The following is a 49,472-nucleotide window of genomic DNA, read 5'->3' as shown; positions in this document are numbered from 1 at the left end:
TTTAGGGACCATCCTAGATGACTAACCCAAACTACCCTTAACTAATTGCTTTAAAATGGAAATTTGAGGTTTAAGGTCATTGTTATTAAAACGCCATTCGCATTCTTTAAGATAAAGCCCAAAATGTTCTTTGGGAACACCGTTAAATTTGCGTAAATGGCGTTTTGCCTGATTCCAAAAATTCTCAATTCCGTTAATGCGATTTTGTTTCTCTGCAAAATATGTACTGTGATTGATTCTAAAGTGATCAAACTCACTGGCATCAAGTACATCACAGCTTTAACCGGAACACCAAGCTCATTGGCCAATTGTTGTGCAGTACCACTAGAACCGCTCCAGCACGAACCAAAACAAATGGGTGCTCCTGCTTTATAATCTGGATTGCTTTTAACAGCTGCCGCCACCTGTTCAATACTAATAGGCATAGATTTTATTATATTTTCTCTACCGCCAGAAATCTTGACAGACACACATCTCAATAATACAGGAATTCCTCCAATTTTATCATAATTCAATACATCATGGACGATAACATTATGGTCGTTATTGGCGTCTACCGAATAGCACTACACACAATAATCGCAACACTAACAACAGGTACTATCAAAGGAGCAATATCAGGTGGCATAACAGCATACAGCATTCCAAAGGTTGATGAATATCTCACAAAACAAGGCTATACCAAACAAGTAAGAGACATAACCTTACTTGCTCTATCAGCAGTACTAGGCATAGACCAAGAAAACAAAGAAGCCGAATCCATTTGTCAAATATTGCTCTAAGCAATCCAGCCACCTCAACAGTCAATCAATTTGGCTGGATGGTGCATGATAATGGAGGATTTAGAAATGGACACGGCGGTACGATTTCTGGGAGTGCTGGGCGTAGACTTAGGGTCGTCAATAGGAGCAATAACTTTAAGATTTGTTATCATTCAACCTAACCTACCAAAAATCATCTAAACTATCAAGATTGTGGTCGATGATCATATAGGTGTACATTTAACTCTTTTAACGCTTTGTCTTTGTTAAAGCTATTATTTTTAAATCTATTGACTATATGTTAGCTGTCAAATTTTATTTGTCTGATAAAATAGTCAAACAATCAAGACTGAAACACTCCCATAAGTTTAACAGAAAAAATATAAAAAAGACCAATAATGCAAATAGCAAACTTTCTTTTTTTACACATAGTTTTTTGCTATGTGTTTATTGATGCAATACACCACCCCTAAATAGATAAAATACAAAATAAAATATACAATCACAACCGCAACCACCCGTAACAGTGGCACAATCCATATTCAGAAATAATCGCTGTTTGGGTAAAATACACTATACCAATGCAGCAAAAGAACAGTATATTAAAAGCACATTAAAAAATAAGTAGCAGTCGTTGTATAAATTTCTCTTCATTTTCTTATCCTAATGATTTTAATCTTGTCAGCTTCGTAAGTTGTTGTTAGCTGTTTATTATTATCCCAAGGCGTTTAATATTCTGCAAAATATGCTCTATACACTCAATAAAACATTAATTTTTAATCTTAGTATCAAAATCTTTAAAGAAAACTTCGCCATTCAACCACTTTTCACAGTACTTCTTGGTTGGTTGTTTATCTTTGATTAAAATATCAAGTACCACACTCTTATTAAGATCAAAGCTAACAATCAAACCAATCTTTGTTAAAAACTTATAAAAAAGTGCAGACTAAGCTGCACTTTTTAGATTACCATGCTTGAGCCAAGGCGGATAATGCACCTTTTAACATGGCAGATACGGTGCTGTTACAAGTGCCAATGCCTGAATAAATCTGCCCATCAACCGCCAGTTGAATATACGCTGCTGCCGCTGCATTGGTTTGGTTGCCTGTTTCATTATCTGTACGCATGACCCTATCAATGGCGTGTTCGGCATAATTGGTTACATGGATTTGTCTGCCTGTGGCTTTTACCAAGCCATCAATAAATGCCGACAACGCACCATTGCCCTGTCCGATGACCTCAAATACCTGCTCGGGTGAGGCAACCTGACCCTGAAAAGTTACCTCGCCACCACGATTGCTGATGGTATAATCACTCAAATGGAATGTATCTTGGCTTAGATAAGCATTGGTGAAAATATCCAAAAGCTCTTCGGTTTTTAGCTCTCGTGCCAGCGTTTCAGCTTGGGCTTGCACCACGCGTGCAAAATCAATCTGCGTCCAGCGTGGCAAATCAAAGCCATAATGACGCTGCAAAATATACGCCGCACCGCCCTTACCCGACTGGCTATTAATACGCACAACATCTTGATAACCACGCCCGATATGGCTTGGATCAATGGGCAAATAGGCGACATCCCAGTGATTGTCCGTCTCTTGATGTTTTTCGTTATAATCCAGCGATTTTTTGATGGCATCTTGGTGTGAACCACTAAAGGCGGTAAACACCAACTCACCCACATAAGGGTGGCGTGGATGCACAGGCAAGTTGTTGCACTCACTGACGATTTGCACCACTTCACTGACTTGGCTAAAATCAAGCTTAGGATCAATGCCTTGCGTATACAGATTCATCGCCATAACCAAAATATCCATATTGCCAGTGCGTTCGCCATTGCCAAGCAGTGTCCCTTCGATACGGTCAGCACCTGCCATCAGCCCCAGTTCTGATGCTGCCACCGCACAGCCACGATCATTATGCGTGTGCAGGCTGATGATGACATCTTTGCGATGCTTTAAATGACGGCAAAAATATTCCACCTGATCAGCATAGACATTTGGTGTGCTGGCCTCAACAGTTGCAGGCAAGTTCAAAATCACCGCCTGACCCAGCCATGGTTGCCATACTTCACATACCGCATCACACACCTCAACCGCATAATCAGTCTCAGTCTGACTAAAGCTCTCTGGCGAATACTGAAACACCCATTCGGTATCTGGATAATTTTTCGCCTTGTCTTTGAGCATTGTTGCACCATTGATGGCAATTTGCTTAATTTGCTCTTTATCCAACTGATAAACTTTATCACGCTGCACTTTTGAGGTTGAATTATACACATGCACAATCGCACGCTTCGCCCCCTGTAGTGCCTCAAAAGTACGATCGATTAAATGCTCTCGTGCTTGCACCAAAACTTGCAAAGTTACATCATCAGGCACAAGATTGTCTTCAATCAAGCGGCGTGTAAAGTCAAACTCCACTTGAGCCGCTGAAGGAAAGCCAATTTCAATTTCCTTAAAGCCAATATCAATCAATAGTTTAAAAAATTTTAACTTTTGTTCAATATTCATCGGGTCAATCAACGCCTGATTGCCATCACGCAAATCAACACTTGCCCAAATCGGTGCTTGTGTAATTTGTTTATCTGGCCAAGTGCGGTCATTTAGCTTTGGTGCAAAGGCAAAAGGCTGATATTTGCGAAAATCAAAAGCGGGATTTTTTGGCAAACGCTGCGACATAACAACTCCAAATACTCAAAAAACAAGCTGGTAATGACCAAAATAACAATTCGTCAATTTTTTGGCAATCCAAGCCAGCAATCAATATATCATTATCATAACAAAAAATTATAGCGATTTTTGCCCAAATTAGCATTATTTTTCTAAATTTTTGGTGAAATTTACCAATATTTTGTTAAAATATAGCGAAAACAACTCATTTTTTGACAATTGGCAGTTTGTTTATGGATAATGCACTTTTTCTTGATGCGACCGACCGCAAAATTTTACGCCTGCTAACCAGCAATGCCCGCTTGGCAGTCGCCGACATCAGCGAGATAATTAATCTGTCCGCCACGCCCACCATTCGCCGCATAAAACGCCTTGAACAGGCGGGCATTATCACAGGCTACCATGCCAGCACCAATGCAAACGCACTGGGCTACTCGCTATCGGTCTATGTGGCGGTGAGTATGGATAAGCACACCCCCGAGAGATTTTTGGAGTTTGAGCAACAGATTGCAGGCTTTGACGAGGTTGTCAGTTGCAGCCTTGTTACGGGACGTAGCGAGGATTTTTTGCTCAAGGTGCTGGTTAAAGATATGCGTCATTATGAAGAATTTTTATTACATAAATTAAGTAAAATTGATGGTGTCAGTCAATTGCACAGCAGTTTTGAGCTTCGTGAAGTATTTCATCGCTCAGCAATTTAATGCCTACAAATTCACTGCCGCTCTTTGATTGTCAGAAAATGAATTAATCCAAAGCCATGATTTTATGGCAAATCGCCTCCAGCATGGCTTTATCATGGCTGATAATGAACATCGCTGTGCCATACTGCTGGTTGATATTTTTAAGCAAATCTAATAATTTGGCAATAGAAATTCTATCAAGCATTGCTGTTGGCTCGTCTAAGATTAATACCGAAGGTCTGGCAAGCAAGGCTCGCACAAGGCAGATTCTTTGACATTCACCGCCTGATAGCTCATCAGGATAGCGGCACAATAGCTGTTTTGACAAGCCGCACAATGCCAATAATTCGTCAATCAATGCCAGCTCCGAAGTTGGCTCTTGATTATCATTTGCAGCAATAGCCTCCAACAGACTATCAAGAATTGTTAAGTCAGGGTTAAGACTTGCCTTCACCTCTTGCATGACAAGTTGCACACGGCGACGCAATTGCCGCAAGCTACCAGCACCCAGCCGATGGGGGTTTTTGCCCTCAATTAGCACCAATCCTGACACCTTTAGCCGATTGTCAAGCTGCAGCACCGCCTTTGCCAAAGTGCTTTTGCCAATGCCTGACGCTCCCATCATGCCGATAATTTGACCACGCTGTAGCTGCAAATCAATCCCTGACAGCACCTGCTTGATGCCCCACCAAAATCTGCGATAACCGACAGCAACCTGCTGTAACTCCAGCACCGCTTGCTCAGTGTTGTTGATACTCGGCGTTGTGGGCGTACCATAATCCACCGCCAATAATTGCCGAACAATGGCATGATTGGATAAATCTTGCACCGTACCGATGGCATGATGGCAGTTATCATCTGTGCGTGCCAATGCCAAAAGCTGATCGCAATGAGTCATGACGCTTGGCAAATCATGACTGACCAAAATAAGTGCCGTGTCATTTTGACGGCATAAATCGGTCAATAGTGCCAAAATTTCATCGGTTAATTGACTGTCCAAAGCACCCGTTGGCTCATCGGCGATGACAAGCCTTGGTCTTAAAGCAAGTACTTGTGCGATACTTATCCTGCGTGCCTCACCCCCTGATAATTCATGCACATAGCGGTGCAAAAATTGTTCAGGATTTGGCAGGCGTACCAATCTTAACCAATGAAGCATATCTTGCTTGCGTTGTTTTTTTGGTAAGCCAAGCTGTCTATACAATTCATCAAAACTCTTGGCAACTGTGTGCAGAGGGTTAAATGCGGCTTTTGGTTCTTGAAAAATGTAACCAATACCTCTGCCACGCAGCGACAAAAACGCCGCCTCATCACCTTGTTTGTCAATCGGTAGCGAAGCACCAGCAAAGGTTGCAGATTGAGCCGTCAGCACAAAAGACTGGGGCAATAAGCCAAGCAACGATAGCATTAGCGTTGTTTTTGCCGCACCTGATCTTCCCACCACGCCCAAAACTTCGCCCGAATGCAGGTGCAGTGTCAGATTTTCGATTAATGGCAAGGCAGGCTTGTCATCAGATTGCAACCAAATGCTAAGATTTACCAATGACAAGACGCATGGCGGACTAGCGATCTCGGTCAAGTGCATTTCGCAAGCCCTCACCAACAAAAATCAACAACAATAACAGCACGGACAATACCACAAAACTTGACAATACCAAATGCGGCCTGTCCAGATGATTCTTGCCCTGTGCCAGCAGCTCTCCCAGACTTGCTGAGCCTACAGGCAAGCCAAAGCCCAAAAAATCCAATGTGGTTAATGCAGCAATATTTGCCGCAATGGCAAATGGCAACTGCGACAATACCAACAACAAAGCACTTGGCAAAATATGGCGACGCATAATCACGCGTGTTGGCACGCCCAAATTTTGAGCAACAAGCACATAAGGCATTTTACGCATACTCAAAAAATGCAGCCGCACCAAAGGCACAAAACTCAACCAACCAAAAGCAAGCAGCAGTAAAAACAACACAAAAGCCGATGGCTCAAACACGCTGGCAAAAGCAAGCATCACAAACAGTTGCGGCAAGCCGATCCATATTTCAAGCAACCGCTGTCCAAGCAAATCCACCACGCCAGCAAAATACCCCATCAAAGCACCAATCAGCACTCCAATCACACCGCCAACAATCGCCAGCATAAAACCAAACAACAACGCCGTTCGCAATGCATACAATATCCGTGCCACAACATCACGCCCTACTGCATCAGTTCCCAGCCAATGCTTACTGCTTGGCACAGCTGGGTGCGGCATCGCAGCATCAAGCACCAAAGTCTGCTCGCCATAGCGAATCGGCGGCATCAGCACAGTACCTTGACGCTCAATCAATGCCATCACCGCAGGGTCTTGATAATTGGCAGTGGTTTCAAACTCACCCCCAAAGCGTGTCTCGGGATAGTCATAAAAAATCGGTGTCAGATACTGTTGCTGATAACGCAACAAAATTGGCTTATCATTGGCAATTATCGGCACAAATAAGGCAATCACCACCACAATAATTAACAGTATCAGCGATATCAGTGCCAGCTTTTGCTGACAAAATCGTTGCCAATATTTTTGCCGTCTGTGTCCTGTTGTTTGCTTGCTCATCTTACACCTTATCAACCAACATGGGCAAAATCAACACGAGGATCAAGATAATGATACAATAAATCAAACAACAGCTGGGTCAGCATGGAGATGAGTGTAAAAACATACAAAATACCAAACATCAGCGGATAATCACGCTGCATAACGGCATCAAAACCAAGTCGCCCAATGCCATCAATGCCAAAAATCACCTCAATCAACAAATTTCCCGTGAACAGCACGCCCACCACCGCCATCGGCAACTGTGCCACAACTGGCAACAGAGCATTCTTTAGCACCTGACGATAGATAATGCGTGAAAATGGCAAGCCTCGCGTACGCATTGCCAGCACATAGGGCTTGTCAAATTCAGCCAGCAGACCAAATTTGGTCAAATAAGCAATGCCAGCGATAGAACCTAAGCTGCTTGCCAGTACAGGTAAGGTCAAATGCCACAGCAAATCCTTTGCCTTGTCAAATAAATTCATCATAGCAAAATTATCCGACACCACGCCTTGCAAAGGAAAAATTTGCCAAGTACCAACGCCTGCCAATAGCACAAGCAAAAACAATGCCAAAACCACCACGGGCAGTGCGTGTAAAATTGCCAGCACAAAAGTAGTCAGATAATCACCCATTGTCCGATGATATCTCGCCTTATACAGCCCAATCATCACCCCAGCGGCATACATCATCATCAGGCTTAATGTCCCAAGTAGCATCGTGATTGGCAATTTTGTAGCAATCAGAGACATCACCGACTGCCCCTGAAAAAATGACTCGCCCAAATCAAATTGCACAAACCTACTTAACATCTGCCAAAAACGCTCCGCAACTGACAAATCATAGCCAAAACGCGTCTGTAGCTCCGCAAGCATCTCATCAGACAAACCAGCACTGCCGATATAATTCAGGTTCGCCAATGCAAATCCTTGCGTGGCTAGAGATTGTTGTTCACTGGCAATTTTGTCAAGCTGCTCTTCAATAGGCCCTCCAGGTGCAATCTGCACCACCACAAAATTAATCAACAAAATCACAAACAGTGTGGGCAACATCAAAAGCAAGCGACTGAACAAATAACGCATAAATTAAGCCATCAAATCCCTGTACAAAATCGAACAACCAATGATAATAAGCAGCACCCCGCCTGCAATCATCGCCCCCTTGCCAAATCTATCGCCCAACTGTCGCCCCAGATACAGCCCCATGGTCGCCATGATGGTGGTTGCCAGCCCAATCAAAGCAGCTGCAAGCCAAATATTCACCTGCAAAAATGCCAGTGTAACGCCCACCACTGTAGCATCAATGCTGGTGGCAATTGCTGTAATAAATAGCCACATGCTATTGCGACCAGCGACCTGTTCATTATCCATGCTGATATCAAGGTTTTTACCAACTTCCTGCTGTCTATCATTTGTCAGTGCATTATAAATACATCGTATGCCCAAAAGCGTCAGCAGTACAAAGCCAAGCCAATGATCCACCGCCCGTATCCACTGATGAGCCGCCTGACCCAACGCCCAGCCAATAATCGGTGCAATCGCCTCAACAACACCAAAGACCAACCCCTGCTTCATCGCCTGCGTTATACTCACCGAACGCAATGTCGCACCTTTGGCAATCGCTACCGAAAACGCATCCATGGACATAGAAAATGCCAAAACCACCAATGCCAACAGACTCATTATTTTTCCTGAAATTGATTAAGATTTTACCCAATATCTGTGCGACAAATAAAAGATAACTTATTGTAAAATAATTAAAAATAGCCTAGGTTTTAAATTTTATCACACAGCAAAACAACAAGCGGTTTATTTGATATTCGGCACAATTTATCCGCTGTATTCTACCACAAACCCGATTCAAATAGATAAGTGTAAATTAAAAAACCTTTTACCACAGCCGTTATTTCGTTAATCAAGCCATCTTAGGCTTGATTCTTTTGCTCTCGCAACCATGCAAATACCACAAGTGGTGTATTGTCCATCAGCCGATGCTTGTCGGCCAGTCGCTTTGCCAATTGCTCATCACACGCCTGCACAAATACATTGATTTTGCGTTCGTTGGCGAGCGAAGTTGGCAGGCTTATGCCCCCATCAAGGATTTTTTGGCTTATCTGCTTAGTATATTGCTGGATAAACTCTTGATAATTATCAGTTGCCATCATGCTGGCAAATTTTAGATTTGCTAAAGTATATTCATGGGCGGCATAAAACAGGGTATCCTCTGGCATCACCGCAAAACGACTGATGCTGGCAAACAATTGCTCAGTAGTCCCTGTAAAGATACGGCCACAGCCTGCACTAAACAGCGTATCGCCACAAAATATCCGATAACTGCCATCAATACTGACAACATAGCTAAGATGACTATCCGTATGCCCTGCTGTCTGCCATACCACAAAATCAAGCCCCAATAAACCCAGCACATCGCCATCATTGACGCTGTTTGCCCCATCAAGCCCATGCTGCTGATGGGCGTAGAGTTTACACTCAGGATAGCTTGCTATAAGCTGTGCCACGCCACCTGTATGATCGTGGTGATGATGGGTGATTAAGATGGCGATGGGCTGATATTGATTATTTTTATTAAAAAATTCAATTACTTCATCAGCACTACCAGGGTCAATAATGACCGCTTGATTCTTATGACAAATCACCCAAATATAATTGTCCTGCAATGCCCGAATGGCATGAATTTGGTATTTATGCATCATTTTTTTACCTCGTCTGGTGCGTGGTACCACCAATAATCCAGCCCAATAGCAGCACTGGGCAATTTCTCTGGGTGCTGATAGCCTTGATAATACATGACATCGGTGCTATTTTTGCCGTACCATGCAACCATATATTCGCCAGCCAATAACAATCTGTCCAAGACTTTTGTGTACAGGACAATCTGCTCACGATTATCCGCCTGCACAAGCCGAGCAATCAGCTCATCTATTGCTGCACTTTGTATGCCGATGGTGTTCTGATTGCCCACCTGCCTTGCCGACTGGCTACCCCACAGGTAACTCTGCTCCACACCTGGGGCATTGCCCTGCATGAACTCATCAATAATCATATCAAAATCATACTGACGCTTGCGGTTGATATAGCTAGCCTTATCCAATCGTTTGAGTTTTGCTTGCAAACCAAGTCGTTTTAAATTGTTAAGATATGGTAATAAAATTGCTTGATATTTATCATCAGCCACCAAAATCTCTACACTTAGCTGCTTGCCTGTTTTGTCATACAACCAGCCATTTTGATAAACAAATCCTGCCTGTTGCAACAAGGATTTGGCAGCCAATAAATTGGCTCTATTAATACCATCACCTGCTGATACTGGCTGAGCTGGCACGCCATTAAGGGCAGATTTTTCATCATTGTTTAAAGGCAGGCTTAACAAAACCTCATACTCTTTGGCATCAGGCTTGCCCACCGCTTGCAATGGCGAACCATAAAAATAACTATTAAGCCGCTGATATTCACCAAAAAGCAGCTGCTGATTGCTCCACTGAAAATCAAATGCCAAATTCATCGCTCGCCGCACCCTGATATCAGCAAATAGCGGTTTGCGTAGATTCATCACCAAACCACGCATCAACACAGGGTTGGTGTTTTTGATGGCAACTTTGTTGATTGGTTGATTTTTTGGCAAAAAAGTCGCCCAGCGTTTAATGTCATTTTCGATACGAAAACGATACGCACCTGCCTTAAAAGCCTCAAACGCCACCGCCTCATCGGCAAAATAGACATATTCAATGGCATCAAAATTAAAACGACCTCGATTAACCATCAGATCACGCCCCCAATAGGCATCATCTCGCACATAACGCACACGGCGTGAAGGCTCAGCAAGTTGTAACCGATAAGCCCCACTGCCCATCAACGGCTCAAGGCTAACCTTATCAAACCTTGTGATGATGTCTTTTTTTGCAAAGATTGGCATAAGCCCAACGGTGCTTTGCAAATCGCCAGCTGACGATGGGTTGAAATAAAATTTCACGCGATAATCATCAAGCACCTCAACAGCGACAATCCCTGACAAAAAAGCACGCCAAGACATTAGACCTTTGCTCAAAATTGCTTGATAAGTCGCCTGAACATCATGGGCGGTAACTGGGCTGCCGTCCCAAAACCGTGCTTTTGGATTAATGTGGTAAATAATCCAGCTGTCATCATTGGGACTGAAGGTAACTTTCTCGGCAAGCTGCGGATACAGCACGCCCACCTCATCAAGCGAACCTGCCATCAGCGTATCGTACAAATAAAAAGTCCCTGTGGCAGCAATACCTGTGTCAATAAAACCATTTAGACTATTAAACATACCGATGGCAGGCATGGACAGCACGCCACCTTTGGGTGCATCTGGGTTGGCATACGGCAAGTGTGTCGCCGTGCTGTATTTGGCAGTATTGTTGATGCTAAGCGTTGTTTGCGTGATGGTTTGTTGGTTGATGTGGCTATTTTTACGCTCTACCCCAAGGGTATCGGCGGACAATGTTGTCAAAAATTCTTGGCTTGCCGCAGCTTGGGTTTGACCATCACCCTGCGAAATAGCCAAAGACCCTGCCGTATCTTGGCGACACGCAGGGGTGATGAGCATCATACAAATAACAAGCCAGCGACCAAGACGATGGCGTGGCTTGTTTTGGGCGGCAACAATCATGGGCTTAGCCGTATTTGCGTTCAAACTCCGCCATAAAGGCTGTCAATGCCTGAACTTGCTCAAGCGTGATGGCGTTATAAATGCTTGCTCGCATACCACCAACCACACGATGACCTTTTAGATTGAGCAATCCTGCTTGTTCAGATTCTGCCAAAAATACCTTATCCAAAGCATCATCAGCCAATTGGAATGGCACATTCATGATAGAACGATACGCTGGATTGACTTTGTTGCTATAAAAATCACTGCCATCAATGGCATCATACAGTGTTTTGGCCTTAGCATGGTTAATCTTGGCAATCGCCTCAACACCGCCCTGCTCAAGCAACCATTCAAAAACCAATCCTGCCAAATACCAAGCATAAGTTGCAGGCGTGTTCATCATTGAACCGTTGTCAAGCTGGTTTTGATAATTCATCACAGCTGGGCAGTATGCAGACGCCCTATCAAGCAAATCCTTACGAATAATGACCAAAGTCAGCCCTGCAGGACCGATATTTTTTTGAGCACCTGCATAAATCATGGCAAATTTATTGACATCAATCGGTTCAGACAGAATACAAGAGGACATATCAGCAACGATGGGTGCATCAACTTGCGGCACTTGAAACATCTGCACGCCATGGATTGTCTCATTTGGGCAATAGTGGAAATAACTTGCCGCATCATCAAGCTGCCACTGACTGCGATCAGGCACATCAACAAAGCCTGCCTCGCCACCTGTGGCAACAAGGTTGATTTTACCCAAACCCAGCGTCTCATAACGCTTTGCCTCTTGATAGGCTTTTTGCGACCATGCACCAGTCAGTAAATAATCAGCCGTACCATTATTAAGCAAATTCAATACCACTGCCGAAAATTGCAATGCCGCCCCACCTTGCAAAAACAACACCGCATAATCATCACTGATATTCATCAACTGACGCAAATTGGCTTCGGTCTGCTCGGCCAATTGTGTATAGTGTGAGCCTCGATGGCTAATCTCCATCACTGACGCTCCCAAGCCTTGCCAGTTTAGCATTTCATCTCTGGCACGCTCCAAAACTGCCGTGGGCATACTGGCAGGCCCTGCACAAAAATTTGCAAATCGAGTCATAAATCATCTCCAAAAGTCCAAAAATGGTTTAGTATATCATGCAACAGCATTTTGACGACAAAATTTCTTAGGCGTTTTTAGCCACCACCTTGCCGATGCTCACAGCCAGCTGTATTCATCAATCTTGATAAACCTAATCAGAACTGTGCAATGCCTGCCAAAATCGCTGCTTTGCTGTTTTGTCAAGTAACATTTGCTCAATCTGGTGCGACTGATGCAGCTTAAGCTGATATAAATTTTGCAGGTTTAAATAATCAGGCAAGCTGGTCAAAGGTGCAATATGCCTAAGCCCCAACGATTCACGCATACAGCCAAAAATAAAGCCCTTTAGGCTGGTATTTGCCATTGAGATTGAATTGGCATTGGGGTCATCAACAAAAGGCGGATAGTCTAGTTTTTTAACCATACAACTTAGTCCATGCATTTGTGCTGCCTGCCCAATCGCCCGCTGCAAAGACAGCCACAGCTCACGCCCTGCAATATCCAGCCTATCCACATCAACCATTATCAGCCACTGACGATATGCCATCGCCTGTATCTGAAAGCGAATCTCAAGCTGACTTGACTGGGAAGTTTGCAGATTGGGCAGTGGCAATGCTACTTTGGTTTGGTTGGCGTGCTTATCTTGTGTGCTTTGATGGGGAATGCTGGCAATCTGTACCAAAGGTTTGACAGGTGGCACATTTGCGACATCTCCACGCTGGCTGTCTGTTTTGCTGACAATATCCGATTGACTGGTGTGCTGCTTGGCTGGTTTATCCGCCAATGATACTGCAGGCTGAGTAGCAGCAGGCAAAGTTAGCACCCTGCGGTTTTTGTCCACCCATAGGACGATGCCCAGCTGCTGCAAGATTTGGCGACTGTGCTGATGAGCCAAGATGGCTGTTTGTGTGCTGTTTGTGGTCAGGTGGATCATGATTGCCAGCTTGTCAAATTCCTAAATTTCTTAATTATAGTTACTTAATTATAGCCGCTTAATTATAAGCTGATTGATTGCTCAAATCATGACAAACAGAGCCTGCTTGAGCAAATTGCATGCCCCATTTGCGATATCCTTGCGTATCCAAATGTATCGCCCCTGTGGCGTACAACCCCAGACCCAGTTGCCACTGTTCACCATAATCACGCCAGTATTGGCACAGACCATCTTGCAGCCGAACCATTGCCTGCGTGCTCATTGATGATGGCACCTCAATATCTATTGCAGCATTTAGCAAATGCTTACTGCCAACTGCACCTCCTGCACAGCTGTTGAGCGTACCATGCCGATACACAGAGCGAATTCTACTATCCTTTGGCAAGATGCCCTGCTGTATCAACTTATTATACACTGTCAGCGTTGGCAACAAATAATCCCAAAGCTGTCGCGGCGGTATGGCATAAGGCTCATCACTACAAGTCTGCCAAGAGCGTGCTGTCGTTGATATTTGTGCCATCGCAGGCATGGTTGCATTAAGATTGTTATTCAAAAACTGCTGATATTCCAGCATGGCTTGCTGCCTGCCTGCTTGTGCCGCAAGCCACTGGCGAAAATGCTCATCACTGCCAACTTTATCAGCTTGCATGGTTTGCGTATCATCAAAGACCTTGCGGTCAATGCTGGCATTTTTGCCAACCGCATTCGCTGCATGATGAGTCGATGGTGCGGTAGCTGGTTTTTTCGCCATACAGCCTGCAATGATAGGCATGACAATCAGCCCCATCAAAAGCCACCCACATTGGCGAGCCATGCTCATATTTTTTGCCCCATCATCATACCCAAAGCCACGCCCATGTCTGATTTTTGCCATCTTATTTATGCCATGTTTCATGTAGTATTATATTGTATCATGTTTGAACTTTGCTTGGCATTTTTCTGCATGAATTTTTTAAAGGCGGTATTTTTTGAGAAATTTGTCAAAAAATAACGATTTTGCTCAAAAGATAAGCAAATTTTACCATTTTATTGCACAAAATCACTTGTATTTTATCAAAATAGTGCTAATATAAGACATCGGCATTTTGTGCCAATAAGTTATTTTGATGAAATTTATTATTTTTTAATAAATTTTTAACCTAAATTAATACTTTGTGGTATTGATTACTTAACTAGTAGCGACTCTGATCAGCAAGGACTCGCTGGATTTGGAGCATTTGTTTTGTTTTGTTTCATAAATACAAAACAAAGCCCCAGAGCTTTCAACACTATAGAGGCAATCATGAAAACAGTAAGTAAGACTTTATTGATGCTCACAGGATTCACCCTAAGCACTGGCATCAATCTAAGTGCATCAGCCAATAACAATGGCAATATTGACAGCGTGCTTGAGCAACTGACAGCACAGCACAATAATGCCTCAAGTCTGGTAAAATCAGCACGCCAGCCCTCTTCACTGGCACTCAACAGCCCTCTGATTGCCCAATCTGCCAACAAAAATACCGACAAAAAAGACGATGACACGCCCGTGCTTGACAGGCTAACCACAGTCGCCTCAAATACGGTAAACAAATTCAAACAAACAGGTATCGCCAGCTGGTATGGTCGCCAATTTCATGGTCGCAAAACCGCCAGTGGCGAAACTTTTGACATGAACGCTCTGACTGCAGCACACAGCTCATTGCCAATGAACTGCTATGTGCGTGTTACCAACCGTGATAATGGCAAATCTGTTGTTGTCAAAATCAACGACCGCCCAAAAACCAATCGTGTACTTGATTTATCCTATGGGGCTGCTCAAGCCATTGGCATTACAGGCAATGTTGGTAATGTTACCATCGAACGCATTGATTAAATATAGCATTATCAATACTTTCTTTGTTAAAAGACTGGTAAATCCAGTCTTTTTTGTGCCGAGATAACAATACATTTGGCACGCTTATCAACAATTCCAAAACATTAGCTCATTGGCAAATTGCTGATAAGATGGCTTGTTTTAGGGACAAATACGCCACCGACTGCTGAAATTCTGCTTGCTGCGGTACCAAGAAGTGATGCGTGAACTTCGCTGGCATGCCTTTTAGCACATAAATCTCATCAGCAAGCAAAATCGCCTCGTCAATATCATGAGTAATGATAAGACAAGTTAAATTCTGTGTTTTTTGAAAATTATGAAACCAAGCATACATTTCTGTCTTGGTAACAAAATCCAATGCCGAAAATGGCTCATCAAGCAGCATCAGCTCATTATTTGACAGATAGGTACGCAACAAAGCAGCTCGCTGCCTTTGTCCGCCAGACAGCTGATGGGGATAGTTCATGGCAAGTTTTTCCAGCCCAAACAAAGCAAGCCTAGGATAAATCGCCGCCTCAATCTGGGCTTTTGGGGTATTTTTTAGCACCAAAGGCAAAGCGATGTTGTCATATACTCGCTTAAAGGGCAGCAGCAAATCCTTTTGTAGCATATAGCCTACATTGCCTGCAACACCTGTACAATCTGCCCCATTGATACGCACCTGCCCTGATTTGGGCGACAAAATGCCAGCAGCGATATTAAACAAGGTTGTCTTACCAACACCGCTTGCACCGATGATTGCCACCACTTTTGCCGTATCAACCGTCAGATTAATCCCATCAAATAGTGGCAATCGTTGATTTTTGCTAACAAAATCATGATGAATGTCAATCAGTTGCAATTTGGCAACCGTATCTGCTGACATGAATATCATAAGCGATAATTATTGTGGCAAATAATCATTGCTAACACCTGCCTGCGGAACAAATGTTTCGCTTAAGCCTTTGTCATATACCCACTGAAAAAATCTATCCCAACGCTGATAATCAAACCGTCCCCAATCGCCTTGCTCGTCCAGATACTGCTTGGAAATGTAGGCTTGGCTTTTTTGTGCCAGCTCTTTGTTCACTTCTGGTGCGTATTTGATTAAAATATCAGCACTTTGTTCGGGATTTTTGGCGGCGTACAGATAGCCCTCTTTGATTGCCACCAATGCTTTTTTGTATTTTTCTGGCTCGGCTTTGAGCGATTGGCTATTGGCAATCAGCAGCGGTGCATAATAATCAAAGGCAGGGTTTGCATCTTTTAAATAAAAAAAGTTGGTCTGCACGCCTTTAATGCCTGCATAAATACCGTCCCAACTATAATACGCCATAATGTAGTCAAATTGATTCATACGCAAGGCGGTGGTTGCATCGGTAGATTCTCCAGGGATTTTGACCAATGGCGTGCCAACAATCTCCGCCACCACAGCGTCATCAACAGGATCTTCCCAAGTTGAATAACGCTTGCCAGCCAATGCTTGTGGCGACTCTGCACCCAGCGAAGCCAGTGATAATAGCCCTGCACTGCTGTGCTGTGTGATGGCAGCAACAGCGGTGATTGGCTCGCCTTTGTTTAATCGCTTGACCATATTGGGCTGAAAATATACGCCAAAATCAGCTCGTCCATTGGCAACCAGTGTCGAGGTGCTGTCTTCGCTTGGCTGGACAATTTTGGCATCAAATCCTGCCTGCTGAAAATAACCACGATCAAGTGCAACATACAGTCCTGTGTGATTGGTATTTGGCACCCAATCAAGTGCGATTATCAGCTCTTGTAACTGCGGTGTATCTTCTTTTGCCGTGCTGTCTTGCTTGCTGCAACCAGTCAAAGCAAAAACCGCCAAAAATGCCACAGCCAAGATGGGTGATGAACGAAATTTTCTCATGTATTACTCCTTGTAATTATATGCTAAAACACGCCGCTGTAGCCATTTTACCAAAGCAATAAGCAGCAAAGTCAAAAAACTGATTAAAAAAATTACCGCAAACATATTGTCAAGCTCATAGGACTTGCGTACACGAGTCATGTACACGCCCAAGCCATAATAACCACCAAGCCACTCTGCCACCACAGCCGATATTAATGCATAGCTTAAAGCAACTTTTAGCCCTGTGAAAAAATACCCCATCGCCGCTGGAATTTTTAGATGGCGATAAGTTTGATAAGTGCTGGCATTCATTGAGCGAAATAAGTTCAGCTCATCGGTACTCACCGAGCGATAACCATCAAGCAAAGAAACCGTCATCGGAAAAAACACCGACAGCACCACCAGCACCACTTTTGGCAAAATCCCATAACCAAGCCAAATAACCAACAAAGGTGCAATGGCAATGGTCGGAATGGTTTGATTGAGCAAAATCAGCGGATAGACACTTTGGCGAAAATTGCGTGATAAATCCATCACAATAGACAAAACAAAAGCCAGCAAGAGACCAATTGTTGTACCAATAAAAGCAGTTATTAGCGTATATTTGGCATGATCAGCCAGCAATGCAGCATCATCAATGAGTGCCTGTATGATTTGCCAAGGGCTGGGCAGTAGATAATCAGGCAAAATACCGATTGCTACCACCAATTGCCACAGCAATAATATGGCAAAAACCAACGCATATTGACGCAAAAATTTGGCTACAAATGACATCATGACTGAGCAATCTTGTTACTATTATCCACACATTAATATAAATGGCAACACGGCATCAACCGATAAATCTATACTTAAGGCACATTGTACCACAGACAAGATACCATGAAAACCGCAACAGATAATAATTCTCAATAAGATAATCTTAAGCCCTTAGCACACGGTTGCAGGTTTTGCCATGGCAAGCATTAGCCGCTCAAATCCGAGTTTTTCTTGTACATGTTGCATCATGGAGATTTTGACATCATCACACACCGCTTGCAAATCCTCAAGCGTCTGCCAATCAAGCGGCAGCTGACCCAAAATTGCCTGCGTATCCAAATCTGCATGCAAACAAGGCAAATCAAGGCAAACACGGCGAAGCTCCGCCAACATCATCAAGGACAGTGTCAAAAAATCGGACAAACTTAGGGCTTTTTGCCAATAATTGCTGGCAGCACTGGGGCTACGCATGGCTGATTGCAATGCTGCAAAAGTTTGTAGCCAGAGTTTTCGCTTGCCAAACCAATCCGCACTAGCAATGTCTTTGGCTTGCAAAACTGCCCCATCACTGATGGCAAGCAGCATGGCAGCTTGTTTATCTGACATAAAATCGCACAGGTATTCCATGGCGTGCTTATGATTGATGATGGATAAAGGCAAGGTCTGCACACGGCTTTTTATGGTTGGCAAAACTTGGGCGACAAAATCTGTGATAAGTATCAAAAACACGCCATCACGAGGTTCTTCTAGGGTTTTTAATAACGCATTGGCAGCGGAAATGTTTAATTTATCAACATGGTCAATAACAATAACCTTAACACCCTGCCCCTTGTTTTGGCTGTAGTTGTGCAATTGCCGAATGTCATCAATGCCAACACCATCGCCAGTATACACATCGCCAAGCTGTGCCGAAGCTGGCAATACCATCAAATCAGGATGCGTCTGTGCCGTCAGCCAGTGGCAACTCTGGCAAGTTGCACAAGCACCCGCCAAGCTGCGATTTGGGCATAATAAATACGCCACCAATCGCCAGACAAAAGCCCTTTTGCCGATACCAGCCTGACCTGCTGCCAGCAAGCCATGTGGCAATTTGTGCTTCTCAAACTGCCCAGTTAGCTGTTGCCATGCTTGCTTTTGCCATGGCAGTACTTGGTCAAAATACGCCTGCGTGGTTAATTGCTGTGTCATCTGTATAATCAATAAGCCAATAATTGCGTCAAAGGCATGGCATTAAGCCGCTGCAAATCCTCGGCAGTATCCACCCCTGCTGGCAGTTGCACTTTGGCAATCTCACAGGCAATCTGCTCGCCATGCTCCAGCACACGCAGCTGCTCTAGGCTTTCAAGTTTTTCAAGCACGCCTTGCTGCCACTTGGTAAAAGCCTTCAGTGTACGCACTCGATAAGCATACAATCCCAGATGACGCAATGCCTGCCACGGAAAATCATCTGTTCCATCACGCCAATGTGGAATCGGCGATCGACTAAAATACAATGCACGATTGGCATTATCCAGCACCACCTTGACAACCGAAGTTTGCAAAAATTGTGTTTTATCAATAATCGGTTCGCACAAAGTTGCCATGGCACACTCAGGCTTGGCAAGCAGTAACTGCACCACCTGCTCAATCAATAACACAGGTATCAGCGGTTCATCACCTTGCACATTGACCACGATATCATCATCGGCAAACCCCAGCTGTGTCACCACCTGTGCCAATCTGTCCGTGCCTGATGGGTGCGTTGTATCGGTCATCAGCACATCAATACCCGCCTCTTGGCAAGTCTGATAAATGCGTTCGTCATCGGTTGCCACACAAATAGTGTCAGCAAAGCTCACTCGCCTTGCCTTCTCGGCAGTCCACAGAATCATCGGCTTGCCATGAATTGGCAACAACGGCTTGGCAGGCAGGCGAGTTGATTGATAACGAGCTGGGATAACTAGGTGAATTTTTTGCATGCTATTTCCAAGTGGTCTATTTATATAAATTTACTTTCAATATTTTTTATTAAAATTATCAAATCAATACTCATGCACCATCTCATCTAATGGCGAAGTTGGGCAATATTTTGTCATCAAAAGATCGGCTGCCTGATACACTGCCTGCGACAATTTTGCCTCAACGGACAGCACCCAAATGTTGGCAAAAATTGGCAATGGATTGCCTTGGGCAAGCAGGCGTAATTTTACCGCATCTTTGCTGGTGGTGATAATCGGCAGCTTGTCCAATCCCATTAAATCGTCAATGGTAAAATCATGATGATCGCCAAAGGGACGCTCCACAACATCAAAACCAAGCTCGGTCAAGGTGCGAAAAAAGCGAGCAGGATAACCAATGCCACTGACAGCATAGACCGCTGAGCCTACCTGTGGCGGTGGCTGATTGCTTGGCTGTAAGGCTACCAATTTTCCTGCTTGTAGCACCATGGTTGGCTGATTATCGCTGGCTGGCTTGGTTTTGTTGGCATGGTGATAAACAACCATCGCACCCTCAAGGCGATTAATCGGCTCACGCAAAAACCCTTGAGGCAACAATTTGCCATTGCCAAAACCACGCATCATATCAACCACAATCCACTCTTCATCACGAGCCAGTGCATAATGTTGCAGCCCGTCATCGCTTACAATCAGGCGAATATGCGGAAAACTGGCAAGCAACAAGTCAATGGTGGCAGCACGGTTGGCACCCACTGCCATTGGTAGCATATGCCCTTTGGCGGCTAGGCTTTGGACAATCAGGCATGGTTCATCACCCACTTCATGCGGCGTGCTGGTTGGCAGAACCAGTCTTGGCATGGTTTTTGTATCACCACCATAACCACGGCTAATAACAGCAACCTGCACGCCTTGGGTCAGCAGATACTCAACCAAGGCAATAATCAGTGGTGTCTTGCCACTGCCACCAACGGTGATATTGCCCACCACCAGCACAGGCACAGATGCACGATAGACGGGTAATTTGCCTGATTGATATAGCCATTTGCGTAACCGACTGATTGCGTGATACAGCCAAGACAAGGGAGCAAGTCCAATCAACCACGATGCTTGCCTTTGCCACGCTTGGGTCAATATCAGTTCTGCTTTTTTCATCGTAATTTATTTATATATGATGAATGTTTGTTTAATATTAATTTATAATCACCAAATCAATCAATCACCCTGCTCAATCATTGGCGGTCAGTTTATTAATCAGTGCGGTCAATTCATCATTGTCATAAAAGAAAATTTCCACACTGCCTTTGCCGTCTTTGCCTTGTTTTAATTTCACCGTTGCCCCAAGTGCATCAGAAATTTGCTGGCTTAATGCCAAAATCTCATAATCAGGTTCGATTTTGTTGGCAGGTTCAGGGTTTAGGATTGATTTTACCAAGCGTTCGGCATCACGCACGGTCAAGTTGCCATCGACAATTTTTTTGGCGATGATGGGCTGCTGGGCATCAGACAGCGACAACAACGCTCGTGCATGCCCCATATCCATCACGCCATCTATCATATATTGCTTGACTTCATCGTGCAGGTGATTGAGTCGCATAAGGTTTGACACTGTGGTGCGAGCCTTACCCACCACAGAAGCAATCATCGCATGACTCATGCCAAACTCGGTATGAAATCGTTGCAAGGCCTGTGCCTGCTCTAGCACATTCAAATCCTCACGCTGGATATTCTCAATCAATGCCAAGGCAATCGCCGTTTCATCTGACAACACACGCTCAATGGCAGGAATACTCTCAAGACCTGCCAATTTGGCAGCACGCCATCGCCGCTCACCTGCGATAATCTCATGCGTGATATCGGCATGTGTTTTTTGTTCAGCTGATAAGAGCGGACGAATCACGATTGGTTGCATGATGCCATGCTGCTTGATGGATAAGGCAAGCTCGTTCAACGCCTCTTCGTTCATATCACGGCGTGGCTGATATTTCCCCGATTGTAGGCGATTGGTGGCAATCTGCACCAAGGCAACTTTTTCACCTGTTGGTGTTTGTTGTGGCAACTGGGCGGACTTTTTGGCTTTTTTAGCTTTGTCGTTTTTGCGTTTTTCATGCTTGGTGGATTTTTTGGCAGATTTACCAAGATCATCAGCCGAAGCACTCGCCTGATTTAGCACTGCCGTATCAGCGTCTATTTGCGTTTGTTGTACCGCCACTTGGGTGCTTGCAATCACCTCTCTTTCGATGCTGACATCTTTTAATAACAAATCCAAGCCACGCTTGCCCAAGCCGTGTTTTTTATTCATGAGATTTTCCATTTTGTTTGCATTTGATTAACACCCAGTCATCATCATAAATCACACCAATGATGATTAATTTTGCTGTGCATCTGCCAAGCCAAATTGCCAAAATAACGCAATTTCTCGCCGCTGATATTCGCACAATTCATGGGCAGCCATTATATCGCCACGCTCAGCAGCCATATCGGCATGGTGATTATCCAAGTTTTGGTAAGCTGCCATATCATCTGACGGCTCGTCTGACTGTTCCACATCAGCTGGCTGATTTTCTGGTATCTGTGCCGATGACTGCTGTGGATTTGCCATCGCAGTTGGCACTTCGGCTGTGATTTGCTCTTGGGTGGAATAATCTGACGGCTGTGCCAAAGTAGCCTTGGCATCATCAATCACATCAACCACTTGCCGTCCTACTTTGGTGCCACTTAACAAAGCCTCCAAACCACGCTTTGCTCCCAGTCCACGCTTTTTTGCCATTTAAGTTTCCTATGCCGATAAGTTGCGTGCTTTGGATTGAGCGACCACTTCATTCATCAGCATATGATAAGCGATGGCACCTTTTGAAGATTTTTCATAGCCAAAAATTGACTGCCCAAAACTTGGTGCCTCTGCCAATCTGACATTGCGAGGAATACTGGTCTGATATACCAAATCGCCAAAATGACGCACCAGCTCTGCCGAGACATCTTGTGCCAAGGTGTTGCGATAATCAAATAAAGTACGCACAACGCCACGAATACTAAGATTTGGGTTGATATTTTTAAGTTTATCGATGGTCGCAATCAAATCAGCCACCCCTTCTAGAGCATAATATTCGCACTGCATTGGGATAATTACCCCTTCGGTTGCCGCCAACGCATTGACGGTAATCATGCTCAAACTGGGTGCACAATCCATGATGATATAATCATAATCAAGGCGATTGGCTGCCTTGGCATCAGCGATGGCTTGTCGCAATAAAAATGGTGCGTCCGACACTCCAGCCAGCGATACATCAATCCCCGCCAAATCACGGTTGGCACCGATAACATCAACCCCTTGCTCACTTTTTATGATGGCATCGGCAAGTGGCACGCCATCCAGCAGCACATCAGCCATCGTATGGGTCAGGGCATTCTTATCCAAGCCTAGACTTGTGGTGGCGTTGCCTTGCGAGTCCAAGTCAATAAGCAGCACCTTTTTTTTGGCAATCAGGCTAAGTGCCGCTGCCAAATTTACTGTTGTGGTTGTTTTGCCGACACCGCCTTTTTGGTTGGCGACTGCGATAATTTCCATGATAAAACCTTATTTGTGGTATTGGTTGTTATAAAATTTCAGATTGATAATGCAATCAGCTGCTTTGTTGTTTTAAATAAACCACGCAGCGATCATCGTTTAATTGTGGCACAGCAATGGTGCAGACCTCAATTTGCCAAGCGTCAAGCTCTGTAAATTCTTGCTGGCTGGGTGGTTTGCCCTTCATGGCATACAGCACCCCATCTGTTGCCAAGCACGGAGTCGCCAATGCCACAAAATCAGCCAACGAAGCAAAAGCTCGTGAAGTGATTACCTGATAATGCCGAGCTTTGTCAGTATGATGATGCTCAATGCGGGCAGCAATGGGGGTAAGATTGGTTAGCCCAAGCTCACTGACAATCTGACGAATAAAGCGGATTTTCTTTTGGTTGCTGTCCAGAGCATCCACCTGCCAATCTGGACGCAAAATTGCAATAATCACCGCAGGCAGCCCCGCACCTGTGCCAATATCCAGCAATCTTACCGAGACACTATCAGCAAATGGCAGCTTTGGGATAATTGCCATGCAGTCAAAAATATGCTTCACCAACGCCTCTTTTGGCTCGGTGATGGCGGTCAGATTATACGCCTTGCCCCACAGCAGCAAGCCGTCCAAATAACGCAAAATTTGCTCGATTTGTTTTTGGCTTAATGACACACCAAGATCTGCCCCAGCCTGATGAATCTCATCGGCAAATGCTTGTGCCTGATGCAAAATCTTTGAAAATTTGACGGCTGTACTCATAGCAAATGCTTACCACCATAAAATATAAAAATAAACACAAGTTAGTCCATCAACATAACTTGCATAAGTTTTGTCTATTTTATCATGCTTTAATCTGCTAAAATACCCTTTTTTGCTTGAGCAAGTTGTGTTTTTGCGATTTTTAGTGATTTTTATGACAATTTGCCCAAAAAATTTTAAAACCAAAAGACAATTATCACGATTGCTTAATAATATCTATGAAAATAACCGCCCTTGCCAATACGCACCGACTAAGTAGTGATGCTCTAAAACGCCACACCGATGCCACAAAATTACCCAAGTCAAGCCGCCTAAGCCTGCCCAAGCCTGAGCTTGATTTTGGGCAAAAACACGCCCTAAAGAACATCAACACCGCACTGGATATTCAAGCGGCAGGCTATCATGTATTTGCCGCAGGCGAGACAGGGCTAGGCAAACGCACGCTTATCACAAGACTGCTCAAGGAGCGTGCCAAGTCAATGCCAACGCCAAACGATTGGATTTATGTGCATAATTTTGGCGACGCTCGCCGCCCAATTGCCATTGATTTGCCTGCAGGCACAGCTGCCATCTTGCAACAAAAAACACACAAGCTGTGGCAAGTTGCCAAAAAAAAGTTGAGCAGCAAACTGCTTGGCGAAGTGCATCAAAACCAAATCAGACGCATCAAATCCACAATCAGCACCAGCCAAAATGAACAATTTTCCATCATTGATAATGAAGCAAAACTGCATAATCTTAGCCTAAAAAGCAGCAGCGATGGTCGTATTGAATTGGTGGCACTGGATAATAATCAGCCGATTAGTCAGCAAGCATTGGCAACTTTGCAACATAAATTAAGTCAAGCTGAATTGTATATTGAAGAATTAGAAGATGATATCCACAGTCAGCTTGATGCACTGTATCAAAGCACCGCACGCAAAGTGCTTGAGCCACTTTTTCGCCCATTGCTCGATAATTTTGCTAATTTTGCGAAAGTTATCAAACACTTAAAAGCCATGCAAGCGGATATGATTGACAATGTTGCACGCATTATCAATGGCGATGACGAGACTTTTTTGCCCACCACATTAAGCGATGTGCCAAGCCGCTATGCCATCAATATCATTAGCAGCCACAAAGCAGGTGCAGGTGCAGGTGCACCGATTATTTTTGAGGATTTGCCAACCCACTTGAACCTGCTTGGGCATATTGAATACACCACCGAACTTGGTACGGTATTGACCGATGTCAGTATGATTCGCGCTGGAGCATTGCACAGAGCCAATGGCGGTTTTTTGATTTTACAAGCCGAAAATCTGCTAGAGCACCCTTATGCATGGCAGGGGTTAAAACGAGCTCTGCAATCTGGCCAAATCAAAATTTCAAGCCTTGAGCAAATGTTGACCTTGACAGGCAGTTTGTCGCTTGAGCCTGACAGTATTTGCCTTGATGTAAAACTTATCTTGCTCGGTGAGCTGTCTTTGTATTATCAGCTTTTAGAAATGGATTCTGAATTTTATGGCATGTTCAAGATTCGTGCAGATTTTTATGACACCATCAAAAGAGATGATGCCAGCGAATACATGATGGTGCTAAAAATTGCCGACATGATAAAAGCTCGACAACTTCCTGCCTTTGATAACACTGCTTTTGCGGTGATTATTGATGAGCTTGCCAGACTGACTGATAATCAAAACAAACTGGATCTACACGCAGGCAGACTGCTCGGGATACTGGTTGAGTCAGCACGCATAGCCAATTTGTCCAATGCCAAAACAGTCAAAGCCCTGCATGTCAAAACCGCCCTGTCCGACATGACAGAACGCACAAGCTACCTCAAGCAGCTATACTGGCAAGAGATTTACAACGGTCAGCAACTCATCACCACCACAGGTGCTGCAGTTGGTCAAATCAACGCCCTAACCATCATCAGCTATGCTGACAGCGAGTTTGGTCTGCCTGCTCGTTTAACAGCACTTATCACCCCTCGTTTTGGCACAGGGGAGGTTTTGGACATTGAACGAGAGGTGGAATTGGGTGGCAGCTTGCACGCCAAAGGTATGCTGATTATGTCTGGATTGTTGCGGTCATTGTTCAGCGAGTTTTGTGAATTGAACTTCAGTGCCTCTTTAGCATTTGAACAAAATTATGGCGAAATTGATGGCGACAGTGCCACGCTTGCCGAAGCTTGCGTGCTGCTATCTGCACTGGCTGATGTACCACTTGCCCAAAATATCGCCATCACAGGCTCAATGAACCAACTGGGTCAAGCCCAAGCAATCGGTGGTGTTAATGCCAAAATCATCGGCTTTTTTGAGGCGTGTCGTGATGCCCTAGACGGCAGTCAAGGGGTTATTTTGCCACGCAGTAATTTGCCACATTTGATGCTGCCAGATGATATTATTGATGCTGTACACGCTGGCAAATTCCACCTGTATGCCGTCGATCATCTCAATCAAGCACTTGAGCTATTGACAGGCATGGCAATTGCCGATAAAAATAAGCATGGCGAATACAAGCGAGCGACTTTGTTTGGCAAAATCATCAAACGGCTTGAGGGCTGGTCGGATAAAGACAACAAAGATGAAAAGTCCAAATAATCTTTGAGATTGTTTATACCAAATCCCATTAATATTTTAAAATTAATTAACAATGAAAACAACCACACGCAACCAACCCAAAAAAATAAGCATCAGCAAAACTGCCGACACGCCAGCTTCACGCCCAATGAATGCCGAAAAACGCTTGGCATTTTTCCAAAAATTAGCCGAACATATCAAAGATCCTGTTACCGAGTTGAACTACAGCTCAGAATTTGAGCTATTGATTGCTGTCATGCTCTCTGCACAGGCAACCGACAAAAGCGTCAATATCGCCACCGAAAAGCTCTTTGCTGTAGCCAACACCCCCCAAGCAATTCTCGATCTTGGTTTGGATAACCTAAAAAAATACATTAGCAATATTGGATTGTATAATTCCAAAGCGGCCAATGTCATCAAAACCTGCCAAGATTTGCTCACCAAACACAATGGGCAAGTTCCCCAGACTAGAGATGAACTTGAAATGCTGGCAGGCGTGGGTCGCAAAACCGCCAATGTCGTACTAAACACCGCATTTGGCAAACCTGTAATGGCGGTTGATACGCATATTTTTCGCGTGGGCAATCGTACGGGGCTTGCCACTGGCAAAACAGTGCTGGCGGTCGAGAAAGCATTGCTTAAACGCATTCCCAGTCAATATCTGCTTGACGCTCACCATTATCTGATTTTGCATGGGCGATACACTTGTATGGCACGCCAACCAAAATGCGGCTCATGCGTCGTGTATGATGAATGTATGTTTAAGGATAAAGAAAAATGGGCGGAACAATAACCCGCCCAGTCAAATAGAAATGTTAAGAAAAACTTACAAATATGCAAGGCATTTCATAATAACACCCTGTCAAGCTGTGTGATTTGCCCTTTAGAGCTTTTGCTAAGATTTTAAGCAAGGCCTTGCTCAAACAAAACCTGTGCGATGGCTTATTAATGGTAAAAATAAAAACCTGTAACTTAGGCTACAGGTTTTTCTTTATGGTACCAGTGGTCGGACTCGAACCGACACGCTTTTAAGGGCAACGGATTTTGAATCCGTCGTGTCTACCAATTTCACCACACTGGCATGTATGGTTAAGCTCGCTGGCTTATGTGTGCGTATTATACAGGATATTTTTGCCCTGTCAATAACTTTTTTTATTTTTTTCAAAATTTTTTTGCAATTTATCACTTGTCGGCAAATATAACAAACCTGCATCAAAATACCACACATTTTTTCATAAACTTAGTCGCGATTGGCAAGTGGCAAATGCTTGCGTGTCAGTGGCTGACATGATACCATATTGATAGTAAGGTTTTGTTGTTTTTCATCAGTGATTAAGGAGTTTTTATGACCAACAAAATACCAACAAAAACAGCGGCAAGCACGCAGCCCGCTACCAAAAAAGCAACACAAACCAAACCTGTCGCCAAAACCCCTGCCAAGCCTACCAAAACCACCGTCATGGCAAAAACAGTCGAACAACTAGAAGAACTGCTTGAACACGCCAGCCCAGAAGAATTGGCAGAATTCGGTCAAACGCTCAAAGAATACCTCCCCGCTGCCCAAATCGCAAGCCAAATTCGCACCGATAAATCAAAAGACACGCAACTGTCCGAAAACTGGCGTGAAGGTGGTTATCCGTACAAACACCGCCTAAGCCGCAAAAATTACGAGGCACAAAAGTATAAACTACAAATTGAGCTATTAAAATTACAACGACACATCAAAGCCACAGGGCAAAAGTTGGTGATTATTTTTGAAGGTCGTGATGCTGCTGGCAAAGGTGGCACCATCAAGCGGTTCATGGAGCATCTAAACCCTCGCGGTGCTCGTGTTGTCGCCCTAGAAAAACCCACAGATCAAGAGCGTGGGCAATGGTATTTTCAGCGTTATGTGCAACATCTGCCAACCTCAGGCGAGATTGTTTTATTTGACCGCTCATGGTACAACCGTGCGGTGGTTGAGCGTGTGATGGGTTTTTGTAGCGATGAAGAATATCGTACTTTTATGCGTCAAGTGCCTGAATTTGAGAAACATTTGGTCGAATCTGGCATTCATTTAGTAAAATTCTGGTTCTCTGTCAGCCGTGAGGAGCAAAAAGCTCGCTTCGCCAGCCGCGAAAACGACCCACTAAAACAATGGAAACTGTCGCCTGTAGACAAAGCGTCATTGAACAAATGGGACGATTACACTTTGGCAAAAGAGGCAATGTTTTTTAATACCGACACTGCCGAAGCACCATGGATTGTCATCAAATCAGACTGCAAAAAGCGTGCCCGTCTTAACGCCATGCGTTATGTGCTGAACAAATTAGCCTACGAAAACAAAGACTCTGGTCAAATTGGCAATATCGACCCGCTGATTGTTGGCCGTGCTGGTGCATTGTACGAAATGGACGAACGCACTGATTTGGCAGTTGCTTCTGCCAAAATTGTGCAAAAAACACCTCAAGCCAAAAAACCCACTGGCAACAAAAAATAAGCCCATTTGCTGCCCCGACTGGTTTGGGGTGGCAATTCTTGCCAAACATTGAGCCATTTTGCTAAAATAAAGTATTATTTTAGCAAGTTAAGCCATGTCAAATTTTATCGCAGATCGTGCCATTGCACTTAGCCAAGCCAGCAGTGATGCTGATGCCATTGAACAAAAACATCGCCAAATCGCCGCCGACTTTGAGCAAGAACTTGCCAAATCACCACCTGATTTGACTGGCGTACAATTGGCACTGTCTGACTATTTATCCGCCGTCAAGCTAGTGCTTGATGATTATTTTGATCATGAAGTTTGGGTGCGTGCTGAGATTCGAGCGATTAACAGCAAAGGTGGGCATTATTATTTTGAACTGGCAGAAACCGATGACGAAGAAAACATCACCGCAAGTTGTCGTGCGACTTTGTGGCGTTTTCGTGCCAAAACCGTCTTGGCAAAATTTACCGCCGCAACAGGCCAAACACTACAAGCAGGCACAAGCGTACTGTTAAAATGCTCAGCAAGTTTTCACGCTCAATATGGCTTTAGCCTAAATATCAGCGACATCGATCCGCATTATACGCTTGGCGAGTTGGCAGCCGCCTATCAAGCCATGAAAAATCGCCTGCACGAATCTGGATTGTTAAATTTAAATAAACAAATCCCACTGCCATTTGATATTCGTCATGTGCTGGTTATTGCTCCAGAGCAAGCAGCAGGACTGGGTGATTTTCGTGCAGAGGCTGACCGACTGGCAGCTACCAAGGCTTGTTTTTTTTCTTATCACCATGCTACTTTTCAGGGAAACGGTGCCGCTGATGAAATCCGCACCACCTTTATAACCAGCCTTGCCAGCTTCCAAAAAAACCACAACACACTGCCTGATTTGGTTGCAATCATTCGTGGTGGCGGTGCTGTTGGTGATTTAGCTTATCTAAATAATTATGAGTTGGCGGCTGTTATTGCCGAATCGCCAGTACCTGTCTGGACAGGCATCGGCCATGAGCGAGATTTGGTACTGCTAGATGAAGTAGCACACACTCGCTTTGATACGCCTTCCAAGCTGGTTTTGGCAATTCAATCACATCTGGTGCAGATGACCAGTAAAGCAACTGTGGCAATGGCCAGGCTAATCAAGTTTAGCAAAAATAAACTATCCAAAGCCAGTCAAGACAACCAGCAACAATTACAACGCATTCGCCTAAATAGCACACACAGCATCAGTTTGGCAAAAAAAGACCTATTGCACCAGCATAAATATCTAAAAAACAGCACAAAGCATCATTGCAGTCAGACAACTCATCGACTCAACACCCTGCTGACAAGCACTCGTGCTGCCACCCAAGCTATTACCACACAGGCAAAAATCAACAATCTTCGATATTTCAACCAACACAAGATTGTATTTGATTATTTATCAAAATTAAAAAATAATTGCCGATATTTACAGAGTTTGATTCTTATTCAGCACCCCAAGAGAACCCTGAAAAAAGGCTATGCCATCATTCATGAGCAATCACAATCTGCTTGCAACATTGCACATATTGCACAACTATACCCCAAGCAAAAGATTCAAATCACATTACAAGATGGCACCGCCACCGCCACCATTGATGCGATTGATACACGCCAAATGAATAGCACAACGGAGATTTTATGAATCCTGTCATTTATGCACAGCAACGCTATACCTGCAAATCCTATGATGCCAACCGTAAAATTGATGCACAAACTCTTGATGATTTATTACAAATGTTGTGGCTTAGTCCTTCATCAATCAATATCCAGCCATGGCGATTTTTTGTTACAGATAACGCACAAACCAAAGAAAAAATTATAAAATCAATGATTGATGGCGACGAACATAATGTAGCAAAAATAAACAATTGCTCTCATGTGATTATTTTTTGCACACGGACAAACATCGACCAAGATCATCTCATGCGTGTGCTACAGGCAGAAAAAGACAGTGGCAGATTTGCCAGTGAGGACATCATGAAAGCCAGACTGACGCTATGCCAACATTACATATCGCAGCTAACAGCTGATGCTGATACGCTTTTTCACTGGGCGGAAAATCAAACCTTTATTGCCTTAGGGCAACTGCTGTTATCCGCTCAACTGCTTGGCGTTGATGCTACGCCAATTGGTGGTTATAATAAACAATTACTAAATAAAGAATTTGAATTTGATAAGCAAAATTTACAAAGCTCTGTCTTGGTCGCACTTGGCTATGCCAGCAACAATGACAATAACAAAACCTTAGCCAAGGCTCGTTTGGACAAAGCAGAAATTTTTGAATTTATTTAAAACAGCTCATCTTCACCAGCTGCTATGGTGATATTTGTTCAGTTTTTATTAAAAATTTTTCCACGACCCTATATTGCTCATCGGTGGTTTGACAGGCATACATCGCTTCACGAAAGGCGTTGGAATTTGGCAAACCACCCGTATACCACGCAATATGTTTGCGAGCAATACGACAGCCTGAATATTCCCCATAAAAGCGATACAGTTCATCTAAATGTGCCAGAACCACTTGACGAATCTCAGCAACAGTCGGCTCTGGTGCTATTTTTCCTGATTGAGCATAGTAAGCAATATCCCGAAATAGCCACGGCTTTCCTTGTGCTGCTCGCCCTATCATTACAGCATCAGCCCCTGTCATGGCTTGCACCTGTAATGCTTTTTGAGGACTGTCAATATCTCCATTGACAATCACGGGGATTTTTACCGATTGTTTAACTTCTCTAATTAATTCATAGCGAGCCTGCCCTGTATAAAAATCCTCTCGCGTCCGTCCATGTATGGCGATGGCTGCCACGCCTGCCTGTTCGGCGATTTTGGCAATGGACAAAATATTCTCCTGACCATTGGCAAAACCCAACCGTGTCTTTAGAGTAACTGGCACATCAACCGCTGCCACCGCCGCATCCAGCAATCGTTTTACCAAATCCTCATCTTGCAATAATGCCGAACCTGCCAATTTTTTGCAGACCTTTTTGGCAGGACAGCCCATATTAATATCAACAATTTGTGCCCCATTGGCAACCTGAAACTGTGCCGCTTGAGCCAATTTTTCTGGTTCGGCACCTGCAATCTGTGCCGAAATTGGTGCAATTTCACCCTCAAAATTGGCACGATACAAGGACTTTTTGCGTGCATATAATGCAGTATCAGCAATAATCATCTCGCTGACAGCATGACCTGCACCAAATGACTTGCACAATCTTCTAAAGGGATTGTCAGTAACACCTGCCATCGGTGCCACCCACAATCTATTTGTAATTTGCAAATCTTTGATTTTTAAAGGTTTTAGTAAAATATGCTGGTTATTGTCATCATTATTTGTTGTCATATTTTTCCCAGACATCGCCAAATTTATCATGCAAGTATTGTATCACAAATCACAACCGATTGATAAATTAGCATACCGCAACCGATTTTATCAATTTATAATAAATTCAATATTGACGATTGCTTATAAATCAATTAAAAACCATCTTATAAGCAAATCAACATCACTGTTCTTTATTATCATCACCTTCCTGATTGTCCTCTTCTTGACCATCCTCATTGTCTTCATCAAAATACCAATCATCTTCTGCCTGCCCAGACTGACCCATGATAAGAGCAACCATTGCTTTTAGGTATTTATCATTACTATTTTGTAGTTTATCTACCAAGTCTTTATTATATTCTATAAAGTTTATGGTATTGCTGGCGTTAGGCTCTCGCATCGAAGCAGGCAGCCTGTCAAATAAATTCGTCTGCACAGGGCCAATATTGGTAAAGCTATCAACTTTTAAGGGCTGGCTTATTTTGAGCTTGGCAGTCGCCTCATCATTACCACGAATCAAAGGGTTTTTCCAATATTGTCGCTGATAAATCCAATTAATGCGATTGCCAGCAAGCCCATAATAAGAAAAGGGCTGATACGATGGCAAGTCTGCATCTGGCGATGTCCGCAACTGCAACTGATAGTCGCTGCTAAGTTGTTGTAGCATATTGAGCAAAAACTGCACAAGCAACTTGGCATTTATTCGGATGGATTCCATCGACTCGCCTTCTACTGGCTCATCGGTGCTTTGATTGGTATTAACCAGCTCAATTAAAGTTTCGCCATCAGCAATGCTTCGCCCACCATCAGCAACCGAAGAAGTCAGCTCGGGATATTCTCTGGTGATATTTTGGTATAAAGTATCAACAAAAATATAGCGAGCATACGCCAACTGCTGTGCATTGGCAGACGATCGGATAATTTTTGGGCTTGATGTTATGCGTTTTTTTGCTTCATCGGGTAAATCATCTGCAACCAATTCTGCCAAAACAGCTTCGGCTTGCACCCAATCAAAAGTATCTGTAGGCAGGCTCAAAAAACTCTGCTTTTTGGCATCTAATATCATTTTTAATAAATGATTGCCAAAGTTGTCTGGCAGGCTGTCATCATTTAGATTAATTGCCAGCCATTTATTCTGCCACTGGTTGCCCATTGCCTTATCCAATGTCTCACTATAAAGCATGGCTAAATTATCCGCCCAAAGATACAGTACGCCCTTTTTTAGATCCAGATACAAAGGTTGGTTGGCATACGCAGTAAAATTGCGTGTCTGATAGCCAAAGCTAGGCAAGAAGCTTATCATGCCAAGCATCGGTTGATAATTGCCAGCTATGGACAAAGTGCTTGGCTCCAATAGATAGGTACGCAATAATTTTGCTTTTTTGACCTCAAGGGTGGTGTGCTTGCCATCATGCTCAAGCTCATAAACGGTTTGGTTGGCTTTTTTGACAATATCATTTTGGTTAATTTGTTCACGCAACTGTACAAATAGCAAATCCATCTGGGATTTGGCATCTAATTGTTTATTTTCACTAAAAAATTTATCCGCATCAAAAGTCTCAATCCCTTGATTTAATATCGCTTGTTGATCGGCAATGCATTGCAAATATTCTTCTTTAATTCGCTGATGCTCCGCTGTTTGCTCCACCTGTTCTGCTGCCACATCTTGCTCTGCCATCAGTTTTTTGGTTAAGGCAATGTAGGCGACATCATGGCTATCTTCACACGATTGCATGATATTGGCACTGGCGGTAAGCTGCTTATCTGTTGCCGCTGCCAGTGCATTTTCACGCACGCTATTAGAGACATAAAAGTCTGTACGGTAGCCAAACGACTGTCTGGCTTGAGCTGCCATCGCCTGCATAAGTGCCTCTTGGGCAGGTTTGGCTGTGGTTGTCGCCATGGGTGAAGTTGCAACACAACCACTTAAGCCAAATAAAGCAGCAACAAGTGATAAAGGTTGGAAAAATTTAATCTTCATTGGGATAGCTCGCTGCCGTTTTGTTCTGTGTTTTGACAAGTATCATCACACGCATCATCTGACTGCGTGTCCGTATCGCCATCTTGTCGATAGCCCTCTCGTGCCTGAATTGCCAGTTTGCCAATTTGTCCATCTTGCCAAATCTGCCAAAGCCACCGATTGCCATCTGCTGATACAGCATTGCTGGTTTTTGGCAGTTTTGTGGCATAAGCATGGTCAAATGGTTTATCACTCAGACGAGTTCGTCCAACGATTTGCATGGCGACATTAGTCATTTGCTGATTGTTATTTTGTATAGACTGCATGCCAATCAGTTCGCCCTGCCCGTCCAGATAATAATACAGATGGCTTGAGCTATTTAATGGCAAAATCGCCTCAACCAATGACAAAAAACTGCCAACATCATCACTTTGATAGCCTTGATTAACCAATACCCAGTCATCAATTGCTGATTTTATGCTGGCGGGTGTTACTTTCAGACCTGACTGTGCCAAGAGTTTTTTATTGGCATCTTGATAACTGTCGGCATTGGCATCAATGTAGTTTTTTAAATCATTGGCGACCAATTTGGCAATAATTGCCAGCATTTTGCCCTGCTCGGCAATATTTGGACTAAATTTAATCACTTGTGCTGCACCGATCTGCTTGGCATAGTCATCACCACTCATTGCAACAGGGGTGAATCGTTCGCTGTCCAATTGGGCCAGTGCCAACGGATATGCCCGCATCACCGCATCAAAAACCACTTGGGTAGGAATCATTTCTGCCAAAGGCTGCGGCAAATAAAAACGCATCTTGCCCTCAGCAATTTCCTCTGGCAGATATGCGTATTTTGGAGCAGCCAGTGCCAAAAGCGGCAACAATGCCGAGCTGTCAGCGGTGATTTGTGCTTGGTTAAAATCCAGCATGACTGGCAACTGCAAAGACTGCTCGGCAGTTCTAGAACGATATTCAAGCCCCAACACACTGCTGATTTGCCGCTTTTTGGGCTTGTAATGACTAAGTATGGTGATGGTGGTATTGTCGTATTGATACAGATTTTTGGCGGTCAATTGTTCGGGGCTTTTTTTGATATAATCAAGCATCGATGAAAACATATTGGCATAGATATTGCCACCAATACCCGTTGGCAAAGGCAGCTGATTGTCCAGTTCGGGTTCTGCTCCATCGGTCTTGCCCTGTTCAGAATTGTCGGCAGTTTTCATCTGCTTATACGACTGAAGCAAAGAAGGTCTGTCGTATTCTGCACCTTCACCAAAAACCTTGTCATAAAAATCATGCTCAAGGCTCAAAGACTGCTCATAATCATCAGGCAGCGTGATTGGTTTATCAAAAGGATAATACTCATTGACAGCATTGGCACTACAGTACAATGCCTGATAATATGCTGCATTATAGGCTTTAGGGTCGGTAGCAGGGGTAATCCCATCTCGTTTTAGCTGCTCTTGGGTTTGTTTGTGCTCATCTAGACATGGCTTTATTGCCGCCATTGTATCCAGCTTTTTTTGACTTAAGCCATTTTCGATATACGAAAAAGCATCTTGCCGCGAGCTGGTGGTATAGGCGGTTCGGCACATTGTATAGTTTCGCCAGACATTGTCATACACTGCGTAATTCTTAGCTGACAGCGATTTGTTTTGTCGCTTTGCACTAAGTATCTGCTGCAAATCCGTCTGATAATTGCTGGCACATTGGCGAATTATTTCTATATCTTGACGCTGATAACCCTCTGCTGTTTTTGCCAAATCCAACAAGCCTTCATCGCTCGTTTTAATACAGCTGGCAATTTCATCAAGCTGTTCCTTAATGGATGCATCTTGACTGGTGCTGCTAGGCTTGGTTTTGATTTTCTCATCAATATTAGCCGAAGCCTCCGACAAGCAGCTTTTTAGGGAATTATAAGTCTCTTGAATCTTTTGTGAGCGTTGCTGATAATCATCAGACATGGCAATCTCACGACTTATGGCATTGGCTGGCACGGTGTTATTTTTTTCATCATAATATCGCAAATACGGCAACGAATCATCTTCTACCAAATACTCTGCCATGCCGCGATAAGCGTCTTGCTGGTATTCTGCAGCGGCTTTATTTTTCTGATATTCCTTGAGTTTTAACATCGTCGTCCAAAGGCTATCAGCATTGCCATCAATCTGAGTGTTCGTATTATAAGGAAAAACACGATAATGATAAGTTGATAACGCATAGCGTTCTTTGCCCAGATGCTTACTGATTGCCGCCAAGGCATCGGTCTTGGCACGCACCGCAGGCGTATTGGCATTGTCTGCAAATGGCAATTGGCTTTGGCTTGGCTGTGGTGCTTGCGTATCAACGCTTTGACAGGCTTGTAATAACATCGCCACAATCATCAAATAGCCCCATTTGGGCTGCAAATGTATCCGCTTCTTTGTACCTTGTGAGAATTTTTTTATCATATCAAATACCAAATCCCATCTTGCTGTGCCATGCCTCAACTTCGCATCGCCCATTTCTTCCCAAAACCGCTTAGTTGCACGGCCATCATGCTAATTTTTATAAATCAGTAATGTAACATAATTTTTACAATTTGCCAATAATTTGTTAGCCAATCAGGGATTGATATACAAAGGGTATGATTACCACGACACCGACCATAAAAAAGCCCTGTATGACAACAGGGCTTTGCTTGGTTAAACTTAGGCTTTAAAATATGCTTGCAGTACTTCTAGGCACTTTTGGGCTTTGACTGGTACTTGCTCTTTTGAGCCTGTCAAAGCAACCAAGTTCAGCTCTGGCAAGCTGTGATTTGGTAAAATTTGTACCAATTTACCCGCCTCAAGCAACGCTTTAGCATGAATTTCATTGGTTTTTACAATGCCATAACCACGCTCTGCCAGATTTAGAGCGATGTTTTGATTATTGGTAACAAGGCGTGCATTGACACGAACGCTTTGCTTGCCACTGCCATCTTTAAAATCAATGTTTTCGGTTGGTTTTTCGCTGCACAAAATCATGTTGTGCGATGCCAAAGTTTTTGGACTGTCCACAGTGCCGTGTTCTGAGAGGTATTTTGGTGAAGCAACCAAGATTTGTTTGATGGTTTTTAGGGTTGTGCCTTGTGCAGACTCGCTTAGTGCCAATGCCACATCGATGCGATCTTCGATCATGTCAAGATTATCACGAGAGATGATGTTCAGCGATAAATTTTCATGCTCAGCCAGCCAGTCTGACAATGCAGGCACAAGGTATTCTTGGGCAAGCTCTGCTGAAGCGGCGATACGCAAACTGCCAGAAACTTCATCTTTTAGTTGAATGACGCTATCACGACCTTGTTCAGCCGCCTTAACCATCTGCAAGGCTGCATTATATAAGCTCTCACCCGCCTCGGTTAGGCTTAATTTGCGAGTTGAGCGATGCAACAAAGTAACACTTAGATCATTTTCCAAAGAGCGGATTTGTTGGCTGACAGCACTGGTTGTGATACCCAGTTCTTTAGCAGCACCGCTGAATGAACCATGACGCACAACGCTTGCAAAAACCGCCATGCCGCGTAGATTATCTAACATATTCACCTCTAAATTTCATCAAGTTCATTGTGTTTTATTGATAATAATAGTTGAATAATTTAACAAGCAAGTCATTATAATAAATTTACTCTCAATGTTTGCAAAAAATAATGACTGCTTGGTCATTTTAACCATACCATCGATCAGTTTTGTTGCTGTTTTTGCTGTATTGATGGTGATGAATTAATAAAATCAATACAAATCACAACTTAATAAACCAATGATAATCGCTTGCATTTTGATATGAACTATAAAACAAATTTAACCGACTGGCAAGAGATTGTTTATAAAAAATGTGTCTTATTGTAAAGTATTTTGCCAGTTTGTTTACAAAATGTTATTTTGGCAATAATTGCTTAATATGTTCAAGATGGCAGAAAACTAAGCAGTATTTGCAGCAAAACAATAACATCAAGTCTCAATGCTAAGTTTGGAATTGGTCAAAACCGCGGTGCCGTCATTAACCACAAAACCCTGCTGCCATAGGTGCAAAAAAACAGGGCTGTCAATCAGTTGCTTTTGGGCATCTTCACGAATCTGTAGCTGACGGCTCTGTAGCAAGGTTTGTGGCGTTTGTGCCAACATTTCTTCCAATACAGGTTTATCAGCAAGCTGTATTTGCGGATAATGTTTGGCAAATTTTTCAAGCATACTGGCAAAACTTGCCTGCACCTGCGAATTATCCCCACTGGTATGCAAGCAGCTCGCCCCCTGCACCTGCCCTGTCATGATGCTATTTGCCATCAATGCCAGCTCATCTGCTGCAAAAATCTCCTCCGTGCGTGCCAAATGCAGCCAATAATCCCATTTTTGTACCGTCCACTCACCCACGAGCTCAACACTTGGTGGCTTTAGTTTATCAAGCATTTGTGCTTGACTCATCACCATGCCTGTGCTGTTTTGAGCCTTATTGTCAGATGGCGTATCTGTGCTGTGTGTTGTCTCATCAAGCTGTGCCAGAGTATTTGCGTCAAGCTTTTGAGCATCGTCAATTTTTTCAACAAAATCCTCTTTGGGCTGCTCATGCTCATTATCCACCAACACCGCAAGTGTTGGCTCGGCATCGATTTGCTCAAGCTCATCATGCGTTGTCGTCTCATCATCTTTTATGGCAGGATTTGGTGGTGTTGTGTCATTTTGAAAGGCGGCAGAATCATCAGCAAAATCATCATGCACCACAAAATCCGCCGACACCGCCATCATTTCATCATCTAACAAGGCTGGATTTGACACGGGATAATCCATGCGTGGTGGCTCATCTTGGCTGGCTTGCCAAGCGTTATCGGGCGATTTTTCATCATGATGATTGATAAGCTGATGATTTGGCTGATAATCATCGCCATCATCTGCCTGATTGTCATTAATGGATTGCTCATCAAGCTGTAAGGCAGATTGTGCATCATTGCATTGTAAGTCCAATGTATCTACACTGTCAGTATCATCACAGGCTTCATTGCCGATGGTCTCATTTGTGCTTGGTGATGCAGATGCTACACTTGCTGCAATTTTGTCATTTTGGTCGGAGTCATCTGTCAGCTCAGCCCTTGCCAAATCATCATGGACAAACTGTGCCTGTGTCAGAGGACGAAATGCCAACAAACGCAAAATCGCCATCTCAAGTGCCTGCATTGGCGTATTTGCCAGTCGAATGCCCTCACGGCTTTTGATGGCGATTTCATAATACAGTTGCAGCGTATCAGCACCGATGATGGCGGATAACTGTTGTAATTTTGCCGCCTGCTCTGGACTGGTATCCATTGGAGCATCGGGCAGGACTTGCAACACCGCCATCTGATGAATGCTATCAATCAGCTCATCAAATACCGCTGCCGCATCGATCATTTTTTCACGCATTTGCTGGATTTGTTCGGCAACACCACGGCGATCGTCTGTATAAATTAACTCAAGCAGCTGCACAATGCTGACCTGATTAATCAAACCAAGCATTTGATTGACCGTATCTGAACGAAGCATACCGCCACCAAAGGCGATTGCCTGATCGGTCAATGACAACGCATCACGCACCGAACCTTTGGCAGCACTGGCAAGTTGCCACAACGCCTCGTTGGCAAAATCAATTCCTTCACTGCCTAGCACTTTTGCCAAATGCTCCACCAATAATTGCTGCGATAACGGCCTTAGCACAAACTGCAAGCAGCGTGAGACTATCGTAATGGGCAGTTTTTGTGGATCGGTGGTGGCAAAAATAAATTTGACATGAGCTGGTGGCTCTTCTAGGGTCTTTAGCAGTGCATTAAACGAGTGCGTTGAGAGCATATGCACCTCGTCAATCAAATACACCTTATAACGCCCTTGTGCGGGTGCATAAGGCACATTCTCCAGCAAATCCCTTGTGTCTTCAACCTTGGTGCGACTGGCGGCATCAATCTCAATCAAATCCAAAAATCTACCCTGCTCAATGCCAACACAGACATCGCAGCTGCCACAGGGGTTGCTGGTAATGCCTGTTTGGCAATTTAGGCATTTGGCAAGAATGCGTGCAATGGTTGTCTTGCCTACCCCACGCGTGCCAGTGAACAAATACGCATGGTGCAACCTGCCTGTATCAATGGCATTGGCAAGTGCTTGGGCAACATGGGTCTGTCCAAGCAGTTCATGGAAATTTTTTGGGCGATATTTGCGTGCTAGGACTTGATATTGCGTACTCATCGTCTGTCAATCTTGATTTTAAAAACGGTCAGGCTCACACGGCTCATGACGGATTGCTGTTTGCTCATTATACAGATGAATGCTCTGCTTGCCAAATTCATCTTCGGTTAAGATGTATTTTTTGCCAGAGCGGTTCATTTTGTGCATCATGCGTTGATACCAGCCAGCAAAACCTGTCGTTGGCTCATGGTCATTGTGATAAAACGCATTAATCACCGCAGGCAAGCCCAAACCGCACACCACACCTGATAATAACACGACAATAAAAGTATAACCAATCAGCACATTGGTATAAGGCTGCAATTGTGGTACATTAGCAACCGCCAAAATCAATGCCAGCGAAATACCGCCACGCACACCGCCCCATGAGAGAATCTCAAGGCTGCCATTATAGGCATTTTTTCGCACCGAAGGAAAAAAGGCAAATGAGATAAAATTGGCGATAAATCTTGCCAAATGCAGCAGCACAAACGCCACCACGCCGCCGATGACAATATTGGCACTCAAATCCAAAATAAACAACTCAAGCCCAATCAAAGTAAATAAAAATGAGTTGATAATCCCTTCAATGGTATGCCAAAAATGATTGACTTCATCAATCTCTTCTTTTGCCAAAATCTCTTGCCATTTGTTACCAACTATCAGCCCAGCGACAACGCAAGCAATCGGTGCTGAAGCATGGGCGTACAATGCCACCAAATACGAGCCTGCAGCCAGCAAGGCGGTAATCAATATCAAAGACTCTGATTCGTTTTTGCCCTTGAGCAGGTACAAAGCCGCTCGCCCAAAAGCAATGCCGATAATCGCCGCAACAACCACTTCATAAGCCAGCGATTGCATGACGGCAACTGGGCTAAATTTATCACCCTGCACCACTTTTAAGATGGTCATAAAAATCGCAATACACATGGCATCATTAAACAGCGACTCGCCCTCAAGCTTGACCATCAGGTGTCTGGGTGCTTGGATTGAACTTAGCACACCCTTGATGCCAATTGGGTCAGTTGCCCCCAGTGCCGAGCCAAGCAGCAATAGCACAATCAGTGGCACAGCTGCACCTGTTAGCCATTGATAGCCAAACAACATCAGCCCAAAAATCACCGCACAAAACAGCAATGCCAACGATGCCAAAATCCCAATCGGTTTCCAGTAGTTTTTTAAATCCGATATTTGAAATTTTAATGCCGATGAGGTTAGGATAAAACAAATCACCCCGTTGATTAAAAAGTCATAAAAATTGATATTACGAACCGCTTGTTCAATGGATTGGATATTGATATTAATAAACGGATTGCCATTTAACAAAGTTGCCAGCCACTGCAAAATAAACACCAAAAGTGCCGAAACGATAGGTACACCAATGGCTTGCGGCAAGCCCAAAATGCGTTTGTTAAACAAAGTGGTGGTGATAGAAACCAAGCACACCACAACAAAAATCTCTAAAAAAATAAAACTACCCAAAATAAATTTCCAAATTTTATAAAAATTAGTATAAATTAAAGCTAAATGAAATAAAAAAGGGGCAAATTCACCCCTTTTATCAAAAATACTTTGGATTATTTGTGCCGCATGTGTGGAAATAAGATTACATCACGGATACTGGCAGCATCAGCAAAGAGCATGACCAAGCGGTCAATACCAATCCCCTCGCCTGCGGTCGGTGGCAAGCCATATTCCAAAGCCTCAATAAAATCAGCATCATAGTGCATTGCTTCGTCATCGCCTGCGTCTTTTTCGGCAACCTGTGCCTTGAAGCGTTCTGCCTGATCAATCGGGTCATTTAACTCACTAAAGCCATTGGCAAGCTCTCTGCCACCAATAAAGAACTCAAAACGATCCGTGATGTGAGCATTGTCATCATTGCGGCGTGCCAGCGGTGAAGTTTCTGCAGGATATTCTGTGATAAAAGTCGGCTGACGCAATTTGCTCTCTACCGTTTCTTCAAATACGATGGTTTGTAATTTGCCCAAACCAAAACTTGGCTTAACTTCTTGCTTAAGCGTCTGCTTGACAAAGGTCGCCAAAAATTCACGGTCGCTTAATTTATCAGCATCAATTTGTGGATTATGCTCCAAAATTGCCTCAAACATACTTATCTTTTTAAATGGGGCTTTAAAACTAAAAACCTCACCCTGATAAGGCACATCAGTACTACCCAAAATATCCATGGCAAGTTTTTCCAAAATATTTTCGGTCAATTGCATCATGTCGGTATAATCAGCATAAGCCTGATAAAACTCAATCATGGTAAATTCAGGATTGTGGCGAGTTGATACCCCTTCGTTGCGAAAGTTACGGTTAATCTCAAACACTCGCTCAAAACCACCAACGACCAGCCGCTTTAGATACAGCTCTGGTGCGATACGCAAAAACAGCTCCATATCCAGTGCATTATGATGGGTAACAAACGGTCTGGCTGACGCACCACCGGGGATAACATGCATCATTGGGGTTTCTACCTCCATGAAGCGTTCGGCGGTTAAATATTCACGAATGCCTGCGATGACTTTGGCACGAATCTCAAAGGTCTTGCGTGTTTGTTCATTGACAATCAAATCCAAATAACGCTGACGATAACGCACTTCGGTATCACTTAGCCCATGAAATTTGTCAGGCAGCGGACGCAAAGATTTTGTTAATAATTCAAAATCTTGTAAATGTATATACAAATCACCCTTGCCCGAACGACCAACATATCCCGTAGCAGCGACAATATCGCCCAAATCCAGCGATTTGATTTGCTCAAGTGCCGACTCGGATAAACCTTTTCGATCAACATACAGCTGAATGCGACCTGTCATGTCCTGAATGACGATAAACGAGCCACGATTGAGCATCACTCGCCCTGCAACTTTGGCATGAACTTGCTCGCCACTTTCGATGGTTGCCTTATCCAGACCTTCAAATTGTGCTTGCAGATCGCCGCAATAATTCTCACGCTTAAAGGTGTTTGGATAAGCGGTTTTGCCCTGCTTGGCAGCTTGTTGTTGCAAGGTTGCCAATTTGGCATGACGCTGGGCAATCAAATCGTTATCAATGGCTTCAGATTCGCCTGCTGGGTGGTTTTGCTGGTTCATAAAATTTCCAATTAACACTGGTTATCAATTAAATTGCATTTAATAAAATTTTATCAAATAGTCATAAACTTTGCTATTTTAACAGATTATCAGCAATCTATCATTAACAATTTGCCAATTTGTGCGGTTAATTTTGGCAAATCGTGCTTTTTTATGGCTAGCTGCTCATCGCAGTCTTATGGGTAAGATTTTTTGTAGAAAAAGTTGGCAGCTGTAAAAAATTTTGTTATGATAAAACCATCATTTATCAGCAAAAAGGAGTTGTTATGACGACCAAAACTTTTGGCGTACCGTATCGGATTTTACGAGATGATGTACAAGCCTTGATGATTGATGTGCAAGAAAAACTATTGCCGCACATCGCCGATTATGAAAGCATCAGCAACAAAATCGCTGTGTTGATTCAAGGCTTGCAAGCACTCAATGTCCCCATCATGCTCAATGAGCAGTATAAAAAGGGATTGGGCGAAACCGTTGGTTCGTTGTATGGTTTGCTCAATGAAGCCAACCGCACAAGTTTTGAAAAACGCAGTTTTAGCGTTTGTGATAATCCACCAGCTTGGTCAAATATTGTACAAAATAACCGCCGCATCGCTTTGCTTTTTGGCATCGAAGCTCATGTTTGCGTACTACAAACAGCTCTTGATTTGCTTGATAATGGCATACAGCCCGTGATTGTTGCCGATGCCATTGGTTCACGCAATCCTTATGACAAAAAACAAGCCATTCGCCGTATGCGTCGAGCAGGTGCAGCGGTAACGACCACAGAGGCGATCTTGTTTGAGTTGCTGCGAACCGCTGACGACCCTGCGTTTAAGACCATCTCAAGCTTGGTCAAATAACCTAAGTTTTCGATTAAAGCCTGATTAATAGTTATTTAATCAGGCTTTAAAAATTTGCTTTATTGTTTTGTTATCCACCAACCAAGCCATCACAAGGGCTTGGCTCGTAGTTTTGGCAATGGTTGTGATGGCTTTATGAGCGGTAATCGGCATTGATTTTGACATAATCATAAGACAAATCACAAGTATACACGGTGTCTGTCGCCTCACCCTGCCCAAGATTGATATGAATGGTAATCTCAGGGCGACGCATGACCTCCGCACCCGCCTGCTCGCTATAGCCTACCGCCAGACCGCCTCTTTGGCAAATCGCAACCTCGTCAAGCCATACATCAACACGGCTTTGTTGTAGTGCCACGCCAGCATTGCCAACCGCTGCCAAGATTCGCCCCCAGTTCGGATCTGAGGCAAAAAATGCCGTTTTTACCAAAGGCGAATGAGCAACCGAATATGCCACATCGGCACACTGCTGCGTATCAGCACCGCCTGTTACCTTGACAGTGATAAATTTACTCGCCCCCTCGCCATCACGCACAATCAAAGTTGCCAAACGCACAAAAACCCTCCGCAATGCCTCATAAATCGGCTGATAATGCGGATGATTTTCGTCATTGATAATCGTGCCTGACTGGGCGGTGGCAATTAGTGTACAACAATCATTGGTTGAGGTATCACCATCAATGCTGATGCGATTAAATGACTCATCAGCCAATCGCTTGAGCATGGTATTTAGCAATTGAGGTGCGATATTGGCGTCAGTCGCCACAAAGCCCAGCATGGTTGCCATATTGGGGCGAATCATACCTGCACCCTTTGAAATACCCGTGAAGTGATATACGGTATCACCAACCAAAATACGCTCACTGGCAACCTTGGCAATGGTATCGGTGGTACAAATGGCGTGTGCTGCCTGTAACCAATGACTCTCTGCCAAATCTGCCAATGCCGTATCCAGATGGGCGATGATTTTTTCGCTGGGCAAGGTCTCACCAATCACCCCTGTAGAATACGGCAAAACATCACTAACAGCCACAGATGCTCTCTCTGCCAAAGCCTGACAGGTCGCCAACGCTCGCTGATAGCCATCATCACCAGTTGCCGCATTGGCATTGCCCGTATTAATCAGCAAATAACGCGGTGATGACTGCTGAATATGCTTACGCAAAAGCTGCACAGGTGCTGCACAAAATTGATTTTGGGTAGTGATGGCGGCAACAGCAGCGTTTTTGTCAATCTCAATGATGGTCAAATCATGGCGATCTGCATAGCGTATGTGTGCTTTGGCAACGCCCAATCGCACGCCACTGATTGGGTGAATGGTTGTCGGAAGGCTAATATCACCAACTGCCATGATAAACTCCTTATGATGATGGCTTGGATTAAATTTAGCAAATTGTGCATTAATTATAACTGACAAAAGCCCATCAGTCGCTGTGTTTATAAAATAATCTCAATAAGTGGCTATGCTTACTTTATAAAGCAAACTTTGCCCAAATCGGTGCATGGTCAGAGGGCTTTTCCATGGCACGAATTGGGTAACTGATGCCAGCAGCCGTACAGTCTTTTTTGAGCGTATCTGTGCATAAAATATGATCAATTCGCAGACCTCGCTTGGGCGTATCCTCAAAACCCCGTGAGCGATAATCAAACCAGCTAAACTCGTCTGATGATTCTGGATAAAACAAACGATAAGTATCGCTAAGCCCAGTTGCCATCAAGGTTTGGTACCATTGCCGCTCCTCTGGTAAAAATGAACAAGCCCCTTTGGCAAGCCATCGTTTGGCATTTGCCTCTCCGATACCAATATCGCAATCCTCAGGCGAGATATTCATATCACCCATGACAATCAGCTCTCGCCCCTGTGCCAACAGCTCACAAATATAATGGCTTAGGTCGGCATAAAAATCACGCTTCATGGGAAATTTGCTTTCGTGATTGCGATTCTCGCCTTGTGGGAAATAGCCATTGATGACATCAATCTGCCTGCCTGCAAAATCATATCGTGCATGAATCAAGCGTCTTTGTGCCTCAATATCGGCAAAAGGAAAGCCTTTTTGTACAAAAATCGGTGCTTGCTTGGATAATAATGCCACGCCATAATGCGACTTTTGCCCAAAAAATTCCACATGATAACCAAGCTCATGCACCATCTCAATAGGAAACGCCTCATCATGCACTTTGGTTTCTTGCAGCCCTATCACATCGGCAGCAAGCATTTGTTGTACCGCAGCCAGTTGATGTGGGCGGGCACGCAGCCCATTGATATTAAAACTTACAAATGTTGTCATGATTTGCCTATTTTGCTGATTTTGACCTGATATTTTAACAAGTTTTTGAGTATTTGTGGAGTTTTTTGCCACAAGATTACCAGCCATGCCAAATAGCATTCAACCATTATCCATACCGCCGTTGATTATCCGCCGTTTTATAAAATCAAAAGTAGCAAACGGCACCCAAACGGTGTACAATAATTAGCTAAGTCAAATTCATGTAACTATTATGCCAAACTCAATGCCAATTTTTCAGAAAAACTACAAAGTATACATCAACCATACAGATGCTGGTGGCATCGTTTATCATGCCAATCATTTGACATTTTTTGAAAACTGTCGCCGTGATTGGCTGACAACGCTGGGCTATGACGGTTATTTTTTTGATTCATCGGCAGACAATCATAACCCACAAAGTAGCCATCATGCAGTGGTGCATTTTGTCGTTAATCATGCCACGCTGGACTATCATACCCCTTTGTTTGTTGATGATGAATTGTGCGTTACTGTGGATAGCTATCAGCTGCGTCCAGCCAGCCTAATCATACAACAGAGCATTTATCGCCCAAATCAAGAAAAAGCCGCCACTTTGGGCATGATTACTTTGGCTTGTGTACAAAATGACGGCAACAAAATCCGCCCCTACCGCTTGCCAGCCGCCTTTGTTCATGCCCTGCAAAGCACACACGCCAATCAACATCAGGGTGATTGATGAAAAGCAAGTTACTGGATTTTTGCCTACAGCTATCCATACCACAAAAAAATCCACCACAAGCTGCACAAGGTATGCTATGCACGCATGACAAAGTGGTGCTGATGGGTGAATCTGGCTCGGGCAAATCACTGCTATTATCGGCACTAGCAGGACAGATTGCCTATCAAGGTTGGGTGAAATTACACCTACCACACGGTATCGAACAGGCAGATATGCCGCCTTATCTGTGGCGAGACAAAGTTGCCCTACTGACCCAAAATCCACTCATGCCAGATGGCACAGTGCTTGACAATTTACAACTACCCTACCGTTTTGCTCAGCACAAAGACAAGACTTTTGATTTACACTGGCAACAAATGCAACTTACCAAATTCCATAAAGAACCAGATTTTTTGCAGCGTCAGAGTCAGAGCCTGTCAGGAGGCGAAAGACAAATTGTGCATTTTTTACGAACTTTGCAGCTTGATCCAGTTGTTTTATTGCTTGATGAGCCGACTGCCGCCTTGGACAAAAGCAGTGCAGCCGTGCTGATTGATTGTATCAATCACTGGACTGCTGATAAAGACCGTGCAGTATTATGGGTTAGCCACCAGCCAGATGAGAGCGACAAACTTGCCGCAAGCTGTTGGTATATGCGTGCAGGCTCTTTGGATACGAGGGTGAGATGATCTTATCAATGCTTGATGTGGCATTTGCTGCAATGCTGATTGTGATTGCCATACTGATTTCTCTCTGGCTGCAGCTTGGTTTGGCAAAAACTCTGCTAATAGCCGCCATTCGCACAGTGGCTCAGCTTAGCCTGATTGGTTTGATTTTGGCATGGGTTTTTGCCAGACAAACATGGTATGAGGTCTTGACAATCCTTACAATTATGACGCTGATAGCCGCTTTTGCTGCCAAAAATCACATCAGCAAACCCTATCAAGGCTTGCTTTTTGATACTTTATTGTCCTTGAGCGTGGCAACTTTTAGCATTGCCTTGGTGGCTATGTTGTTGATTTTGCAAATTACACCTTGGTATACGCCCCAGTATATCATACCCATTTTGGGGCTGATTTTGGGCAATTCACTGACGGCGATTTCTTTAACCACAGGGCGATTGATTGATTATCTGCACGAACAACAAGCACAAATCCGCATGCTGCTGGCATTGTCAGCCACACCATTTGAGGCGTGTCATCATGCAATCAAAGGTGCAATTACTGCTGGCATGATGCCAACCATCAACTCAATGATGGTGGTCGGCTTGGTAAGCCTGCCCGGCATGATGACAGGGCAAATTTTGGCAGGTGCTGACCCCACCCAAGCTGTGCGTTATCAGATTGTTACCATGTTTTTGATTTGTGCAGGCAGTGCCATCTCTTGTACTTTGTCGGCATTGCTTGTGGTACGAAGATTTTTTGACAATCGACAGCGGCTCTTATTGCCCAATTGATTATATATAATATTATCTTTATTAATATATAATAAAAACACCATATCCTTGTATACAGAAGCAGGCTGACAATCAAAGTTTTGAACCACCTCAAAAAACCATCATCTCATCAAAGTAATTTTGTCAAAGCAGTCCATGCCAAATTTACGCCAGCCCCATTAACCAAACCTTCAAACAAACAAAATAATCAAAAAACAGGCTTATTAACAGCACCACTGTCTAACAGCCTAAACTTTTGGCAAAGTTATGAATAAAAACAGCACAAAGTCTCACCCTGTGCTATTTTATTAAATTAAGCAACTATCTTTGTCAAGTGCGTCAATTATAAGCACTGAACGATAGCATCGCCCATTTTGCTGCATGACACCAGTGTTGTGCCATCTTCATAAATATCTGCAGTTCGCAGCCCCTGCTCTAGTACTTTTTGTACCGCATTTTCAATCTGAGTGGCACAAGTTTCGTTATTTAAGCTATAACGAAGCAGCATCGCCAATGACAAAATTGTCGCCAGCGG

At 43.9% G+C, this 49,472-nt stretch carries 43 protein-coding genes, 1 tRNA gene and 2 pseudogenes (1 of these 46 only partly in view); 12 read left to right on the top strand and 34 right to left on the bottom strand.

The window, feature by feature from the left end; genetic code table 11:
* Positions 1-21: 21 nt before the first annotated feature.
* Positions 22-279 (bottom strand): annotated as a pseudogene (locus tag BW928_RS05225) (transposase); the annotation flags it as partial.
* A 56-nt stretch (positions 280-335) separates the two neighbouring features.
* Positions 336-425 (bottom strand): annotated as a pseudogene (locus tag BW928_RS12315) (hypothetical protein); the annotation flags it as partial.
* 96 nt (positions 426-521) lie between these two features.
* Here BW928_RS12315 and BW928_RS05220 point away from each other — a divergent pair.
* Positions 522-782 carry a hypothetical protein gene (locus BW928_RS05220; RefSeq protein ID WP_076555182.1) on the top strand — a complete coding sequence of 87 codons (261 nt, stop codon included), beginning with the start codon at positions 522-524 and terminating at the stop codon, positions 780-782.
* A gap of 14 nt (positions 783-796) precedes the next feature.
* Here the strand turns inward: BW928_RS05220 and BW928_RS11640 are convergent, their stop codons facing one another.
* Together BW928_RS11640 and leuA are read right to left on the bottom strand one after the other, a co-directional pair.
* On the bottom strand, positions 797-934 hold the full coding sequence (locus BW928_RS11640) for a hypothetical protein (protein WP_159434534.1): 138 nt from the start codon (positions 932-934) through the stop codon (positions 797-799).
* A gap of 792 nt (positions 935-1,726) precedes the next feature.
* Positions 1,727-3,439, bottom strand: a complete 1,713-nt coding sequence (gene leuA, locus BW928_RS05215; protein ID WP_076555181.1) for a 2-isopropylmalate synthase — start codon at positions 3,437-3,439, stop codon at positions 1,727-1,729.
* A gap of 224 nt (positions 3,440-3,663) precedes the next feature.
* Here leuA and BW928_RS05210 point away from each other — a divergent pair, with 224 nt between their 5' ends.
* On the top strand, positions 3,664-4,131 hold the full coding sequence (locus BW928_RS05210) for an Lrp/AsnC family transcriptional regulator (protein ID WP_076555180.1): 468 nt from the start codon (positions 3,664-3,666) through the stop codon (positions 4,129-4,131).
* A 43-nt stretch (positions 4,132-4,174) separates the two neighbouring features.
* On the opposite strand, the gene BW928_RS05205 is transcribed toward BW928_RS05210, so the two are convergent.
* The 9 genes from BW928_RS05205 to BW928_RS05165 form a co-directional block, all read right to left on the bottom strand.
* Positions 4,175-5,695 (bottom strand): ABC transporter ATP-binding protein, encoded by a 1,521-nt coding sequence (locus tag BW928_RS05205; protein WP_076555179.1) that lies wholly within the window; start codon positions 5,693-5,695, stop codon positions 4,175-4,177.
* Entirely contained in the window at positions 5,673-6,698 is a 1,026-nt protein-coding gene (locus tag BW928_RS05200; protein ID WP_076555178.1) for an ABC transporter permease subunit, read from the bottom strand. The genes BW928_RS05205 and BW928_RS05200 overlap by 23 nt, the downstream gene beginning before the upstream one ends.
* Before the next feature lie 11 nt (positions 6,699-6,709).
* On the bottom strand, positions 6,710-7,762 hold the full coding sequence (locus tag BW928_RS05195) for an ABC transporter permease subunit (protein WP_076555177.1): 1,053 nt from the start codon (positions 7,760-7,762) through the stop codon (positions 6,710-6,712).
* A gap of 3 nt (positions 7,763-7,765) precedes the next feature.
* A complete protein-coding gene (locus BW928_RS05190) occupies positions 7,766-8,362 on the bottom strand; it encodes a manganese efflux pump MntP (protein ID WP_076555176.1) in 597 nt (198 codons plus the stop codon).
* A gap of 242 nt (positions 8,363-8,604) precedes the next feature.
* Entirely contained in the window at positions 8,605-9,393 is a 789-nt protein-coding gene (gene gloB, locus BW928_RS05185) for a hydroxyacylglutathione hydrolase (protein WP_227516552.1), read from the bottom strand.
* Positions 9,390-11,357: an extracellular solute-binding protein gene (locus tag BW928_RS05180; protein ID WP_143821450.1), complete on the bottom strand. Its 1,968-nt coding sequence runs from the start codon at positions 11,355-11,357 to the stop codon at positions 9,390-9,392. The genes gloB and BW928_RS05180 overlap by 4 nt, the downstream gene beginning before the upstream one ends.
* Complete coding sequence (gene serC / locus BW928_RS05175) at positions 11,338-12,429, bottom strand: 3-phosphoserine/phosphohydroxythreonine transaminase (RefSeq protein ID WP_076555175.1); 1,092 nt, start codon at positions 12,427-12,429, stop codon at positions 11,338-11,340. Before serC ends, BW928_RS05180 begins: the two co-directional genes overlap by 20 nt.
* 133 nt (positions 12,430-12,562) lie before the next feature.
* Positions 12,563-13,345: a hypothetical protein gene (locus tag BW928_RS05170; protein WP_076555174.1), complete on the bottom strand. Its 783-nt coding sequence runs from the start codon at positions 13,343-13,345 to the stop codon at positions 12,563-12,565.
* 58 nt (positions 13,346-13,403) lie between these two features.
* Positions 13,404-14,219 (bottom strand): D-Ala-D-Ala carboxypeptidase family metallohydrolase, encoded by an 816-nt coding sequence (locus BW928_RS05165; RefSeq protein ID WP_158078427.1) that lies wholly within the window; start codon positions 14,217-14,219, stop codon positions 13,404-13,406.
* 408 nt (positions 14,220-14,627) lie between these two features.
* Here BW928_RS05165 and BW928_RS05160 point away from each other — a divergent pair, with 408 nt between their 5' ends.
* Entirely contained in the window at positions 14,628-15,200 is a 573-nt protein-coding gene (locus tag BW928_RS05160; protein WP_076555172.1) for a septal ring lytic transglycosylase RlpA family protein, read from the top strand.
* A 109-nt stretch (positions 15,201-15,309) separates the two neighbouring features.
* Here BW928_RS05160 and BW928_RS05155 read toward each other — a convergent pair whose 3' ends face one another.
* The 10 genes from BW928_RS05155 to rsmG form a co-directional block, all read right to left on the bottom strand.
* On the bottom strand, positions 15,310-16,065 hold the full coding sequence (locus BW928_RS05155) for an ABC transporter ATP-binding protein (protein ID WP_076555171.1): 756 nt from the start codon (positions 16,063-16,065) through the stop codon (positions 15,310-15,312).
* 18 nt (positions 16,066-16,083) lie between these two features.
* Positions 16,084-17,070, bottom strand: a complete 987-nt coding sequence (locus BW928_RS05150) for an ABC transporter substrate-binding protein (RefSeq protein WP_076555170.1) — start codon at positions 17,068-17,070, stop codon at positions 16,084-16,086.
* Between the two features lie 3 nt (positions 17,071-17,073).
* Positions 17,074-17,826, bottom strand: coding sequence for an ABC transporter permease (locus BW928_RS05145; RefSeq protein ID WP_076555189.1), 753 nt, complete (start codon positions 17,824-17,826; stop codon positions 17,074-17,076).
* A 156-nt stretch (positions 17,827-17,982) separates the two neighbouring features.
* Positions 17,983-18,999 (bottom strand): DNA polymerase III delta subunit-related protein, encoded by a 1,017-nt coding sequence (locus BW928_RS05140; protein ID WP_076555169.1) that lies wholly within the window; start codon positions 18,997-18,999, stop codon positions 17,983-17,985.
* Between the two features lie 8 nt (positions 19,000-19,007).
* Positions 19,008-19,769 (bottom strand): 3-deoxy-manno-octulosonate cytidylyltransferase, encoded by a 762-nt coding sequence (gene kdsB / locus BW928_RS05135; protein WP_076555168.1) that lies wholly within the window; start codon positions 19,767-19,769, stop codon positions 19,008-19,010.
* Positions 19,770-19,832: 63 nt separating this feature from the next.
* Positions 19,833-20,900, bottom strand: coding sequence for a tetraacyldisaccharide 4'-kinase (lpxK, locus tag BW928_RS05130; protein ID WP_076555167.1), 1,068 nt, complete (start codon positions 20,898-20,900; stop codon positions 19,833-19,835).
* Between the two features lie 73 nt (positions 20,901-20,973).
* Positions 20,974-22,047: a ParB/RepB/Spo0J family partition protein gene (locus tag BW928_RS05125; protein WP_076555166.1), complete on the bottom strand. Its 1,074-nt coding sequence runs from the start codon at positions 22,045-22,047 to the stop codon at positions 20,974-20,976.
* A gap of 66 nt (positions 22,048-22,113) precedes the next feature.
* On the bottom strand, positions 22,114-22,515 hold the full coding sequence (locus BW928_RS05120) for a hypothetical protein (protein WP_076555165.1): 402 nt from the start codon (positions 22,513-22,515) through the stop codon (positions 22,114-22,116).
* A 9-nt stretch (positions 22,516-22,524) separates the two neighbouring features.
* Entirely contained in the window at positions 22,525-23,313 is a 789-nt protein-coding gene (locus BW928_RS05115) for a ParA family protein (protein WP_076555164.1), read from the bottom strand.
* A 55-nt stretch (positions 23,314-23,368) separates the two neighbouring features.
* On the bottom strand, positions 23,369-24,058 hold the full coding sequence (rsmG, locus tag BW928_RS05110; RefSeq protein ID WP_076555163.1) for a 16S rRNA (guanine(527)-N(7))-methyltransferase RsmG: 690 nt from the start codon (positions 24,056-24,058) through the stop codon (positions 23,369-23,371).
* Positions 24,059-24,276: 218 nt separating this feature from the next.
* On the opposite strand from rsmG, the gene BW928_RS05105 reads away from it, so the two are divergent.
* Both BW928_RS05105 and nth read left to right on the top strand, forming a co-directional pair.
* Positions 24,277-26,640: an AAA family ATPase gene (locus BW928_RS05105; RefSeq protein ID WP_076555162.1), complete on the top strand. Its 2,364-nt coding sequence runs from the start codon at positions 24,277-24,279 to the stop codon at positions 26,638-26,640.
* 127 nt (positions 26,641-26,767) lie between these two features.
* Positions 26,768-27,412: an endonuclease III gene (gene nth / locus BW928_RS05100; RefSeq protein ID WP_076555188.1), complete on the top strand. Its 645-nt coding sequence runs from the start codon at positions 26,768-26,770 to the stop codon at positions 27,410-27,412.
* A 201-nt stretch (positions 27,413-27,613) separates the two neighbouring features.
* Here the strand turns inward: nth and BW928_RS05095 are convergent.
* Positions 27,614-27,700, bottom strand: a tRNA-Leu gene (locus tag BW928_RS05095).
* A gap of 264 nt (positions 27,701-27,964) precedes the next feature.
* Between BW928_RS05095 and ppk2 the strand changes: the two genes are divergently transcribed.
* From ppk2 to nfsB, 3 genes are all read left to right on the top strand, one after another.
* On the top strand, positions 27,965-29,098 hold the full coding sequence (gene ppk2 / locus BW928_RS05090; RefSeq protein WP_076555161.1) for a polyphosphate kinase 2: 1,134 nt from the start codon (positions 27,965-27,967) through the stop codon (positions 29,096-29,098).
* Between the two features lie 94 nt (positions 29,099-29,192).
* A complete protein-coding gene (gene xseA / locus BW928_RS05085) occupies positions 29,193-30,746 on the top strand; it encodes an exodeoxyribonuclease VII large subunit (RefSeq protein ID WP_076555160.1) in 1,554 nt (517 codons plus the stop codon).
* Positions 30,743-31,396 (top strand): oxygen-insensitive NAD(P)H nitroreductase, encoded by a 654-nt coding sequence (gene nfsB, locus BW928_RS05080; protein ID WP_076555159.1) that lies wholly within the window; start codon positions 30,743-30,745, stop codon positions 31,394-31,396. Before xseA ends, nfsB begins: the two co-directional genes overlap by 4 nt.
* A gap of 22 nt (positions 31,397-31,418) precedes the next feature.
* Here the strand turns inward: nfsB and dusB are convergent, their stop codons facing one another.
* From dusB to lysS, 7 genes are all read right to left on the bottom strand, one after another.
* Positions 31,419-32,444 (bottom strand): tRNA dihydrouridine synthase DusB, encoded by a 1,026-nt coding sequence (dusB, locus tag BW928_RS05075; protein WP_076555158.1) that lies wholly within the window; start codon positions 32,442-32,444, stop codon positions 31,419-31,421.
* 163 nt (positions 32,445-32,607) lie between these two features.
* A complete protein-coding gene (locus BW928_RS05070; protein WP_143821451.1) occupies positions 32,608-34,329 on the bottom strand; it encodes a hypothetical protein in 1,722 nt (573 codons plus the stop codon).
* A 74-nt stretch (positions 34,330-34,403) separates the two neighbouring features.
* Positions 34,404-36,839 (bottom strand): hypothetical protein, encoded by a 2,436-nt coding sequence (locus tag BW928_RS05065; protein WP_143821452.1) that lies wholly within the window; start codon positions 36,837-36,839, stop codon positions 34,404-34,406.
* 240 nt (positions 36,840-37,079) lie between these two features.
* Complete coding sequence (locus BW928_RS05060; protein WP_076555155.1) at positions 37,080-37,949, bottom strand: LysR family transcriptional regulator; 870 nt, start codon at positions 37,947-37,949, stop codon at positions 37,080-37,082.
* Positions 37,950-38,360: 411 nt separating this feature from the next.
* Positions 38,361-40,619, bottom strand: a complete 2,259-nt coding sequence (gene dnaX / locus BW928_RS05055; protein WP_076555154.1) for a DNA polymerase III subunit gamma/tau — start codon at positions 40,617-40,619, stop codon at positions 38,361-38,363.
* A gap of 18 nt (positions 40,620-40,637) precedes the next feature.
* Positions 40,638-42,080 (bottom strand): cation:proton antiporter, encoded by a 1,443-nt coding sequence (locus BW928_RS05050; RefSeq protein WP_076555153.1) that lies wholly within the window; start codon positions 42,078-42,080, stop codon positions 40,638-40,640.
* Positions 42,081-42,175: 95 nt separating this feature from the next.
* The gene (lysS, locus tag BW928_RS05045; protein WP_076555152.1) at positions 42,176-43,696 is read right to left on the bottom strand and encodes a lysine--tRNA ligase; all 1,521 of its coding nucleotides are present in this window, start codon (positions 43,694-43,696) and stop codon (positions 42,176-42,178) included.
* Between the two features lie 266 nt (positions 43,697-43,962).
* Here lysS and BW928_RS05040 point away from each other — a divergent pair, with 266 nt between their 5' ends.
* The gene (locus tag BW928_RS05040) at positions 43,963-44,538 is read left to right on the top strand and encodes an isochorismatase family protein (RefSeq protein WP_076555151.1); all 576 of its coding nucleotides are present in this window, start codon (positions 43,963-43,965) and stop codon (positions 44,536-44,538) included.
* Between the two features lie 133 nt (positions 44,539-44,671).
* Here the strand turns inward: BW928_RS05040 and argJ are convergent, their stop codons facing one another.
* Positions 44,672-45,889 carry a bifunctional glutamate N-acetyltransferase/amino-acid acetyltransferase ArgJ gene (argJ, locus tag BW928_RS05035; RefSeq protein WP_076555150.1) on the bottom strand — a complete coding sequence of 406 codons (1,218 nt, stop codon included), beginning with the start codon at positions 45,887-45,889 and terminating at the stop codon, positions 44,672-44,674.
* A 121-nt stretch (positions 45,890-46,010) separates the two neighbouring features.
* Positions 46,011-46,826, bottom strand: a complete 816-nt coding sequence (gene xthA / locus BW928_RS05030; protein ID WP_076555187.1) for an exodeoxyribonuclease III — start codon at positions 46,824-46,826, stop codon at positions 46,011-46,013.
* A 211-nt stretch (positions 46,827-47,037) separates the two neighbouring features.
* Between xthA and BW928_RS05025 the strand changes: the two genes are divergently transcribed.
* Genes BW928_RS05025 through BW928_RS05015 form a run of 3 tightly spaced genes read left to right on the top strand, consistent with a single transcriptional unit; the run spans position 47,038 to position 48,958 of the window.
* Complete coding sequence (locus tag BW928_RS05025; protein WP_227516551.1) at positions 47,038-47,520, top strand: thioesterase family protein; 483 nt, start codon at positions 47,038-47,040, stop codon at positions 47,518-47,520.
* Positions 47,520-48,191 (top strand): ABC transporter ATP-binding protein, encoded by a 672-nt coding sequence (locus tag BW928_RS05020; protein WP_076555148.1) that lies wholly within the window; start codon positions 47,520-47,522, stop codon positions 48,189-48,191. Before BW928_RS05025 ends, BW928_RS05020 begins: the two co-directional genes overlap by 1 nt.
* Positions 48,188-48,958 carry an ABC transporter permease gene (locus tag BW928_RS05015; RefSeq protein ID WP_076555147.1) on the top strand — a complete coding sequence of 257 codons (771 nt, stop codon included), beginning with the start codon at positions 48,188-48,190 and terminating at the stop codon, positions 48,956-48,958. Before BW928_RS05020 ends, BW928_RS05015 begins: the two co-directional genes overlap by 4 nt.
* Positions 48,959-49,280: 322 nt before the next feature.
* Here BW928_RS05015 and leuB read toward each other — a convergent pair whose 3' ends face one another.
* On the bottom strand, positions 49,281-49,472 hold the 3' portion of the coding sequence (gene leuB, locus BW928_RS05010; RefSeq protein WP_076555146.1) for a 3-isopropylmalate dehydrogenase. 879 nt of this gene lie beyond the right edge of the window; 192 of the gene's 1,071 nt are visible here — the last part of the coding sequence; its start codon lies beyond the right edge, outside the window — the gene reads right to left on this strand; the stop codon is at positions 49,281-49,283.

Origin of the sequence: Moraxella cuniculi DSM 21768, from assembly GCF_900156515.1 — a bacterium.
Taxonomy (GTDB): Bacteria; Pseudomonadota; Gammaproteobacteria; order Pseudomonadales; family Moraxellaceae; genus Moraxella; species Moraxella cuniculi.
The sequence above is the reverse complement of the archived record's forward strand: the minus strand, read 5'-3'. Positions and strand labels throughout refer to the sequence as shown.

What these genes read in the sequence shown, in the direction of transcription:
- BW928_RS05025 (WP_227516551.1), top strand. Translation starts at nt 47,038, where the DNA reads ATGCCAAACTCAATGCCAATTTTTCAGAAAAACTACAAAGTATACATC.
- BW928_RS05065 (WP_143821452.1), bottom strand. Translation starts at nt 36,839, where the DNA reads ATGATAAAAAAATTCTCACAAGGTACAAAGAAGCGGATACATTTGCAG.
- BW928_RS05210 (WP_076555180.1), top strand. Translation starts at nt 3,664, where the DNA reads ATGGATAATGCACTTTTTCTTGATGCGACCGACCGCAAAATTTTACGC.
- BW928_RS05060 (WP_076555155.1), bottom strand. Translation starts at nt 37,949, where the DNA reads ATGTTAGATAATCTACGCGGCATGGCGGTTTTTGCAAGCGTTGTGCGT.
- BW928_RS05150 (WP_076555170.1), bottom strand. Translation starts at nt 17,070, where the DNA reads ATGAGAAAATTTCGTTCATCACCCATCTTGGCTGTGGCATTTTTGGCG.
- dusB (WP_076555158.1), bottom strand. Translation starts at nt 32,444, where the DNA reads ATGACAACAAATAATGATGACAATAACCAGCATATTTTACTAAAACCT.
- BW928_RS05120 (WP_076555165.1), bottom strand. Translation starts at nt 22,515, where the DNA reads ATGGCAAAAAAGCGTGGACTGGGAGCAAAGCGTGGTTTGGAGGCTTTG.
- BW928_RS05125 (WP_076555166.1), bottom strand. Translation starts at nt 22,047, where the DNA reads ATGAATAAAAAACACGGCTTGGGCAAGCGTGGCTTGGATTTGTTATTA.
- BW928_RS05170 (WP_076555174.1), bottom strand. Translation starts at nt 13,345, where the DNA reads ATGATCCACCTGACCACAAACAGCACACAAACAGCCATCTTGGCTCAT.
- leuA (WP_076555181.1), bottom strand. Translation starts at nt 3,439, where the DNA reads ATGTCGCAGCGTTTGCCAAAAAATCCCGCTTTTGATTTTCGCAAATAT.
- BW928_RS05200 (WP_076555178.1), bottom strand. Translation starts at nt 6,698, where the DNA reads ATGAGCAAGCAAACAACAGGACACAGACGGCAAAAATATTGGCAACGA.
- BW928_RS05140 (WP_076555169.1), bottom strand. Translation starts at nt 18,999, where the DNA reads ATGACACAGCAATTAACCACGCAGGCGTATTTTGACCAAGTACTGCCA.
- xseA (WP_076555160.1), top strand. Translation starts at nt 29,193, where the DNA reads ATGTCAAATTTTATCGCAGATCGTGCCATTGCACTTAGCCAAGCCAGC.
- BW928_RS05195 (WP_076555177.1), bottom strand. Translation starts at nt 7,762, where the DNA reads ATGCGTTATTTGTTCAGTCGCTTGCTTTTGATGTTGCCCACACTGTTT.
- serC (WP_076555175.1), bottom strand. Translation starts at nt 12,429, where the DNA reads ATGACTCGATTTGCAAATTTTTGTGCAGGGCCTGCCAGTATGCCCACG.
- BW928_RS05190 (WP_076555176.1), bottom strand. Translation starts at nt 8,362, where the DNA reads ATGAGTCTGTTGGCATTGGTGGTTTTGGCATTTTCTATGTCCATGGAT.
- ppk2 (WP_076555161.1), top strand. Translation starts at nt 27,965, where the DNA reads ATGACCAACAAAATACCAACAAAAACAGCGGCAAGCACGCAGCCCGCT.
- BW928_RS05040 (WP_076555151.1), top strand. Translation starts at nt 43,963, where the DNA reads ATGACGACCAAAACTTTTGGCGTACCGTATCGGATTTTACGAGATGAT.
- BW928_RS05115 (WP_076555164.1), bottom strand. Translation starts at nt 23,313, where the DNA reads ATGGAAATTATCGCAGTCGCCAACCAAAAAGGCGGTGTCGGCAAAACA.
- BW928_RS05020 (WP_076555148.1), top strand. Translation starts at nt 47,520, where the DNA reads ATGAAAAGCAAGTTACTGGATTTTTGCCTACAGCTATCCATACCACAA.
- BW928_RS05220 (WP_076555182.1), top strand. Translation starts at nt 522, where the DNA reads ATGGACGATAACATTATGGTCGTTATTGGCGTCTACCGAATAGCACTA.
- gloB (WP_227516552.1), bottom strand. Translation starts at nt 9,393, where the DNA reads ATGATGCATAAATACCAAATTCATGCCATTCGGGCATTGCAGGACAAT.
- BW928_RS05015 (WP_076555147.1), top strand. Translation starts at nt 48,188, where the DNA reads ATGATCTTATCAATGCTTGATGTGGCATTTGCTGCAATGCTGATTGTG.
- dnaX (WP_076555154.1), bottom strand. Translation starts at nt 40,619, where the DNA reads ATGAGTACGCAATATCAAGTCCTAGCACGCAAATATCGCCCAAAAAAT.
- BW928_RS05205 (WP_076555179.1), bottom strand. Translation starts at nt 5,695, where the DNA reads ATGCACTTGACCGAGATCGCTAGTCCGCCATGCGTCTTGTCATTGGTA.
- xthA (WP_076555187.1), bottom strand. Translation starts at nt 46,826, where the DNA reads ATGACAACATTTGTAAGTTTTAATATCAATGGGCTGCGTGCCCGCCCA.
- BW928_RS05165 (WP_158078427.1), bottom strand. Translation starts at nt 14,219, where the DNA reads ATGGCAAAAATCAGACATGGGCGTGGCTTTGGGTATGATGATGGGGCA.
- BW928_RS05160 (WP_076555172.1), top strand. Translation starts at nt 14,628, where the DNA reads ATGAAAACAGTAAGTAAGACTTTATTGATGCTCACAGGATTCACCCTA.
- kdsB (WP_076555168.1), bottom strand. Translation starts at nt 19,769, where the DNA reads ATGCAAAAAATTCACCTAGTTATCCCAGCTCGTTATCAATCAACTCGC.
- BW928_RS05105 (WP_076555162.1), top strand. Translation starts at nt 24,277, where the DNA reads ATGAAAATAACCGCCCTTGCCAATACGCACCGACTAAGTAGTGATGCT.
- BW928_RS11640 (WP_159434534.1), bottom strand. Translation starts at nt 934, where the DNA reads ATGATAACAAATCTTAAAGTTATTGCTCCTATTGACGACCCTAAGTCT.
- BW928_RS05070 (WP_143821451.1), bottom strand. Translation starts at nt 34,329, where the DNA reads ATGGCGACAACCACAGCCAAACCTGCCCAAGAGGCACTTATGCAGGCG.
- lpxK (WP_076555167.1), bottom strand. Translation starts at nt 20,900, where the DNA reads ATGAAAAAAGCAGAACTGATATTGACCCAAGCGTGGCAAAGGCAAGCA.
- nfsB (WP_076555159.1), top strand. Translation starts at nt 30,743, where the DNA reads ATGAATCCTGTCATTTATGCACAGCAACGCTATACCTGCAAATCCTAT.
- BW928_RS05155 (WP_076555171.1), bottom strand. Translation starts at nt 16,065, where the DNA reads ATGTCAGCAGATACGGTTGCCAAATTGCAACTGATTGACATTCATCAT.
- BW928_RS05145 (WP_076555189.1), bottom strand. Translation starts at nt 17,826, where the DNA reads ATGTCATTTGTAGCCAAATTTTTGCGTCAATATGCGTTGGTTTTTGCC.
- rsmG (WP_076555163.1), bottom strand. Translation starts at nt 24,058, where the DNA reads ATGAGTACAGCCGTCAAATTTTCAAAGATTTTGCATCAGGCACAAGCA.
- nth (WP_076555188.1), top strand. Translation starts at nt 26,768, where the DNA reads ATGAATGCCGAAAAACGCTTGGCATTTTTCCAAAAATTAGCCGAACAT.
- argJ (WP_076555150.1), bottom strand. Translation starts at nt 45,889, where the DNA reads ATGGCAGTTGGTGATATTAGCCTTCCGACAACCATTCACCCAATCAGT.
- lysS (WP_076555152.1), bottom strand. Translation starts at nt 43,696, where the DNA reads ATGAACCAGCAAAACCACCCAGCAGGCGAATCTGAAGCCATTGATAAC.